The sequence below is a fragment of the Xanthomonas cissicola genome, from assembly GCF_008801575.1.
Taxonomy (GTDB): Bacteria; Pseudomonadota; Gammaproteobacteria; order Xanthomonadales; family Xanthomonadaceae; genus Xanthomonas; species Xanthomonas cissicola.
Map to the genome: position 1 here is coordinate 1 of NZ_VZPL01000035.1, position 48,500 is coordinate 48,500.

The 48,500-nt window shown below is 67.6% G+C and carries 25 protein-coding genes and 5 pseudogenes; 10 read left to right on the forward strand and 20 right to left on the reverse strand.

Annotated features, from left to right (window positions below; all coding sequences use genetic code 11):
* Positions 1-106, forward strand: a pseudogene (locus F7R02_RS14905) (IS5/IS1182 family transposase); the annotation flags it as partial.
* Positions 107-296: 190 nt separating this feature from the next.
* A complete protein-coding gene (locus F7R02_RS14910) occupies positions 297-641 on the forward strand; it encodes a hypothetical protein (RefSeq protein ID WP_005926459.1) in 345 nt (114 codons plus the stop codon).
* 48 nt (positions 642-689) lie between these two features.
* Here the strand turns inward: F7R02_RS14910 and F7R02_RS14915 are convergent, their stop codons facing one another.
* Positions 690-2,033, reverse strand: a complete 1,344-nt coding sequence (locus tag F7R02_RS14915; RefSeq protein ID WP_172397223.1) for an AMP-binding protein — start codon at positions 2,031-2,033, stop codon at positions 690-692.
* Between the two features lie 585 nt (positions 2,034-2,618).
* On the opposite strand from F7R02_RS14915, the gene F7R02_RS14925 reads away from it, so the two are divergent.
* From F7R02_RS14925 to hemF, 4 genes are all read left to right on the forward strand, one after another.
* Entirely contained in the window at positions 2,619-4,979 is a 2,361-nt protein-coding gene (locus F7R02_RS14925) for a S9 family peptidase (RefSeq protein WP_139370913.1), read from the forward strand.
* 348 nt (positions 4,980-5,327) lie between these two features.
* Positions 5,328-6,089 (forward strand): hypothetical protein, encoded by a 762-nt coding sequence (locus tag F7R02_RS14930; protein WP_425478533.1) that lies wholly within the window; start codon positions 5,328-5,330, stop codon positions 6,087-6,089.
* Positions 6,086-6,655, forward strand: coding sequence for a hypothetical protein (locus F7R02_RS14935; protein ID WP_078589724.1), 570 nt, complete (start codon positions 6,086-6,088; stop codon positions 6,653-6,655). The genes F7R02_RS14930 and F7R02_RS14935 overlap by 4 nt, the downstream gene beginning before the upstream one ends.
* Positions 6,656-6,931: 276 nt before the next feature.
* Positions 6,932-7,831 (forward strand): oxygen-dependent coproporphyrinogen oxidase, encoded by a 900-nt coding sequence (gene hemF, locus F7R02_RS14945; RefSeq protein ID WP_078589725.1) that lies wholly within the window; start codon positions 6,932-6,934, stop codon positions 7,829-7,831.
* Positions 7,832-8,701: 870 nt separating this feature from the next.
* Here hemF and polA read toward each other — a convergent pair.
* Positions 8,702-11,506, reverse strand: coding sequence for a DNA polymerase I (gene polA, locus F7R02_RS14955; RefSeq protein WP_151210118.1), 2,805 nt, complete (start codon positions 11,504-11,506; stop codon positions 8,702-8,704).
* A gap of 76 nt (positions 11,507-11,582) precedes the next feature.
* Between polA and F7R02_RS14960 the strand changes: the two genes are divergently transcribed.
* Positions 11,583-11,873, forward strand: a complete 291-nt coding sequence (locus tag F7R02_RS14960; RefSeq protein ID WP_003487371.1) for a DUF2782 domain-containing protein — start codon at positions 11,583-11,585, stop codon at positions 11,871-11,873.
* Between the two features lie 350 nt (positions 11,874-12,223).
* Here the strand turns inward: F7R02_RS14960 and tssA are convergent.
* The 17 genes and pseudogenes from tssA to ecfK all read right to left on the reverse strand — a co-directional run bounded on the left by tssA (position 12,224) and on the right by ecfK (position 43,495).
* Positions 12,224-13,266, reverse strand: a pseudogene (tssA, locus tag F7R02_RS14965) (type VI secretion system protein TssA).
* 49 nt (positions 13,267-13,315) lie between these two features.
* Positions 13,316-20,449 (reverse strand): two-partner secretion domain-containing protein, encoded by a 7,134-nt coding sequence (locus tag F7R02_RS14970; protein WP_078588647.1) that lies wholly within the window; start codon positions 20,447-20,449, stop codon positions 13,316-13,318.
* Positions 20,450-20,460: 11 nt separating this feature from the next.
* Positions 20,461-22,137 carry a ShlB/FhaC/HecB family hemolysin secretion/activation protein gene (locus F7R02_RS14975; RefSeq protein WP_078588649.1) on the reverse strand — a complete coding sequence of 559 codons (1,677 nt, stop codon included), beginning with the start codon at positions 22,135-22,137 and terminating at the stop codon, positions 20,461-20,463.
* Positions 22,134-22,595, reverse strand: a complete 462-nt coding sequence (locus F7R02_RS14980) for a hypothetical protein (protein ID WP_003487364.1) — start codon at positions 22,593-22,595, stop codon at positions 22,134-22,136. The genes F7R02_RS14975 and F7R02_RS14980 overlap by 4 nt, the downstream gene beginning before the upstream one ends.
* Entirely contained in the window at positions 22,592-26,305 is a 3,714-nt protein-coding gene (locus F7R02_RS14985; protein WP_078588651.1) for a bifunctional serine/threonine-protein kinase/formylglycine-generating enzyme family protein, read from the reverse strand. Before F7R02_RS14985 ends, F7R02_RS14980 begins: the two co-directional genes overlap by 4 nt.
* A 4-nt stretch (positions 26,306-26,309) precedes the next feature.
* A complete protein-coding gene (locus F7R02_RS14990) occupies positions 26,310-27,026 on the reverse strand; it encodes a PP2C family protein-serine/threonine phosphatase (RefSeq protein ID WP_078588652.1) in 717 nt (238 codons plus the stop codon).
* Entirely contained in the window at positions 27,023-27,598 is a 576-nt protein-coding gene (tagF, locus tag F7R02_RS14995) for a type VI secretion system-associated protein TagF (RefSeq protein ID WP_078588654.1), read from the reverse strand. The genes F7R02_RS14990 and tagF overlap by 4 nt, the downstream gene beginning before the upstream one ends.
* Complete coding sequence (gene tssM / locus F7R02_RS15000; RefSeq protein ID WP_078588655.1) at positions 27,595-31,125, reverse strand: type VI secretion system membrane subunit TssM; 3,531 nt, start codon at positions 31,123-31,125, stop codon at positions 27,595-27,597. The genes tagF and tssM overlap by 4 nt, the downstream gene beginning before the upstream one ends.
* Positions 31,122-32,370 (reverse strand): annotated as a pseudogene (gene icmH, locus F7R02_RS15005) (type IVB secretion system protein IcmH/DotU). The gene tssM and the pseudogene icmH overlap by 4 nt, the downstream one beginning before the upstream one ends.
* Complete coding sequence (gene tssK / locus F7R02_RS15010) at positions 32,352-33,686, reverse strand: type VI secretion system baseplate subunit TssK (RefSeq protein ID WP_078588664.1); 1,335 nt, start codon at positions 33,684-33,686, stop codon at positions 32,352-32,354. The pseudogene icmH and the gene tssK overlap by 19 nt, the downstream one beginning before the upstream one ends.
* A gap of 579 nt (positions 33,687-34,265) precedes the next feature.
* Complete coding sequence (tagH, locus tag F7R02_RS15015; RefSeq protein WP_078588657.1) at positions 34,266-35,582, reverse strand: type VI secretion system-associated FHA domain protein TagH; 1,317 nt, start codon at positions 35,580-35,582, stop codon at positions 34,266-34,268.
* A gap of 286 nt (positions 35,583-35,868) precedes the next feature.
* The gene (locus F7R02_RS15020; protein WP_078588659.1) at positions 35,869-36,417 is read right to left on the reverse strand and encodes a DUF6931 family protein; all 549 of its coding nucleotides are present in this window, start codon (positions 36,415-36,417) and stop codon (positions 35,869-35,871) included.
* Between the two features lie 363 nt (positions 36,418-36,780).
* Positions 36,781-38,382, reverse strand: a pseudogene (tssI, locus tag F7R02_RS15025) (type VI secretion system tip protein TssI/VgrG); the annotation flags it as partial.
* Between the two features lie 150 nt (positions 38,383-38,532).
* Positions 38,533-39,864 carry a tetratricopeptide repeat protein gene (locus F7R02_RS15030; protein ID WP_078588661.1) on the reverse strand — a complete coding sequence of 444 codons (1,332 nt, stop codon included), beginning with the start codon at positions 39,862-39,864 and terminating at the stop codon, positions 38,533-38,535.
* Between the two features lie 235 nt (positions 39,865-40,099).
* Complete coding sequence (locus F7R02_RS15035; RefSeq protein ID WP_014091406.1) at positions 40,100-40,414, reverse strand: PAAR domain-containing protein; 315 nt, start codon at positions 40,412-40,414, stop codon at positions 40,100-40,102.
* A 43-nt stretch (positions 40,415-40,457) separates the two neighbouring features.
* On the reverse strand, positions 40,458-42,977 hold the full coding sequence (locus F7R02_RS15040; protein WP_078588663.1) for a serine/threonine-protein kinase: 2,520 nt from the start codon (positions 42,975-42,977) through the stop codon (positions 40,458-40,460).
* Positions 42,956-43,495: an ECF-type sigma factor EcfK gene (gene ecfK, locus F7R02_RS15045; RefSeq protein ID WP_003487343.1), complete on the reverse strand. Its 540-nt coding sequence runs from the start codon at positions 43,493-43,495 to the stop codon at positions 42,956-42,958. The genes F7R02_RS15040 and ecfK overlap by 22 nt, the downstream gene beginning before the upstream one ends.
* A 348-nt stretch (positions 43,496-43,843) precedes the next feature.
* Here ecfK and F7R02_RS15050 point away from each other — a divergent pair, with 348 nt between their 5' ends.
* The 3 genes and pseudogenes from F7R02_RS15050 to F7R02_RS15065 form a co-directional block, all read left to right on the forward strand.
* The gene (locus F7R02_RS15050) at positions 43,844-44,371 is read left to right on the forward strand and encodes an RNA polymerase sigma factor (protein WP_003487342.1); all 528 of its coding nucleotides are present in this window, start codon (positions 43,844-43,846) and stop codon (positions 44,369-44,371) included.
* A complete protein-coding gene (locus F7R02_RS15055; RefSeq protein WP_078588666.1) occupies positions 44,368-45,438 on the forward strand; it encodes a FecR family protein in 1,071 nt (356 codons plus the stop codon). Before F7R02_RS15050 ends, F7R02_RS15055 begins: the two co-directional genes overlap by 4 nt.
* Before the next feature lie 465 nt (positions 45,439-45,903).
* Positions 45,904-48,303 (forward strand): annotated as a pseudogene (locus F7R02_RS15065) (TonB-dependent receptor); the annotation flags it as partial.
* Here F7R02_RS15065 and F7R02_RS15070 read toward each other — a convergent pair.
* On the reverse strand, positions 48,249-48,500 hold a 252-nt coding region (locus F7R02_RS15070), incomplete at its 5' end, for an integrase core domain-containing protein (RefSeq protein ID WP_151210121.1). The pseudogene F7R02_RS15065 and the gene F7R02_RS15070 overlap by 55 nt on opposite strands.

The following is a 48,500-nucleotide window of genomic DNA, read 5'->3' on the forward strand; positions in this document are numbered from 1 at the left end:
CGGCCTGGCCAAAAACACCGCACACGTGCTGACCTTGTTTGCGCTCTCCAATCTGTGGATGAAGCGAAAGCAGTTGCTGCCGGCTATGGGGAGCGTGCGCCTGTAAACCAGGAAATTCCCACGGAAAGCGCCAGAAATGGCGAAATTCCAAAGATTCAAACGCCACTCTTCGGAACGACGCGACATCCCGCACTCTCAGGCCTCGTTATTCAGACCTTCCTTAGACAGCCGCTGACAAATGCCAGCACACCGCTGCTTCTAAGCTGGCCTCTCAGCATTGCGCGCAGAGGCCGACCATGTTGTTGCTTGCGATCGTATTGGCGGCGTCCGTTCCAGCCGGCCCCCAATTGCTTGTCGGCCAGTCATTCGAAACCTTCGCGACGCAGACCGACAGCCTGTGCCCTGGCAGGCAGGCCAGATCGATCACGCCCGGCGATCTGGATTTTGCGCAAGAAACCTTTGAAGCGCAGTTGCGCCCACGCACCCGCACACGGCTGGAGGCGGCGAATACTGCGGCAACACGCTGCGCCGATCGCAATGGCCTGAGCTGCCAGGTGGAAGCAACACTCGAAGCCCTGCAGCAAACGCGCTTGCTGGCACGTTTTTCGCGTTATGTCTGCAGCCATCCATCGCCAAGCTGATCCTGACAGACGCAGCGCCCGACGACGCGCGCACGCGGCAGGTCACGCTCAGCCGTTGAGCAATCCCAGCACCACATCGCGCGGCAGCTTGCCGGTTTCGTTGCGCGGCAGGGCGGCGAGTTTGCGCAGGCGGCGCGGCAGGAACACCGGGTCCACGCTGACGCGTAGTGCGGCCAGCACCTGGGCTTCGTCGAGGGTGGGGGCGACCACCAGCGCAGCGATGCGACCGACCGCCTGGCCGGGGTCGGGCGCGAGCTGCACGATGGTCCCGTCGATGACGCCGGGAATGGCGAGCAAGCGCCGGGTGAGATCGGCCAGCGATGCGCGTTTTCCGGCGATTTCCAGCAGGTCGGCCTGGCGGCCGCGCACCTGGAAGCGGCCGTCGTCGGCCACGTCCATCATGTCGGCCAGCAGCACCGGCGTGGCCAGATGCGGCGCATGCACCAGCGTGCCTGCAGCCTGGGTTTCCAGGCGCACGCCGGGCAAGGGCGTCCACGCCGCTTCCAGCGCGGTGCGGCGCACGGCGAACACGCAGGTTTCGGTGGAGCCGAACATCTCGCGCACCTCACCGCCGAAACGCGCTTCGGCGGCAGCGGCGATCTCCGGCGCCAGCGGCGCGGTGGCCGACACGATGCCGGCCAGCGGCGGCAGCGCCACGCCGGATTCGACCAACGCACGCAGATGCACCGGCGTGGTCACCAGGACACGCGGCGCGGGAATATCGGCCAGCGCACGTGCCACGTCGTCCGGAAAGAACGGCCGCCCTGCGTGCACCGCCAGCGTGGTCACCATCGGCAGCAGCACCGACAATTCCATGCCGTACATGTGCTGCGGCGGCACCGTGGCAACCACGTGCGGGACGGCATCGGCGTGCGTCCACAGGCTTTGCAGCGCGACCAGATCCTGGCGCGTGCTGGTCAAAAAACTGCCCCATGTCTTGGGATTGGGTTGCGGGCTGCCCGTGCTGCCGGAGGTGAAACCGATCGCCACCAGCGCATCGTCGGCCAGCTGCGGAATCGGACCCTGGGCCTGCGGCAACTCGGCCGGCAGCTGCCAATACCGCGGCGGCGCCAACTCCAGCGTCAGATCGCCCAGACAATAGGTATCGGCGTAACGCGCCTGCACTTCGCCCACGACCGCCGGCGCGCGCGAAGACGGCAGCAGCGAGACCTGCCCGCGCAGCGCACACGCATAGAACGCCACCATGAAACGGTAGCGGCCTTCGCACAGATTCACCGCATGGCTGCCCGCGGGCAGCTGTCGCGCCAGGCCGTGCACGTGTGCGATGAAGGTCGCCAGATCGACCGACTGCCCCGCGCGCCAGGCCAGCGGACCGTCGGGCGCACCAACAGCCATCGGATGGGAAACAGCGGGAGCAGGCAGGCTGGACATGGAAACCGACGGTCGCAAAAGCGCGCTAGCTTGGCCGCCACCTGCGCTGCTGGCAAGTCGGGGGTTTTCCTCTGCGACACGCGGAGTTGATCGCCGCCAGGGCGTGGCATGGGGGACGGGCCAGTTGCGTGTACCGCGCGCGCCTTGTGCGGCACGGCAATCATCATCTCTGCGCTCGGCGGGTCTTCACCAGTGCGTGGTTGCGCTGGACGTTGCGATACACCGGTCGGCTGCAGGTGTGGATGGCAGTCGTACGGCGCGGCTGCGCAGGTGGGTTTTCCACGCGAGATTTTCGCTGCGCTCGTCTGCGCTCGTCAGTCGCGCGCGGATTTACCAGTGCCGTGGAGTTGAAGTGTTCATTTTGCTGTCGCATCTTACCTTGCTGATGCCGCGTACCGCTTGCTCTGCAACTGCATGCCTTGCGCAGCGCTCGATCATGGTCGCGCCCGCTCATCGCGCGCTAGCAGATGTGACCGGCGGCTGCATGCAGCCACGCACGCATGACCTGTGGCCCAAGCCTGCCACGAAGGCGAACTGCTAGGCTTGCGCGCGCTCCTTTGCGTCCAGCCGTGTCCGATGCCTAGATTGTTGCCGTTGACCCTTCTGCTGCTGGCCACCGCTGCGCATGCGCAGTCTGCCGCCCCGCTCACCATCGAACAGGCGATGGCCGACCCGGACTGGATCGGGCCGTCGGTGGATCAGGCCTGGTGGCAATGGGACGGCAAACAGGTGCAATACCTGCTCAAGCGCGATGGCAGCCCGGTGCGCGACACCTATCGCCAGGGCACCGGCGGTGGCACTGCCGAACGTGTGGCCGATACCGCGCGCGCCGGCCTGGATGCGGCAAACCCCAGTTACGATGCCACCCGCCAGCGCATGCTGTTCGCACGTAACGGCGACATCTTCCTGCGCGATCTGCGCCCAGGTGCGCTGACCCAGCTGACCCGCAGCAACGAGATCGAATCGCGTCCGCAGTTCGCCAGCGACGGCGGTGCGATCTGGCGCGCGGGCAACAACTGGTACCACTGGCGCGCCGATGGCGGCACCGCGCAGGTGGCGGTGGTCAAGGCCGAGCGCGACCCCAACGCCGCCCCCAAGGCCGATGTGCTGCGCGAGCAGCAACTGGCGACGCTGGCCACCTTGCGCCGCGACAAGGAGCAACGCGACGCGCTGCGCACGCAGGAAGATGCCTGGCGCCGCGCCGATGCCACGCGTGCGGCAGCGCCGGTGTATCTGGGCGATGAGGTGGAGATCGTCGACAGCGCGTTGTCGCCGGACGGCCGCCATCTGCTGGTGGTCACACAGGCCAAGAGCGCCGACGAAGGTCAGGCCGGCAAGATGCCCAAATACGTGACCGAATCCGGTTACGAAGAATTCCAGGAAGTACGTACACGTGTGGGACGCAACGCACCGGCAGCGCATGCGCTATGGCTGGTGGATGTCGGCGCGGGCACAGCCAAATCGCTGTCGTTCGATCCGCTCCCCGGCATCGCCACCGACCCGCTGGCAGCCTTGCGCAAGGCCGCCAAGCGCGACCCGCTCAAGGGCAACCGCGCGGTGCGCGTGGAAAGCGATGGCGACGGCAGCGGGCCGGCCGTGCACTGGAGCGATGACGGCCGCAACGTGGCGGTGGAAATTCGCGCGGTGGACAACAAGGACCGCTGGATCGCCAGCGTGGACCTGGACAACGCCAGGCTGCAGCCGCGTCACCGTTTGAGCGATAGCGCCTGGATCAATTGGGACTTCAACGATTTCGGATGGCTGCCCGACAATCGCACGCTGTGGCTGCTGTCGGAAGAGTCGGGCTATTCGCAGCTGTACACCGTGGAAGGCAACGGCAAGCCGCGCCAGCGCACGCGCGGCAAGTGGGAAGTGTCGATGCCCGTGCCCAGCGCCGATGGCAGCGGCATGTTCTTCCTGTGCAACCAGAAATGGCCGGGCGATTACGAAGTCTGCAAGCTCGATCTGCGCAACGATCAACTCACCGAGATCACGGCGTTGAACGGCGTGGAAGGCTACAGCCTGTCGCCCAACGGGCAGCAGTTGCTGGTGCGCTACTCCGGCAGTTATCTGCCGACGCAACTGGCGGTGGTGCCGGCCGCAGGTGGCCAGGCCACCGTGCTCACCGACACGCGCACGCCGGCCTTCAAGGCGCAGCCGTGGATTGCGCCGCAGTACGTGCAGGTGCCTTCCAAACATGGCGCCGGCACGGTGTGGGGCAAGTATTACGGGCCCAAGACGCCGGAGCCGGGCAAGCAGTATCCGATCGTGATGTTCGTGCACGGCGCCGGGTATCTGCAGAATGTCTCCGAACGCTACACCCCGTATTTCCGCGAGCAGATGTTCCACAACCTGCTGGTGCAGCAGGGCTACATCGTGCTGGACCTGGACTATCGCGCCTCCGAAGGCTACGGCCGCGATTGGCGCACGGCAATCTATCGCAACATGGGCCACCCCGAGCTGGAAGATTACCTGGATGGCCTGGACTGGCTGGTCGCCACCAAGCAGGGCGATCGCGCACGCGTCGGCATCTATGGCGGCTCGTACGGCGGCTTCATGACCTACATGGCGCTGTTCCGCAGCCCCGGCACGTTCAAGGCCGGGGCGGCGCTGCGCCCGGTCGGCGACTGGATGCAGTACAACCACGAGTACACCTCCAACATCCTCAACACGCCCGAGCTCGATCCGGAGGCCTACAAGACGTCCTCACCGATCAACTACGCCGAGGGATTGCGCGACCATCTGCTGATCGCGCACGGCATGATCGACGACAACGTGTTCTTCAAGGATTCGGTGGACATGACGCAGAAGTTGATGGAGCTGCACAAGGACAACTGGCAGGTGGCGCCTTATCCGCTGGAACGCCACGGCTTTACGCGTGCCGATTCATGGCTGGACGAGTACAAGCGCATCCTCAAACTGTTCAACGAGCAGGTGAAACCCTAAAGCCGGCGAAACTGCGCGTGTCTGTCCCTGGATGGAAGCGGACGACACGCGCAGGGCTCGGGCGTTGCGCGTGTTGCACGCAGACGCCGGGGTCAGGCCAGCTCGCAGTCACGATCCGCCCTGACCAACGGCGCACAACGTTCCTGATGCGGCCATCCCCAGCGACGGCCCTGCGAGCGGGATCAACAATGCAGCACGTGCGTAGGCAAACCAACACCGGCGCGTCGGTTGCTTCGCACTCACCTGTTGCTACGCAAGTGGCTCTAAGCTTGGCGCAGGACCGGTAACGCGCCCTCGCTGCGCGCGCGTTGCTGCACCGGTCCGCCGCATGACCGGTGCGCCGCCGGCATGATGGCGCTTCCACTCACCACGGGCGCAGGGAAGGAAGAAGCGATGGGCCTGTGGGACCGTTTGTTTGGACGCAAGAGCACTGCGGCAAACACGCCGCGCACAGCACCGACGGCAGCGCCTGTCGCTGCCGCAGACGCCTCGGAGGCGGGGGCCGAGATCGACCCCGCACTGCAGCCGGCGCTGAGCGCGTTTCAGCGCGGCGACCATGTCGGCGCCTACAACGCTGCGCAGACGCAGCTCCACCTTGGGGCCGATGCGCAGCGCCTGTGCGCGCTGTCGTTGAGCGCGCTGGACCGCTATCGCGAAGCCTACCCGTACTGGCTGGCGCTGTACGAGCTGGAGCCCAGCGCACACAACGCACTGCAGTTGGCAACCACCTCGGTGATGTGCAACGAGATCGCGCAGGGCGAGCAGTGGTTGCTGATCTTCGACGATCTCAACGCGCAGGAGCGGTCCACCTCGCCCGCCACCGCACGTACCAGCTTCCTCACCGCGCTCACCCGCGCCGGCCATGGGGCGCACGCGCTGCCGCATCTGGAATGGTTGCGCGAGGCATACGCCGGCATGTCCATCACCGACAGCCACTTCCTGTACGTGCGCGGGCTGCCGTTTCTCGAAGCCTTTCTTGAGCGCAGTACGCCGCTGTTGCGCCAATGCCTGCCAGCCGATGCAGTGCCCGAGTGGTACGCGCAACTGCAACCGGCGCTGGATCCCCCCGGGCAGGCGATGGTGGCTGCCCACATCGCATCGCTGCAATGAGCGCCGTCCAGCCAGCATCGGCGCGGCAGCGCGGTGGCTTCGTCACTCCGTTGGCGTGGGTTTCCCTGTTGCTGGGGGTGGTCGGCGTGCTGGCCAATCTGGTGCAGATCGCAATGATCGCACTGACGCCAGGTGCGGCATCGCTAGGCCTGCCCGAAGGCATCACCCTGCCCCACTCCTGGCAATGGCTGATCGATCACGCGCTGTCATTATCGGTGGCCGGCGTTGTGCTCTCGGCTGCGTTCTGCTGGTTGAGTTGGGCGCTGCTGCAGCGGCGCGAGTGGGCAAGGCTTGGCTTCGTGGCGGTGTTGCTGGTGACCGGAGTGCTCAATTTCGGCGGACTGGCGTTGATTGGACCATTGTTCGACGGCGTACAGACGCTGCTGCCCGCCGATGTGCTGCAAAGCCCGGAATGGCCGCAGATGCAGGCACGTTTGCAGGCCACCCAGCAGATGGCATTGGTCCTCACCGGCCTGGGTGCGCTGGCGATCGGCTGCGTGCATGCGGTCCTGGCATGGCGGTTGTGCACGCCCGCTGTCCGCGCGGAGTTTTCGCAACCTGAGTGACTTGGGAACGGGCAAGGACGCTGCAGCAGATCAGCTGCCTTGCAACGAAATACCCCTCGCTTGCCAGTTGCGCATCAAAAACTGAGAGCTTGCGTGTGCGGTTGCCCGGCGATCTTCAAGCCCAGGTCGACTGTACGGCGCCCGCATCGCTCGCGGCACACGCCGTGCACCCATCGTTGCGGAGGACACTGCACCAGCATCCCCGCATCGCACTGCGACAAACGGGCGCGCTTGCGCGGGATGCACCACGCGGAGTGCACGGCTTAGAATTGGGACATGAACGAATTCGACCGTGTACGCGATTATCTGACCGACCTGCAGGACCGGATCTGCGCCGCTGTGGAAGCTGCCGACGGCAAGGCACGCTTCGCCGAGGATCTTTGGAAGCGCGAAGAAGGCGGCGGTGGCCGGACCCGCATCCTGCGCGACGGCGCGGTGTTCGAGCAGGCCGGCATCGGTTTTTCGGATGTGTCCGGTACGCGCCTGCCGCCGTCGGCCAGTGCGCACCGGCCCGAGCTTGCCGGTGCGACCTGGCGTGCATGCGGCGTCTCGCTGGTGTTCCATCCGCACAATCCGTATATCCCGACCACGCACATGAACGTGCGTTACTTCCGCGCCGAGCGCGATGGCGAGGTGGTGGCCGCCTGGTTTGGCGGTGGCTTCGACCTGACCCCGTTCTATACCGTCGATGAAGACGTGCAGCACTGGCACCGCGTTGCGCAGGCGCTGTGCGTGCCGTTTGGACAAGAGCGCTATGCCGCGCACAAGCGTTGGTGCGACGAATATTTTTTCCTGCGCCACCGCAACGAAACGCGTGGCGTGGGCGGGCTGTTCTTCGACGATCTGGGTCAGGACTTCGAGCGCGACTTTGCCTACCAGCGCGCAGTGGGCGATGGCTTTCTGGATGCCTACATACCCATCGTGCAGCGTCGCAAGGACACACCCTATGGCGAGCGCGAACGCGAGTTTCAGCTGTACCGTCGGGGGCGCTACGTGGAATTCAATCTGGTCTACGACCGCGGCACCCTGTTCGGTCTGCAAAGCGGTGGGCGCGCCGAGAGCATCCTGATGAGTCTGCCGCCGCGGGTGCGCTGGGAGTACGGCTTTACGCCGGAGCCAGGCAGCGCGGAAGCGCGCCTGGCCGATTACCTGATCCCACGGGACTGGCTGGGTTGATGAAGACGCCGCTGTAAGGCGTGTCATCCTAACGGACCTGCATGCAGGCTGTGGTCGTGGCCGATACGTTCCAGCGCGCGTCGCGAGCAAGTGCGCTACTTGCTGACGGCTCGATCGACTGTGCGTCATCGGTGCGCCACGCCGCCGGCGACAGCGCCGCAAAGGCGCGGATCGCGCGACGCAAGGCGACCTGCTCCCTAGCAGGATGAAACTCGCCAACCATCGCCGGCATCGGGAGCGTGTCCGGCAAGCGCGCAGGGCTAGCGTGTGCAACGCAACAACGGTAAGCCGATAGCTGAATGCGCGCGGTGGCACGACCCATAAGTCTGAATGCCTGAGAGGGTCACCATACCGCCGTCGCAGCATGACCTCTACATCGCCGCGCGCGGCCAATCGCGCGCGGCCAATTGAATAGCATTTTTCCTGCAACGCAGCCTGCAGTGGCGCCTGGCGCAAGCCAATGCGTCGCCTGCGCGGGACCTCTGACCATGTCGCTACATGCCGCGCGCCTGCGCACGCCGAGGCACACCGCATCGCAACCGACCCTGCAGTGCTTGCGGCATCATTGGGAAGACACAAATAAAAAAGCCCCGCAGACCAGGGGGAGGTCGGCGGGGCCAGGGAACGGAAACTTGGGGAGGAGTTTCCGCTCCGAGATCTGCTCCAGGGGATGGGAGAGATCTGCCGACAGGCATTGCGCCCGTCGAGGGATATAACAACATTTTCCACATTGATGGATCGTGAAGATGACTGTTAAAAAAATGTAGAATTTAGGGGGTATTCATTCCATTAACTCAGCTGAATTCACATTATGTTTGGAACGGATTATTGCTGATCTGCGTATTCAGCATATCGCTGCCATTCGCCGCATCAATGCGCTTGGTCCCAATTATCGCCAACGCCCGAATCGACCACCAGCGGCACGCGTAATTCAGCAGCGCCCGCCATGCGCGTGGTGACCTCGCTCAGCAGCGTGTCGACGAAATCGATATCGGCTTCGAACACCAGTTCGTCGTGCACCTGCAAAATCATCTTCGCGCGTTGCGCGTGGTCGGCGATCCAGCCATCCACCTTGACCATCGCGCGCTTGATGATGTCCGCAGCGGTGCCCTGCATCGGCGCGTTGATGGCGGCGCGCTCGGCACCGGCACGCTGGCCCTGGCTGCCGGCATTGATGAAATCCAGGTACAGCCGGCGGCCGAACACGGTTTCCACATAGCCCTTGTCGCGCGCCTGCTGGCGGGTGGTTTCCATGAAGTCGCGCACGCCCGGGTAACGGCTGAAGTACAGCGCAATGTAATCCTGCGCCTCGCCGCGGCCGATACCGAGCTGGCGGGCCAGGCCAAAGGCGCTCATGCCATACATCAGGCCGAAGTTGATCGCCTTGGCAGCGCGGCGTTCGTCAGCGCTGACGTTGTCGATGGTGCGGCCGAAGACTTCGGCGGCCGTGGCGCGATGCACGTCGGCGCCGGACTCGAACGCACCCACCAGCCCGGGGTCGCCGGACAGGTGCGCCATGATGCGCAGTTCGATCTGCGAATAGTCGCAGGCGATCAGCTTGCGTCCGGGCGGTGCGACGAAGGCGCGGCGAATGCGGCGGCCGTCTTCGGTGCGGATCGGGATGTTCTGCAGGTTCGGATCCGAGGAGGACAGCCGCCCGGTGGCGGCACCGGCCTGGTGGTAGCTGGTGTGCACGCGCCCGGACTGCGGGTGGATCATCTCCGGCAGCTTGTCGGTGTAGGTGCTGCGCAGCTTGGTCAGGCCACGGTATTCCAGGATGACCCGCGGCAGCTCGTGCTGGTCGGCGATGGCTTCCAGCGCCTCTTCGTTGGTCGAGGGCTGGCCCTTGGGCGTCTTGACCACGGCAGGGAGCTTGAGCTCGTCGAACAGCAGGGCCTGCAGCTGCTTGGGCGAATCCAGGTTGAAGGTGCGCCCGGCCAGCTCGGTGGCTTTCTGCTGGGCGGCGAGCATGCGCTTGGACAGGTCCGCGCTCTGGCGGCGCAGTTCGGCCGCATCCACGCACACACCGTTGGCCTCGATGCGGGCCAGCACGTCCACCAGCGGCATTTCGATGTCGCGGTAGACGCGCTCCAGGCCCGGTTCGCTGGCCAGGCGGGGGCCGAGCACGCGATGCAGGCGCAAGGTGATGTCGGCGTCTTCTGCGGCATAGCGGGTGGCGTCTTCCAGGCTGATCTGGGCGAACGGGATCTGCTTGGCGCCCTTGCCGCAGACGTCTTCGTACTTGACGGTGTCGTAGCCGAGATAGCGCTTGGCCAGGCTATCCATGTCGTGGCGGGCGCTGCCGGAATTGAGCACGAAGCTCTCCAGCAAGGTGTCGTCGGCGTAGCCGGCCAGTTCCACGCCATGCCGGCGCATCACGTGCAGGTCGTACTTGCCGTGCTGGCCGAGCTTGCGCACGGCCGGGTCGGTGAGCAGCGGCGCCAGCTGCGCCAACGCCTGGGTGCGGTCGAGTTGAACCGGGGCGCCGGGAAAGTTGTGGCCGAACGGCAGGTACGCCGCCTGGCCAGGCTCGGCGGCCACGCTCAGGCCGATCAAATCGGCTTGCAGCGGGTCCAGGCTGTCGGTTTCGGTATCGAAGGCGAACTGCCCGGCGGCACGCAGCCGCGCGATCCAGCTGTCGAGCTGCTCCTGGGTCAGGATGGTGTCGTACTGGCCGGGCGTCGACAGCGACGGATCCAGATCCACCGCTGCGTTGACGGGGCCGGAGACGAAGCCGGTGCCGCGCGCGCGGCCCGGCTCGGTGCGCGCAGTGGCAGCAGCAGCGCCCAGCGCCACCGGCTCGGCCAGCAGGCCCGCCTGGGCAGCGGCCGCACCACCGAGTTCGCGCAGCGCCTGGGTGAAACCGTAGCGGGCATACAGCACCGCCAGCGCCTCGGCATTGGGCTCGCGCAGGTCGAGCGCGCGCGGGCCGCTGGCCAGGGTGACATCGGTCTTGATGGTGACCAGCGTGCGGTTGAGCGGCAGCCGTGGCAACGCGGCGCGCAGGTTGTCGCCGATCTTGCCCTTGATCTTGTCGGCATTGGCAATGACGCCATCGAGCGAGTCGTATTCGGCCAGCCATTTGGCGGCGGTCTTGGGGCCGCACTTTTCCACGCCGGGCACGTTGTCGACGGTGTCGCCCATCAGCGCCAGCAGGTCCACGATCTGCTCCGGCCGCACGCCGAACTTGGCGATCACCGCCGCGTCCGAATCCATGCGGCTGCCGCTCATGGTGTTGACCAGTTCGATGCCCGGGCGCACCAGCTGGGCGAAGTCCTTGTCGCCGGTGGAGATGGTGACGGCCAGGCCATCGGCGGCGCCCTGCAGCGCCAGCGTGCCGATCACATCGTCGGCTTCCACGCCGTCGATACGCAGGATGTCGATGCCCAGCGCATGCACGATGTCGCACATCGGCTGCACCTGCGCGCGCAGGTCGTCGGGCATCGACGGCCGGTTGGCCTTGTAGTCGGCATACAAGTCATCACGGAAGGTTTTACCGGGCGCATCCACCACGAAGGCGATGTAGGCCGGGCGCTCCTTCAAGGTGGCGCGCAGCATGTTGACCACGCCGAACAAGGCGCCGGTGGGCTCGCCCTGCGCATTGGTCAGCGGCGGAAGCGCGTGGAACGCGCGATACAGGTAACTGGACCCGTCGATCAGGACTAATCTGCTCATGACCCAATTCTACGCTGCACGCCCAGGGCACACCGCGCCAGCGCATACTTGCCGACGCTCAATACGGATAACGACAATGAACAAAGCACGTCTTTTGCTGCTGCCGTTCCTGCTGCTCGGCGGCTGTGCCACCAGCGGCGGCGACCGCGCCGGTGGCGATATCCCGGCTGGCGCCGATGTCACCAGCAAGACCATGGGCAACGGCGACAAGGTCGACGAATACCGCGTCAACGGTCAGCTGGAAATGGTGCGGGTGACGCCGGCGCGTGGGGCGCCTTACTTCCTGTACGACCGCGACCACGACGGGCATACCGACGCGGAAAGGGACAAGGTCAACAAGGTGTATTGGCAGCTTTATAGCTGGTGATTGGTGATTGGGGATTGGTGATTGGGGATTGGGGATTGGGGATTGGGGATTGGGGATTCGTAAAGCAGGGGCCGCGGGTCGGAGACGTTCCGTGGCTTTGTTTTTGATCTCTGGTTTGGTGGGTTAGGTGCGTTGCGGCGTTGCTTGTAGAGATGGCTGACTGAGGCCTGGGTACAGTTCTTCGCATGCCGGCGTCGTGCGCCGCCAGTTCTGCTGCTTTGCGGTGACGGCACGGCTGGGCGCGTGGCTCAGCGTTTTTCCAGTTGGCTGGGCGCACCGCTCGGCTTTCTGCGCCCGGTCCGGTGCACCAGTTGGCCAGCTTGCTCGGCCTGCCGGGCGCTTGCGCAGCTTTAGCTGTCTTCCAGCGGGCCGGTGACGCGTTGCGGTTCGTCGATGCCGGCCGGGGCCAGCTCCTTCATCAGGGCCAGGAAATCGGCGCCGACCAGGCGTTGCGCGCGGCGCAGCAGCATCGGCACCGGGCTGGACGGTTCGTGCCGGGCGTAATAGGCGCAGATCTCTTCCAGCCGCTGCTTCACATCTCGGGACCGGCGATCTCGTCGTTGCGGCGCGTGGCGTTGGTTGCCGAGGCGACGGCGTGGCCTTCGCCGGCAGTCTGCTCGCCGTCTTCGGTGATCGCCGAGATGCCCTGCCGTGCTTGCCAGTGCGGCAGCACGAAGCGCTCCAGATCGCGCAGGTCGGTCAGTAGCGGGCGCAAGTCAGGGGCGGCGGTGCCGACACGTTCGCTCAGCAGCGCATCGATCGCGCGCGCCTGCCGCAGCGCTTCGGTAATGGCATGGGCAGAGGTGGCCAGCGTTTCCGGCGTGCAGTCCTGGCAGCAGGCTTCGATTTCGGCCAGGCTGGGGCCGCTCTGGCCGTCGGGCAGCTTGATGCTGCCATTGGCCACGCGTAGATCGCGCAGGCTGAAGCGGCCCAGCCGCGGCGACTGCACGAACGCGGTGGTGCGCAGCGCGCCGAGCAGGCCCATCGGGTCGCTAAGACCGACCAGCGCATTGATGCGCGAGGTCGGGTCGTTGTCGTCGTCGACATCCAGTTGCGGATGCACGCTGTCCCAATGGCGCTCAAGCAGGCCATGGATCAACGCCAGCGCGTCGGCCCAGCCCGGCAGGCCGCGCAGGCGCAGCCAGGCGGCGCCGAGCCTGCCGGCCACGCGCAAGTCGCGGCTACGCCGGCACAGGTCCAGCGCCAGCGCCTGTACCTTGTCCCAGTCCGGTTCTTCGGCGGCGATGACGCTCTCGCCCAGCGCGCGCTCGGCGCGGACCGCCGATTCGCGCTCCAGGCGCAGGAACTCCGGGTCGTATTCCAGATCCGGTCCGGCCGGGGCGTCGTCGCCGAGCGGCGCCAGCAGGGTCTCCAGGGAACTGTCGTCTTGCATGGCACGGCCTCCATCGGGGGAGCCGCCGCGGTAAGCGGCGGCAGGCAGATCACTCGGGGCTGCAGACTGCGTCCGGATCGCCGGCATCGCAGGCCGGCTGCTGGTCGTCGGGCAGACGTAGGCCGGGGCGGACCAGGCCGAAGGCGCGGTACGGGGTACCGCTGGCCGACAGGTCCACGAAGGCCACGGTGCGGCTGGCCGAACTCTGCGCACGGCCCGCAAACGCCGAGGCCGGCACATTGAAGCCGGAGGCGCCGGCCAGATCGAGCAGGCTGCCATCGACCGCCGTGGCGTTGAAATACGCCGGCGGCGCGCCGATCGCCGCCACGGTCTGGGTGCCGGTGCCGGTGCCGGTTACATAGATCGGGTTCTGCTGCGTACCGATCTGGCCGGTGGCGGCAAAGGTGCCGGTGGCGTTGCGCAACGGCGCGCGGCCGTCCTGGAACAGATTGCCGCGTACCGACAGGAACATCGCGCTGTTGCCGGCATCCACGCTGTAGCTGCTGCCATTGGCCAGCACCAGCAGCAGGTCGCCGCCGTTGGTGAAGCTGAAGCCGTTGCTGGCGACGAAGTCGCCCAGGCGTACGACACGGTTATCGATGAAGCCGGCCGCATCGCCCAGCGCCACTGGCCCGCCTGCGCTACCGCTGAGCAGGGTGGCGGTGATCGCGCTGCCGGCGCGCTGGCCGATGCCGGCAGCGGCCTGCAACCAGCTGGTGGCACCGCTGAGCTGGCCGCTCAGCTGCAATTCGCCGCCGCTGCGCAGGCGCAGCGAGGGGCCGCCGGCGACGCGGCCGCTGACCAGCAATGTGCGGTTGCTGAGCACATCCAGGCCCTGCGCGCTGAAGTCACCGAGCACATCGATGGCGTTGCCGCTGCCGGTGAGCGCGACCGCCCCGGCGGCGCTGCCGCTGAGCTGACCGGCGCGCAGGTTGCCGGCGTCCTGGGTGATCGCCCCGCCGCTGCTCAAGGCCACGCTGGCGCCTCCAATGTCGTGACCGAGTACCACGCCGGTGCCGCCGCGCAGGGCGATGGCGTTGGCGCTGAGCGTGCCGGCGGTAGCGAGCTGACCACCGGCCTGCAGACGCAGGGCATCGCTGGCTTGCGCAGTCGCCGCCAGGTCGTTGCGATCGACGATGGCGATGCTGCTGCCGCGCGCCTGCACCGTGCCCTGGAAGTCGTTATCGGCCGCATCCAGCACGATCGCGCCGGTGCCGGCATCGAGCAGGCTGCTGCCGACCACCGTCAATGCGCCTTGCTGGGCGATGCCGGCAGCGGTGGCCGCAGGCACGGCGATCGCCTGGGCAACGACCGTGCTGGCGTTGGCCGTTGCTGCACTCCCGCTGCGTGCCACCAGCGCACCGCCGATCCGCCCCTGGCCCAGATCCAGGCCGGCGCCGCTGGCGACCTCCAGTGCATCGACATCCAGGTTGCCCAGGACCAGCGCATTGCGATCGCGCACGCTGGCCGTGCCGCCGCTCAGGCTCACCGCCGCCTGGAAATCGTTGCCGGCATCGGTCAATGCAATGGCGGCGCCACCGCTATCGATGCGGGCACTGCCGGTAACGGTCAAGGCGCCGCTCTGGGTGACGGCGCCGCCGTTGCTGGCCGCATCCAGATCGCCATTGACCAGGCCAACGCCCAGATTCAGCGCACTGCCGTTGCGGACCTGCAGGTCGCCGGTGTTGAGCGTGCCCAGGGTCAAGGCATTGGCATCGCGCACACTGCTTGCACCGCCGGTCAGGGCGAGCACGCCCTGGAAGTCGTTGCCCGCCGCCTCCAGGGCAATGGCGCCGCCGCCGGCATCGACCGCGGTGTCGCCTGCGACCAGCAATGCGCCGCCGGTCTGGGTGATGGCGGCATTGGTGCTGTTCAAGCGCAGCGCGTTGCTTGCCGTGACCGTGTTGCTCAGCGCAATGCCGCTGGCGCCGGTCAATTGCACCGTGCCACCGCGCAACGCGCCGGCAGTGCGCAAGGTGCCGCCGTTGGCTGTCAGCGTCAGCGCGCCGGTGCCGGCGTCGATCTGGCTGGCCGGCAGGTTCAAGTCACCGCCCGCGACCAGCGCGATCGCCGCGTTGGCACCGCTGCGCACCGCAGCGATGCTGAGGTCGTTGCGATCCTGCACGGCGATGGCATTGCCGGTGAGCGCAACCGCGCCGACGAAGTCGTTGTCGGCATCGGTCAAGGCGATGTCGCCGCTGCCGGCATTCAACGTGGATGCACCGCCGACCGACAACCCGCCGCTCTGGGTGATCGCTGCATTGCCGCTGGTGCCGTTCAACGCGCCACGCACCACACCGCGACCGAGATTCAATGCGCCACTGCTGTTGGCGATGAGTGCATTGGTGGACAGCGTGCCGAAACCGAGTACGTTGCCGGCGATCTGCACATCGCCTGCCGTGAGATTGACCACGCCGTTGAAGGTGTTGCCCGCGATGTTGAGCGTGACGTCGCCACTGCCTGCATTGACGGTGGTGGTGGTGCCAACGTTGAGTGCCGCGGCGGTCTGCGTGATCGCGGTGTTGTTGCTGCTCAGCGATAGCGCGTCGGTGGTGGTGATGGTGTGGCCGATGGTGAGACCGTCGCGTGCGGACAGGGTCACGTTACGGCCGCGTAAGTCGCCGCCGGTGCTCATGCTGCCGCCGTTGGCGATCAGGGCAAGATCGGCGGTGCCGGTGTCCAGGTTCTGCGCGGACAGATTCAGTGCGCCGCCGGCGGTCAACGCGATGGTGCCGTTGGCGCCGGCATTCAAGGCATTGATGGTGAGGTTGCCGCTATCGGCCACCGTGATGCCGGTGCCGGTGAGACTGATGCCAGCGCCAAAGCGGTTGCTGCCACCGTTGAGCGCGATGCTGGCGCTACCGGCATCGACGGTGCTGGCACCCACCACGGCGAGTGCGCCGGCGTTCTGCGCGATGGCGGCATTGGTGCTGCGCAGGGCGAGCGTGTTGGCGGTGACGGTGTGGCCGAGCGTCAGGCCGTCGCGTCCGAACAGCGTCACGTCGTTGCCACCCAGGTCTGCGGCCGTGCTCAGTGCGCCGCCGTTCGATGACAGGGTCAGGTTGCTGTTGCCGACCGCGATAGCCTGCGACGGCAGGCTCAAGGTACCGCCGGCCGTCACGACGACCGCGCCATTGCCGGTGCTGGTCAGTGCGGCGAGGCTGAGGTTGTCGCCGTCGGTCACGCCAATGCCGTTGCCGGTCAGGCGCACGCTGTCGAAGTTATTGCCGGCTTGCAGCAACGAAATCGCACCCGTGCCTGCATCGACCGTGGTGGCGCCGCTGACCAGCAGTGCGCCGCCGCTTTGCGTAATCGCGGCATTGCTGCTGGCAAGCGACAATGTGCGCGCGGTGATGTTCTGGCCCAAGGTCAAGCCGCTGTTGGCGCGCAGGCTCACTTCGTCGCCAAGCAACGCTGCGGACAGGCTCAGGTGGTTGGCGATCAGATCGATGTTGCCGCTGCCGTTGTTCAACGTCGTGCCTGGCAGGGCCAGATTGCCGCCCGCGGTCAGCGCGATCGTGCCGCCGTTGTTGCTGGTCAACGTCGAGAGCGTGAGATCGTTGCTGTCGCGCACCGCGATGCCGGCACCGGTCAGGCGCATGGCGCCCTGGAAATCGTTGCTGCCATCGGTCAGCGCAATGGCGCCGCTGCCGGCATTGAGGGTGGCGGCAGCATCGACGATCAGTCCGCCGGACTGGCCGATGGCGCCATTGCCGCTGCTCGCAGCAAGCGTGCCGGCAACGCGACCGCTACCCAGGTTCAATGCACCATTGCTGGTCGCGGTGAGGCTGCCGGTGTTCAGCGTGCCCAGCGTCAAGGCGCCGCTGTCGCGGATCGACACATCGTTGCCGGTCAGACTCACTGCGCCGCCGAAGTGATTACCGGCGCTGCCCAACGCGATCGCGCCGGAGCCGGCGTTGACGCTGGAGGTCGAACCGATACGCAAGGCGCCTGCGGTCTGGTTGATCGCGCCGTTGCTGGTGGACACCGACAACGTGCTGCTGTCGATGCCGGTCGCCAGCGTCAGTGCGTTGGCGCTGAACAGCGAGACCGCATTGCCGACGAGATCGCCGCCCAGTGTCAGCGTGCCGTTTTCTGCGCGCAGCGTCAGGTCATCGCTGCTGGTCAATCCGCTGCCAGGCAGCGTGAGCGAGTTGCCTGCGGTGAGCGCGATGGTGCCGGCGCCACCGTTGGTGAGCGAGACCACGCTGAGATCGTTCGCATCGACCACGGCGATATTGCGACCGGTCAGTGCAAGGCCGTTCTTGAAATCGTTATCGCCTGTCAGCGAAATGGCGCCACTGCCGGCATCGACGGTAGCAAGACCGCCGACGTCGAGCACTCCTGCATTCTGGAAGATCGCGTTGGTGGTGGCAGTCAGGCCCAAGCTGCCACTGGCGGTGACGTTGTGATTGAGCACCACGCCATCGCGCGCGCTCAGGCTGACGTTGCCACCGCTCAAGCTGCCGTTCGTGCTCAATGCACCGCCATTGGCGATCAGGCTGAGCGCGCCAGTGCCGGTGCTGAGGTTTTGCGTGGGCAGCGTGAGTGCGCCACCGGCGGTCAGGGCGATGGCGCCATTGGTGCCGTTGCTGATCGAGGAGACGCGCAGGTCGTCACGATCGACCACGCTGATGCCGGTGCCGGTCAGACTCACGTCGCTGCGGAAATTGTTGTTGCCTTCGGTCAGCGCGATGACGCCGCTGCCGGCGTTGAGGATGGCCGTGCCATCGACGATCAGTCCGGCGCTCTGACTGATGGCGCCGTTGCCACTGGTCGCAGCAAGCGTGCCGCGGACGCTGCCGCTGCCCAGGTTCAACGCACCGTTGCTCGTGGCGATGAGGTTGCCGGTATTCAGCGCACCCAGCGTCAGCGCGCCAGTGTCGGCGATGCGGGTGTCGCCTCCGGTCAGCGTCACCACGCCCTGAAAATCGTTGGTCGCTTCGTCCAGTTCGATGACGCCGGTTCCGGCACTGACGGTGCTGGTGCCGGTGGCGGTCACGCTGCCGCCGGTCTGGGTGATTGCGCTGTCGGTCGTGGTCAGTGCCAGCGTGCCGCTTGCAGTGACGTCATGCCCCAGAGTCATGCCGGCAGTGCCGGTGAGGTCCACGTTCGTGCCGGCCAACGTGGCGCGCGTGGTGAGGCTGCCGCCGCTGGACAGGGTGAGGTTGGCGCTGCCGGTGTTGATCGCCGCTGCCGGCAGGGTCAATGCACCGGTGGCACGCAGCGACAGTGCGCTGTTGTTGCCAAGGCTCAAGGTGCCGATCGACAGAGTGCCGGCAGCGTTCAACGAGATACCGCGCCCGGTCGCGCTGACCAGATCGCCAAAGATATTGCCACTGTTGTTCAGCGTGATCGCACCGGTGCCGACCGTGAGGTCGCTGGTGCCGACGATGGTCAAGCCATCGGTTCCCGACTGCGTGATCGCGCCGTTGTTGCTGGTGGCGAGCAACGCACCGCCCACCCGGCCGCTGCCCAGGTTCAACGCGCCGTTGCTGGTGGCGGTGAGATCGTTGCTGTTCACCGCACCCAAGGTCAGTGCGCCGCTGTCGCTGATGCGTGTGTTGCCGCCGGTCAGCGCCACCGCACCCTGGAAGTCGTTGCTCGCACCGTCCAGCGTGATGGCGCCGGTTCCGGCATTGATGGTGCTGGTGCCGGTGGCGGCCACGCTGCCGGCGGTTTGGGTGATCGCAGCATTGGTGGCGGTCAATTTCAGCGTGCCGGTCGCAGTGACGTCGTGCGCCAGCGCGATGCCGCCGCGACCGGTGAGGTCCACGTTCGTCCCGGCCAACGCAGCGCGCGTGGTGAGGCCACCGCCGCTGGCCAGGGTGAGGTTATTGCTGCCGGTGTTGATCGCCGTTGTCGGTAACGTCAATGCACCGGTGGCACTTAACGACAGCGCGCTGTTGCTATCGAGGTTCAACGTGCCGATCGAGAGATTGCCTGCCGCGTTCACGGCAATGCCGTTGCCGCTGGCGCTCAACAGGCCACCGAAGGTATTGCCGCCGTTGGTCAACGAAAGCGCACTGCCGGACTGCAGGAACTGGCTGGTGCCCGTCACCGCCAGCGAACCGGATTGGGACAACGCGACCGTGTTGGTCAGGCTGAGGTTGCCGCCTACGTCCAGGTTGCCGAGGCTGCCGATCTTGTTGGCCCCGCTGAAGGTGGCACTGCCACCGATAAAGCCACCCAGGCTGCCGGCGGTGTAGATGCCGGTCTGCTGTACGCCGCGACCGGTGCTAAGGGTGATGGCCCCGGTGCCGGCATCGATGCTGCCGCCGCCGGCGACATCGAAGCTGCCAGCGCCGGAGGCGATCAGCGACACGCTGCCGTCGGGACCAGTGGACAGCGACGACGCACGAATGGTGCCGCTGTTGTTGATGAGTCGATCGAAGATGCCTTGCGCCGCGCGCGCCTGCAGCTGGATCGCGCCGCCTGGCGCGCTCAGGGTGCCGGAATTGTCCACCGCTTCGGTGGCCAGACTCAGCTGCAGCGGCTTGTCGATCAGCACGCCGAAGCCGCCGCTTTCGAACGTCAGCGTGGCTGCGTCGGCACCGGCGAGGGTGATGTTGCCGGCGGTGGCGGTGATGGTGCCGCTGTTGGCGACCCGGCCGCCGATCAGCGTGGCCGACCCGGCCGCCGCATTGATGGTGCCGCTGTTGGAGACCAGCGCCACGGTATTGCCGCCGGCGTCGAAGACGTAGTTGCCGTTCATGAACTGGGACACGCTGGTGCCCAGCGTACTGACCACCAGGCCACCGACATTGATGTTGGCGGTGCTTCCGAGCAGCACACCGTTGCTGTTGAGCAGGAACACCTGCCCGTTGGCAGTGAGGTTGCCGAAGATCTGTGTGGGGTTGCCCCCCTGCACCAGGTTGAGTACCACCGAGGTGGTCGTTGGCTGGTTGAAGGTCATCGTCGCGGCCGAGCCGATGTCGAACGCCGACCAGGTCAGCGCCATGCGCGAGGAGGTCTGGTCGACAACCCGGGTCGTGCCGCTGGCAGCGTTGATGGTGCCGGTGCCGCCGACGATGCTGCCGCCGGTGGGCAGCTGGTTGGCCGCCACCTGGGCCAGGCCGCTGACCGGCATGGCCATCAGCGCAGCTGCTAGCGCGAGGGCCAGCGGGCGATGACGCAACGGGAGCGTGCGCGGCGAGGTCGCGGGATGGATGGTGGCGTGCATGCGCAGATCCCTCAAAAAGTGAAGCCGAAACGCGTGTAGATGCGGGCGTCGTCGCGTCCGTCGGAGGCATTGCGCGCGCCGGTCGGAAGCGCGGCGCTGATGCGCCATTCGAAATTGGCGTACTGCGGCAAGCGGAAGGTCAGGCCCACGCCGGCGGCATCGAAACTGGCCGGTGCCAGGCGGCCATTGGCGGCGAACACGCGGGCGTGGTCGGCGAAGACATCCAGCTCCACCAATTCGCGCCAGGGCCGGCCATTGAACGGCGATGCGGCATCGGCAAAACCGGGGGCGTCGATGTGGTATTCAAGCGCGGTGTAATACCCGCGGTCGCCCAATGCATCGGAGACCGGATAGGCGCGCACGCTGTCCGGCCCACCGACAGCGAACTGCTCCATCGGGGTCAGCGTATCGTCGCTGTATTGGCCGTTGAACTTGAAGTACAGCCGCTGCGTGCGGGTGAGGTATTGCAGGCGCGTGTAGGCCAGCCGCGCGATGGTGAAATAGCTGTCGCGACCGGGGCTGATCTGGTCCACCGGCGCCGAGCGGTCGCGCAAGGATTGGCGCACGCTCACCTGCAGCAGATCCACACCGCGCCAGCGCAGATCGGTGCGCCGCAACGACAGGCCCAGTTCGGCGACATCGAACTGCTGGTCGGACAACTGCATGCCCAGCGCACTGAGCTTGGATTGCTCGCGCAGATAGCGCGCCGAGCCCTGCAACTGCAGCGTTTGGCTGTTGATGAATTTCCAGTCGGCGCCGGTGTAGACGATGGAGGTCGGCCCCTTCAGGCCAAGCCGGGCGAACACGCCGTTGCGCACTTCCAGCTCGCTGCGGCTGGCGCCGATCACCGCGCTCAGGCCGGACACGCTACCGATCGGCAAGCCATACGACAGCGCGCCGATCTGGCTCTGCTGCGGCGCCAGCGAATAGGCGTAGTTGGCGGCGAACACGTCGCCCAGGCCGAGCGGGCTATTCCAGGTAATGCCGGCCTGGGCGCGATAGCGGCCGGTCAGCTCGGTGCCGTAGTTGTTGCCGCCCAGGGTGATCACATATGGGCGGGCGGCCTCGCTGGCGACCAGCACCACGTCGGTCTCGCCTTCCTTCTGGCCGGGCTGCAATACCGACGACACCGACACCCCGGGCAGATCGCGCGCATACAGCAGCGCGGCGTCCACGTCCTGCTTGCGCAGCGGGCGGCCCTGCAGCTGGCGCAGCGGTGCCGACAAGGCGTTGCCGCGGTAGCGTGCGGCGCCCTGCACGCTGATCTGGCCGATGCGCCCTTCCAGCACGCGGATCTCGATCAGTTGATCGGGCCCCGGCGTCTGCGCCGGCAGATAGGCCGTGCTGACGATGAAGCCGGCCTGGCGATAGGCGCGGGTGATGGCATCGGCCACCGCCTGGAGCTGGTCGAAGCGCAACGCCACCACCGGCTGGCCCTGGGCCAGCTCGGCGAAGGCAGCGTCGGCCACGGCCTGCATGCGGGGCGGGTCGATGCCGGCCTCCGGGTAGTGGCCCACATCGCGCACGCGAAAGCCGCGCACCTGCAGGGTGACCGCATCGGTCCGGTCCTTCATGGCCGGCACCGCCGCTGCGGACTGCGCAGCAGCCGTGGCATCGGTCGGCGATTGCGCCCACGCGGGTGCGGCCAGCTGAAGGCACGCGGACACCGCCGCGGCCAGACACGTCATACGCATACGTCCATTTCCCCTGAGACCATCCGTTGTTGCGCATGGCCGACGTGTCCCGCTGCATAGACAGGCGCCACAGTGGCCACTGCACAGCGGGTGGCGTGTCTGACCTCGCCACTTGCTGAACGTCGATCAAACCCTGACGTACATTTATGCAATGTTAGCAAGATTATTGCGATGGTCATCACAATTACGAAGACTGCGACCACCTGACTGCGCAGTTTGCGTGTGACCCGATACCCCGAAAGCGGGCTCGTCCGAGCATCAGACGAACTCGGCAAGGCGTTGCGCAGGGTCACCCCCTGGGTCTGCCGGGCGGCGTCCAGCACGCGCCGACGGCGTGCGCGGTATTGCTCGCGGTCGAGTTGGCCCTGCTGATGGGCCAGCGCCAGCGCCTGCAGCTGCGCATTGGCCGGGTGCGCAGCTGCAGCGGTGGGCGACGGCGGGGTAGCGCTCATGGCAGCTCCCGCAGCACGCGCAGGCCCACGTCCGGTTGCGCCGAGCCGTTGTCGGCACGGCTGGCCTGCACCGTGCAATCGGACCAGTAGCTGGAAAAACTTCCGCCGCGCGCCTGCACGCCTGTTCCGGTCGACACCCACTCCCAGACATTGCCGGTGAGATTGATCAGGCCCCAGGGATTGGCATCGCGTCCGCGCGCCGACACCGGTGCGCGCGCAGCATCGCCAGCGCTGGCGTTGGGCGGCACGCAATTGCTGTCTTCGGCCTGCCGCCAGTTGCTGGCCGCCTGCGCGGCATGCAGCCATTCGGCATCGCTGGGCAGGCGGTAACGCCAGCCGCCGCTGCCGATGGTGAGCCAGCGCAGATAGGCCTGCGCCAGGGTCAGGCTGATGTTGCGCACCGGCGCGCGCGCCAGTTCCGGGGTGGCGGCGGCCTGGGCGGTGCAGCGGCCGGTGGCCTGGCAGAACAGGTTGAAATCGGCCACCGCCACTTCGCCGCGCGACAACGCATACGGCTTGCCGCCGGCGATGGCCGGGATCACCACCAGCATCGGCGCGCGGGTCTGCCCGAGTGTGTCGAAGCACGCCGCACCACGCCCGGCCAGGCCAGCGCAGGGATCCGGGCCGGTGGGCACCGGCGGCAGGCTGTCGGCATCGTCCACGTTGGCGGGCAATGCCGCAGCGGTGGAGGGGTCGCGCGCAGTGGTCGGGGTGGCGGCGGCAGGCCTGGCAGCGGATTTGTCGCGCGCCGGTTTTGCGCCGACGGCAGGCGTAGCTGTCCCGGTGGCGCTGCCTGGCGGCACGCTGTCGTCGGCCGGCGCATCGGCGGCGGGCGCGCGTTGCAGACGCGCCGACAACGAGCCTTCCGGCAATTGGCCGGCCGCCTTCATCTGCGCCTCCAATTGCGCCAGCGCGGTGGCATCGGTTCGATAGAGCGTCTGCAGGCGCCCGGCGAGTTGCTGGCGTTCGCTGGGCGGCAGCGCGCCAGCAGTCATCACTGCGGCGGCCACCGCATAACGGGTTTGCGCGCTGCGCAGTTCGGCGCGCTGGCCGAGCGTCTGCAACCCTTGCCTCAGCAGGTCGACCGCCTGGGCGTATCGCCCCTGTGCGAACGCATCGCCGGCGGCATTGCGATACACCTGCGAGAGCAGTTGCGGGCCTTCGCTGCGCAACAGCGGATGGCCCGGTTGCAGTGTGCGAATGCGCGCCAGTGCGTCGCGGGTCTTGCCCAGATCGTTGGCGGCGGCGGCGCGGCGCAGCGATTCGATCCGCGCGGCCAGTTCGGCCTCGGCGCTTTCGCGTGCCAGCGCTTGTTCGAACTGGTGCTCCAGCGTCTGCAGGCGCATGCGCTGGGCCAGCAGGCTGGCCGATCGCGGGGCCAGGCCCAGGCCGAAATCCACCAGCGCCTGCGCGCCAGCCAGCTGTGCGGGGTCGCTTTGTGCGGCGACCGCCGTGCTGATGGCCTCGGCCAGCGCGCTGCCCTGGCTGCTGCGCTCGGCCGCCGGCAGTGCGGCCAGTTCGGCGTCGATGCGCGCGCGCCAGGCAGGGTCGGTACTGGGGTTTGCCAGATCGGCAGCCAGCGCCGTGCGTGCGCTGTCCGCATCGCGCGGCGTGGCGGCAACCGGTGTACGTCTGACTTGCTGCTCGGCCACGCCGACCTCGGCGCTGCGCAACTGCAGGCGCAACGAGTCCGGGAAGGCTGCGCGCGCCTGTTCTACTTCGGTCCGCGCGGTGGTGAGTTGCCCGGCGGCCACCGCCTCGGCGATGGCCGCGTCCAGCCGTACTTCGAGCGCGGAATGGCGCAGCAGGCTGCTGCCCGGATCGATGCGTCGCACCTGATCGAGCGTGGCCAGCGCGTTGTCGGGCTGGGTGCGGAACAACAGCCCGGCATCGAGCTGGCGGTTGAGCGTGGTGTCGAGCGCGTTGAGGCGTTGGTTCTTTTCGCGTTCGATGGCCTGGCGGCGCGCATCCAGCGCGGGCGAATACAGCCGCAGCCGGTCGCGCAAGGCGAACACCTGCAACGCGCCGCGGTAATCGTCGCGGCCGTTGGCCGGATTCCACAGCGCGTCCAGGCGGCGCAGCAGGAAATCTTCGATGAGGTCGCTGCGGTCCATCAGCACGCGTCGGCGGTCGTCTGCGCTCAGGCTGGACAGCGCCTGCATGGCCTGGGTTTCGTCGCGGTAGTGCTGCGGGTCCTGCGCACCGAAGCGCGCGATGACCTCATCCAGATGGCGTTGATGCAGATAACGCGATGCGCCCCACCCGCCCACGCCCACCAATGCGAGTGCGGTGGCACCATAGCCGATCATTGGCAGCGCGCGCTCGCGCAGCGGCACCTGGCGCAGGCCGTCGAGCAACTGGTCCACGCGCGTGAGCCGCTGCGCAGCCGGGAACGCTACGGCCGCGCACAAGGTGGCGTACTGGCGACGGGTCAGGCCCGGCACCGGCCGCGGGCGGCGGCCTTCGCGCAGCGCCACTTCGGCGCTGAGTTTGTCGAACGGGTGCTTGCCGGTCAGCAATTCGAAACACACGCAGCCCAGCGCGTACAGATCGTCGGCCGGTGTGGGCGCTTGGCCGCGAATCATTTCCAGGCTGGCATAGGCCGGCGTCAATGCGCCCAGCGTTGCCGCATCGAACACGGTTTGTTCGCCCGCCACCTCGGCCGCATGTTTGCCGGCGCGCGCAATGCCGAAGTCGAACACCTTGGCCACGTCATCGCGGGTGACCATGACGTTGCCGGGCTTGAAATCCGAATGCACGATGCCGGCCGCGTGCGCGCGCATCAGCGCGCGGCCCATCCCATCGATCAGCGGCCAGGCCTGCTTGAGCGGCATGCCGTTGTAGGCCTGCTCGCGGATCAGCGTTTTCAGATCGCAACCGTCGATGTATTCCATGGTGATGAAGACCAGGGTGCGATCCTTGTCGAAGTCGTACACGCGCACGATGTTGTCGTGCGCCAGTTTCTGCGAGCGGCGCGCTTCGCGCTGCAATGCGACCAGTGCGTCGGGATGGCGGCGGAATTCGTCGCTGAGCACTTTGACCGCCAGCCACGGGTCGCGGTCGCGCGCTTCCACCTTGCGTTCGTCGCGCGCCAGATACACCACGCCCATGCCGCCGCGGCCGAGTTCGCGTTCGAGCTGGAAGCGGCCCTTGAGCAGGCTGCCGACACCGGCATGATCGCCGCCGGCTGCTTCGGCCAGGTGCTGCCAGCTGGACAGGCTGGCGGTACCGGCCGTGCCAGTGCCAGTGCCAGTGCCAGTGCCGGTCTGCGTGCCGAGGTTGGGGTGCGTGGCCAGCCCCAGGCTGGTGAGGCTGGGTGCATCACCGGACACGGGCTGCGCCGGTTGCACGCGGGTGATGTCGTTTTCGGCCATGCGCGCCGGGCCCGGTTGTGGCATCACCACCGTGGCATCGTCGTCGACCACGGTTGGCGTGGGCGTTGGCTCCTGCGCTGCCGATGGCGCAGGCGCAGGCGCAATCGCAGGCGCGCGATCGCGCAACGCATCCAGCCGGCTCACCAGGGTGGTCACGGTGGCATCGTCGAGCAGGTGCTGGCGTTGCAGCGTCCACAGCGTTTCCACCCCGGCGCGGTATTCGGCCTCCGGCACTGCAGCGCGCCTGCCCAGCGCGGCCAGGACCGCGTTGAGGTCGAGTGCGCCGCGGCGCATGGCGGTGACCAATTCGGTCACGGTGGCGGTGTCTTCGTGCATGCACTTACTCCTGCAGGCGGACGACGACGGCGGTGACGTTGTCGCGTGCCGCCCTCCCCATCGCCAACTCGAACAGACGCGCCAGCAGCGCGCGCGGATCGCCGAAGCGATGGCATTCGGCATCCAGTTCCGGGTCTGGGATTTCCTTGTTGATGCCGTCGCTGCACAACAGGAATTGCGTGCCCGGCAGGCTCGGCGTCAGCACCCAATCGACGAACAGCGGCTCCTGCGCGCCGACCGCGCGCGTGAGCACGCCGGCCGCCGCAGCACTGGCCTGCGCACCGCCAAACTGGGTGATGTCCTCGCGCACGCCATGCACGTGGTCGCGTGTGAGCTGACGCAGCGGGCCGCCGTGTTGCGCATAGATGCGGCTGTCGCCGACCCAGCCGCACAGCATGAAATCCGGGTCGTGCACCAGCACCACTACGGTGGTGGCGATCATGTCCACACGGCGCTCGCGCGCGACCTGCAGCAGCTCGCGGTTGATCTGCGCCAGGGTGTCGTCGATGGCATCCAGGAAATCGCATAGGTCGGCCTGGCGCACCAACGCCCTCAGCCGCTGCACCAGCAACTGGCTGGCGTAGTCGCCGGCACTGTGGCCACCCAGGCCATCGGCCACCACCCACAGCCCGGCGTCTTCGCGCAGCAGCAAGGCATCTTCGTTGAGACGGCGCACCTTGCCGGTTTCGGTGTGCCCGGCCGATTGGTAGGGCGCGTTCATCGGGTCACCTCGGTGGTGTCCTGCTCGGCCAGCAACCAATCCAGATACGTCTCTGCAGGGGGCAGCCCATGCATTGCCTGTGCGGCCGCACCGAGTCGCCACCACCACGATTCGCCGTGCACCGGTGCGTACGTGCTGGAAGGCGCGGCCGGCACGCCGAGCGCAAGCAGCGCCGCATCGAATCCGGCTGCATCGGTGCGCGCGCGCAAGCTGCGGCCCAGGCACGCAGCCACCGCGCCGAACCATGCCGCCGGCGGCAGGCACATGTGCGGCAAGGGCATCGCCACGGTCAGCGGAAAACAGCGCCCCACGCGGTCTTCGCCCGGGCCGAGCATGCCGGCCCAGGCCTGCGCCCCGCACACGCCCGGCCCCAACGCAAACGCGCGCAGACCGCTGTTGCGATACGCGCCAGGCCAGTGCTGCCCGAGCTGCTGGCGCACCGTGTCCAGGCAGTTGGCGAAGTGCAGGTCCCACGGCTGCACGAAGCTGGCCGGCAGGCGCCGCTGCACGAAGTCGCCCACGCCAGGCAACTTGCCGTGGAAGCCGAGTGGTTCGTGCGCCGGCATGCTCATCCGCCGCACGCGAAGTGCTGGACGTCGCGGTCCAGAAACGGGTGGCGCAGGTTGCCGGCACGCAGCGGCACCTGCACGTCGTGGCCGCCAAGCGCGAAGCTGGCGACAAAGCGCAGATCCGATGGGTTTTCCAGGTGCCCGGCCTGCAGCGCACGGAACAGCGCCCAGTCGCCCTGGTAGTCGAGCGTTCCCAGCGCCACGCCATCGGCGCCGAACGCGGCGATGGAAACATGCCCCGGCACCGGGCCGGGCCAGATCATCGGCATGCTTTGCGCCGCGCCGGGCTGGTAGTCGTAACGCTGGCCTTCGATATCCAGCGTCAGCCGGGTCACGCCCTCGCCCAGCGTGGGCGCCAGCACGGTAAAGCCGATCTGCGGCGTGGGCCCGCCGCGAAAATATTTCTGCCGGATCCGTTGCGCCAACTGCAGTTGCACCGGCAGACCGGGCGCGCCGATGACCTCGTCCGGGCCATCCTTCCAGCGCCATTGCGGGGACTGGGTGTCCAGCAGCGGTTTGACGGTGCCGGTGTAGAGCGTCTCCAGACGCCCACCACTGCCGAACAACTCGCCGAAATTCTGCAGCGGAATCTCCACCTGCGCCTCCGGATCGAACGGGTAGCGGCCACGCACGAAATCCGTGCACACCTCGCCCACCGATTGCCTGACCTGCGCATCCAGTGCGGCGCGTGCACCCTGGGTCATCAAGGTGGCGCTGCTGCCGGCCAGGCTCTGCAGCCAGTCGGTCACCGGCGGTGGCAATTGCGCCATTTCCTGCCGGGCCAATGCCAGTTGCGCGTTGGCCGCCGCGGCATCGCCGCCGCCCTGGGAGATCACCAGCAATTGCTTGCCGAGCTGATCGAGCACGCTCAGCAGATGGTCCAGCGGCGTGCTGCCGGGCGCGCCGGCGGCCAAGGCGTTGAGCGCCAGAAAATGCTCGCTGATCGCCGCACCCGGTGCCGGCGCCGCGCCTGCGGCACCATCGGCGGGCGTGGCCAGCGCGGCGCTCATCGCCGCGCCGCCGGGGAGTTTGGCCGCGGCGGCATTCGCCTTGGCGCCTGCCGCGCTGGCGGCAGCCGCCAGCGCGCGTTGCGCGGGGTCTGCCGGCGGTGCGCGGTCCATCGCCTGGGTGTGCTCGCCCACCACGCCCAGCAGCAGCCGCAGGGGCGAACTGGGCCCGGCCAGCTTGGCGGCAGTGGCGCTGGCACCGGCCAGATCGGCCGAGGGGCGCAGTTGCAGATCGGCCAGCAGTCCATCCCAGTAACGGATGTAGTCGGCCGTGTAGCGCTGCCCCACTTCGCGCACCAGCGTGGCCCTGGCAGACGCATCCAGCGCCGCACCGCCGAAGACCCAATCGTCGCGGCCGAAGCGTTCCACCGCCTGGCCGATGCCCTCGCGTTGCAGGGCGGCGAACACCGGCTGTGTGTACAGCGCCGGCACCGGCATGGACAACGCCGTGCCACTGCGGCGCACGAAGGTGTCGGCCAGCAGGCCCAGCGCTTTGTCCAGCCGCAACGGCGTGCCGTCCGGCGGGGTCAGCAACAGGTTGCCGTAGATCAGTGTCGACAGATCGGCGGCACGCAGGCTGGCACGCGCCTGGGCGATGCGTTGGTTGTCCAGCGACAGCGCACGCACGTGCGTGGGCGACTCCAGCACCGCCTGCAGATGCGCACTCAGCGCCTGCTGCAAGGCCGGCTCGCCCGGGAATAATTTTTCGGCTTCGATCGCCGCCAGCGCGCCGAGTTGCGCCGGGTCCAGATGCTGCGGCTGGCCCAGCATCAGATAGCCCTTGAGCGTGTAGTACAGCGCCTGCGGCGCCTGCGCGTTATCCACCAGACCGGTGCGCAGGCGCACCGCCAAGGCCGGCAACAAGGTGGCGTTGAGCTGACGCAGATAGCCCGCCCGCACTTGCTCGCCCAACGCCTGGCCCTGGAACAATCCCATGCGCAACGACCACGGCGCGCCGGCGTGATACTGCTGCGCCACCTTCACCACCGCCTGCGTCGCATCCGCTTGCTGCAGGGTGCGCGCGACGTACTCGGGCATGCCGGTGGCGGCATGGGGATCGGGCACTGCCGGCCGCGCCTCCAGTGCAGCACGTACCTGCTGCAGGTACGCACGGTTGCCCAGGTAGCTGAGCCCCAACCCGGCCAGCACGGCGCCGGTCAGCAACGCCACACCCGCGTACGCGGCGGCCTGCAACCACGCCCTGCGGCGCTGCTGGGCGGGCGGAGCATTGGCCAGGCCGGATTCGCGCAGCACCACCTCGCGCAGCAGCCGCTCGACGAAAAAGGTGCGACGTTGCGCGCCCGGTGCCTGCACGCGCGCTTCTTCCAGGCCGAAGGTGCGCGCCACCGCGCCCATCATGCGGTCGATCGGCGTGCCGTCCTGGGTGCCGGAGGTGAAGTACACCCCGCGCAGCAGCGGTGCCGGGCCATACGCATTGCCGGCGAACGTGCCTTCGACAAATTGCCGTGCACGCTCGCCAAGAGCGGCAACCTGTTGCGGAAACGACAGGATCGCCGCACGCCGCAGACGGTCGCGCTCCAGGTTCAGGCGTTCGAACAGGCGCGCGCTCAGCTGCTGCTGCAGCACGCCGAACTCGTCGGCGAACTTGCGCGCCGCGTGCCCGTCCAGGGTCTGCGCCAGCGCAAATGTCATGCCCCACACCTGGTTGCGCTGCGCCGGCGTCAGATCGTCGAAGAACTCGCCGAAGCCGCCGATCAGATCGCACTTGGTGAAGATCAGATACACCGGCACGCTGGCCTGCAATTGCTCGGCCAGTTCGTCCAGGCGGCGGCGGATCGCCTGCATATGCGTGTCGCGCTCGGCATCGTCGAGCAGCAACAGGTCCGACATGCTCATCGTCACCAACACGCCGTTGAGCGGGCGGCGTGGGCGATAGCGTCGCAGCAGGCGCAGGAAATCGCGCCACGCGCCGGCATCCACCGCCTGATCCGAATCCTGCGTGGTGTAGCGCCCGGCGGTGTCAAGGAACACCGCTTCGTCGGTGAACCACCATTCGCAATCGCGGGTGCCGCCGACGCCGCGCAACGCCGCATCGCCCATGCGCGCAGCCAGCGGAAACTGCAGGCCCGAATGCTGCAGCAAGGTGCTCTTGCCCGAACCGGGCGGGCCGATCAGCGCATACCACGGCAGCGTGTACAGATCGGCGCCGCCGCGCCGCTTGCGTAGCAGCTGGATCGCCTGCTGAAAGCGCGCCTGCAGCTGCGCGCGTTCCTGCCCACTGCGCAGCTCGCGGTCGTCGTCGCGGCCGGGCGCCGCCAGTGCGCTGGACAAGGTCGCCGCACGCGCCTGCCTGCGCCAGCGGCGCAGCGCCAGCACACCCACCCACACCACCAGCAGCAACACGATCGCCAGCAACCGCGCCGCCACGCTGCTCAGCGGGCTCCAGCCGGCCAGCGCCACATACGGCCCACCCACCCACAGCAACACCGACAGCAGGCACAGCGCCAACAGGCCGACCACCACCGTTGCGCTCAGCTTGGACAACAGCGTCTTCATCGTCATTCCCCAGGCTGGAACAGGATCTCCACGCGGCGGTTGCGCGCGCGGTTGGCCGGTAATTGCACCGGCTGTGCGATCGGTTGCGAATCGCCGGCGCCAATGGCTTCCACCCGCCCCGGCGTGCTCAGCTGCGCCTGCAACACCTGCGCAAGCGCCTGCGCACGCGCGGCCGACAAGGCGTAGTTGTCCTGGAAGCACAGCGAGCGCACCGGCACGTCATCGGTGTGCCCGACCACGATCACCCGCCCCGGCAATTGCTCGATGGCCGCTGCAATCTGCGCGATCAAGCCGCGCTGCTGCAGCTCTACCTCCACCCCGCCGGAGGCGAACATCGCCGCGCTGCTGAGGCGCACGCGCGTCTGCCCGTCGGCCTGTTCGTCCACGCGCAGCAGGCCGGCGCGTTCCTGCGCGGAGAGCAACTGCTTGAGCCGCACCGGAGGCGGCGGCACGGGTGCAGCGTCCGGCGGCGTGGCCGGCGCAATTCCCCATTGGGCGGCCTTCGCACTGATCGGTGCGGACAGGCTGTTCAAACGCGCCTGCAACCACACGAACGCCCGCCCACACCGGCAGATAACGGCCCAGCCGGCGGCGGTCTTCCACCCCGCGCCAACGCGGCGCCAAGCTGTCCGGCGCGGGGCCCCGCGCCGCACGGATGCGGCGATAGACATCCTCCTGGATGGCCGCCAGCGTCGCGATGCCGCCGGCCTCGATCTGGTAGCGGCCGACGAACCCCAGCGCCAGGCACAGGTACATCAACTCGATCAAGTCCAGATGCCGCGGCATATCGGCGCACAAGCGCTCCAGGATCTGGAAGAACTTGGCGCCGCCGTACGATTCGCTGTGGAAGGTCACCAGCAAGGTCTTCTGCGACCAGCCGCTGCGCTCGCCCCACGGTGCGTTGAGTACCGCTTCGTCCAGCAGCGCGCACAACACGTAGCGCGCGGCGGTGACCGCTTCCACCGGCGCGCCTCCATCGCGCGCACGGTGTTCGAAGCGGCGCACCTGCGCCATCACCTGCTCGCGCAGGCGGGCCACATCGGGCGATTGCGCACTGTGGCGCAACTGCACCGCCAACAGCAGCAGCGGCGTGGCGGCCTGCACCAACGGGTTGACGCTGCGGCCCAGCAATTCGCTGATGTCGGTGTCTTCGCTGGGCACGCCGGTGCCCTCTGCGGCCGGCAGCGGTGCGGCGTAGGCTGGCGCCAGATCGGCAACAGGTCGGCTCATGCTCAGCTCCGGATCGCCCACAATTGCAGGTCCAACCCGGCGAATTCGCTGCCGAAGTGGAATGCGATACCGCCGGAGGTCTTCAGCGTTCGCCACAACGCTGCGCTCTTGTCGAATTCGAAATACAGATAGCCGGCGTGATACGGAATCTGTCGTGGCGCCACCGGCATGGGCGTGGCCACGATGCCGGGCAACTGCAGATTGACCAGATCGCGAATCTGCTCCACCGCCCCGATCTTGGCGTGCGCGGGCAATTGCCGGCGCAACTCTTCGCTGGGCATGTCGGCCTTGGCCGCGAGCACGAACGCCGCGCTGTCGAGCAGGCCCGGGTCCGGCACCATCGCCACCCACACGCCGAACTTGCGCGCCTGGATCGGGAGCGGCGTGGCGGTCTGTTCGAGCACTGCGCTCAAACTGCTGCGCAGGGCGCCGATCACCGGCTCGAAGCTGTCCTGCTGCGATTGGTGCCGATAGGCAGGCCATGCAGGCGGGCGCTTGCCGGCAGCGGTGAACGTGCTCAGTTCACCGGCCAGCGCCACCAAGGCGCGAAACAACTCTTCCGGATGCGCCAATGGCGCGGCCGCCCAGTGCGCCATCTGCGGCTGCCAACGGTTGACCAGCTGCAGCAGCAGAAAGTCTGCGATATCGGCCGCACCGCCGCGATCGGTCAGCGTCACGCGCGATGCCAGCGCTTCGCCGCGCTGATGCAACAGACCGAGCAACTCGGTCAGAAAGGTGGTCAAGCGCGGCGCCGCTTGGCATACCATCGCGCTGGGAATGAAATGCGGGTCCAGCACCACCTGACGGTCGGCGCGCGCCTCGATGATGCGCGCCACCGCGATGCGGTCCAGCCCCTCCAACGGTTGCGAGTGCGGCAGCAACCGCGTGCTCAACCCGCCGACTTCCATCAACACCGCTTCGCTGGTGCTGCCGGAGGCGTCGTTGCTTTCGGTCTCGCGCACGCGGTAGCGAGACAGCTGATCGGCCGGCGATTCCGGGCGCCCGAGTTCGGGCTGCGCCGGCACCCGCAGCGGTACGGTGAGATAGACGATCTGGTCGCGGCAGTTGGGCTCGACCTCCAGCGCAACCGGCAGCGGGTCGTCGCCCGGCATCGCGAAGGGCGTGCCATCGGCGAACACGCCACGCGCGCGCCGCAGGCCCAGCTTGCCCACCGCCAGCAGGTCGGTCTCCCATTCCAGCTCGCTCACGCCCCAGGCATGCGGCCGCAATCGCGCGGCACGCAGATCGACGTAGCGCTCCAGGTAGCGCTCTTGCTGCTGCAGATGCTGCGGGCGCAGGAACAGCCCTTCGCTCCACACGACCTTGTTGTTCTGCATGATGCACTCGCTGAGGGAGGTCGGCCACCGATGCAGCGCACAGGCATCCACACCGCGTCGCATGCGACCTGCCAGGCACGCTGCAGGAACGTCGATGCGCTGCGTTGTTGGGTGCATTGAGGTGCGTTGCATGCTGCACGCCTGGCGGTCGTTGCCGACGCAAGCCCCGCACTGCCGATGCGTGTCGGTGGAGCGATTCTGCGGCGCACCAGAGGTGCTCACCCGTCAAAATGTCTCAGCCCCCCGGCCTCGACCGCAGGCGGCGATATCATCCATCCGAAGCGGTATCGGGCTGCCGCCCAACTCAGACCGGCGGAACTCTCGCCGAGCCATGCAGAACTGGAAGATGTGCTGGACAACTGCCGCTCCAGCCAGCGACGCCATTGGCGTGCTCTGAACCCGATTCGCTCAACACATCGCCCGACGTCAGGCACCGGATCGTTTTTCTCCAACTCTGCAAGCCCGCCTCAGCGATGACGACCCACGTTGGCGGAGGACAACGGATCGGGCCGCGATCGATCGCGCTTGACCGAAAGCGATCGGCGATTTGGTGCCGGCCATCGTCGACCAGTGGGCCAATCAATGCCGCCGTGCCGATTTCAAGCGCGCCAGTTGCGCCTCGTAGGCACGCGCGAACTCATCGCCGAACAGGCGACGGAAGCAGTCGTCCGGGTCGCTGCGCAGCTGCTCGAAATTGTCGCGGTAGCGTTCCCAGTAACGCCCCTTGCCACCGAAACTCAGGCGCTTACCGCCGGCGTCGGCCTCCTGCTCCAGGCGGTCCGGGCTGAAGTGGAACAGCATGGCGTCGAAGGCCGCGCGCATGCCGGCCAGCATCGCCATCTGATGGCAGCGGATATCGTCGAAGGCATCTTCGAACGCTGGCACCCCGGACAGAAACGACGCGCTTGGCGGTGCGAGCAACTTCTGCAGCGCATCTTCGGCGGTGGCGGCGAACTTGAGCGGGTTGTTCTCCGAGCGTTGGATCACCGTGACCGGCAAGCGAAAGGTGTTCTTGATCTCTGCGCGTGCACGCAGCACATCCATGACGCCATCGACCACGATGGCGAAGATGCGATCCAGCTCCGGCGGCACTGTTGTTGCCGCCGATGGTGCGGTTGCAACCGACACGGCCGCCGCCGGCGCGAATGGCGAGGCCACCGGCGCGGCCATGGGCGCTAACGCAGGCAATGGCGCGGGCGGCGCAAAATCGCCAAGCGTCATGTCCCAGTTTTCCGGCAAGGTGGCGCGCGCATCGGGACTGGCCGGTGGACGGAAATGGTCGTGGCTGGCGTTGCTCTGATTCCACGCGCTGGGGCTGGCATCGCGTGTCGGTGCAGGCGACGGGTCGAGCAGGCGCAATGGATCCAGCTCGCCGGGTGCGCCGCTCAGCAGCAGATCGTCCAACAACGCGTCCACTGCAGGCCGCGCAGAAGGCGGCGTACCGAACTCCAGCAGATCCAGGCACGCTGTGGCGGAGGGGGCACGCCGCGTCGACGGCGGCGGCGCAACCTGGGTGCGGTCGTCCATCGCATCTGGCAGCGGGTCGAATGCCGGCGCCGGCGTCGGGGCTGCAGCCAGCGATTGCACCTGCACATGGATCTCGAAGCTGTCCAGCTGCAGGCGGTCGCCATCGCTGAGCGCTGAGGGGTCCGCACGCGTCAACGCAGTGCCGTTGAGCGACATGCCGTTGGTTCTGCGGTCCTCGATGAAATACATCCCGTTGAGAAAGCGCACCACCGCATGCGTGCGCGAGACACCGGGCGCGGCCAGCACCCAATCGCTTTCGTCGGAGCGGCCGATGCTGCCGCCGGTGCCGGCAAAGCGCTTCTGCGCGCTGGCGCCGAACTGCGCGGCCTGCGCGCCGCCGACGGTGAGGATCAACTGCGAACTGGACACGCCATGGGCTCCTGCAAAGGATCACTGAAAGTGGCCGCCGGCAAGCGTGCAGGCCGGCGGAAAACGCTGGGGACATCGATGCCGCACGCCTGTATGCGGCACGCAGGCAGCCGGTACACAGACCTGCGTCCGCCGATACGGATCGGCGCGCGCGCCCAGAGCAATAGATTTGTGCAAGAAAGCCTGCCGGCGCCGTTTCCGCGCGTGGACAGCGCACCCGCACGCGCAGCCAAACGCCAACGGCCATCGGCGCAATCGACCCCGCCCGTTCGGCGATCAGGCGGCTTCATGGCGCCCCCACACTGGTCAGCAGCTCCATGGCATGCGCTGCATAGCCGCTGCGCCGCGCTTCCAGCTGCGCCGGCTCGCGCGCGGCCAGCAAGGTGATGGCGGCGGCCACCGCGCGCGCAGTGAGATGGTCGGCCGGCGGCACGGGCGTGGTCTGATGCGGCGGCGCCAGGCTGCCGCCGGACCAGGCCACTGCCGCCGCCAGCCACGCACCCAGGGAGACATAGCCGCCGGCATGCGCAAATGCCTGCGCGGCGCGACGATGCGCCTCGCAGGGCTCGCGCACCCACTTCTCGGCCAGTGCCGCGCCGGCACGGTCTTCCTCGTCCAGGGTTTCGCCGCGCACGCATTGGCACAGCCAGGCCACCGCGTAGCGCTTGGGCAGCAGGCGCGCGAGCAGCTTGATGGCATCTTCGCCATGACCGCTGGCCAGCAGCGCGCCGACCGCCGCCTGCGGCGCGATCGGCGTACTAAGCTGCGCGCAGGCGGGCGCAGACAACTGCATCTGCGCACAGGCCTGCGCCAGCGAGAGCGTGGGCGCGCTCATCCGATCATGATCAGGCCGCCGCCGACCTGCACCAAGGCGTCGGCCTTGATGCTGACCAACGGGCCCTTGAGCGTGGCCGAGGCACCGGCTTCGGCACTGAGCATGCCGCCGGAGGTCAGTTTAAGCGTGGCATCGCCAGCCACTTCGGTGGCCGGCGATTTGGCCTGCAGCTGTGCATCGGCAAGGAGCTTGATGGCGGTGGAGGTGATCTTGGCTTCCGAGCTGGCATCGACCAGGATCTTGATGCCGCTCAACACGATCTCGCCGTTCTGCTTCATCACCAGGCGCGCGCTCCCGGTCACCAACTCGATCTCTTCGCCGGCTTTCAGCAGCAGCTTCTTGCCGACATCCACGCTGTCGTTATTGTCGATACGTGCGCTGCGGTCGTGCTTGACGGTCAGCACCCGATCGTTGTCGATGGTGCTGGTGTGATCGTGCTGCACTTCTTCGCGCAGATCGCGTTGCGCACGCAGGTAGAGCTCTTCTGCGCCGGCCTTGTCTTCGAATCGCAGCTCGTTGAAATCGGCAGTGCCGCCCAGCAGGCTGCGGCTGCGCACGCCGCTTTGGGTCTTGTTGTCGGGCAAGGAAAACGGCGGCGCATGGTCGCCGTTGTAGACGCTGCCCACGATCAGCGGGCGGTCCGGGTCGCCTTCCAGAAAGCTCACCACCACTTCCTGCCCCACGCGTGGCAGGCTCATCGCGCCCCAGCCCTTGCCCGCCCACATCGAGGCCACACGCACCCAGCACGACAGTGCGGCATGCGGGCGTGCCGCAGTGGCCCAGTGAAAGGTCACCTGCACGCGGCCATGCGCATCAACCGCAATGTCCTCGTCGGTGTCGCCGGTCACCATCGCCGTCTGCAGGCCGGCAATGGTCGGCGTTGCGGTGCGTTGCAGGCTACGGAACGGCAGCCGGCTTTCCATCACCTGCACGCTGCTGGAAAACGGCGGCTCGCCGCTAGCGTGTTCGGGCGCGGCCAGCGTGGTGTGCGCCGACAGCACCAGATATTCCTGATTGAGTTCGGCACGCGGAAACCCGCGCAAGCGAAACAAGGCACCGACCATCAGGCCGCAGGCATTGGTGGTGGCTGCATGGCTGGCGCGCTGCACGTTGTGCGCCTCGCTGCGCACCTGCATGTAGCGATTACCGTCGGTCTGCACTGTATGCGCACCGGGATAGTCGAAGGCGATCAGACCATCGACGGTGTGCAACTGTTCGCCGCTGGCGTCGGCCTCGGCGGCCAGCGATACACGCGGCTGCAGCGGGTCGTAGTCGGTGCTGCCATGCTGGCTGGAATGTACGCCGCGCGCACTGCGCCAATGGCTCACCACCGAGCGCATCAGGCGCCGGTCGTCGGTGCCCGGCGGCGCATACGGCAAGCTGTCCACGCCATTTTGCGCTGCATGCGCACCCAGCGCATCGGCCAGCACCAAGGTATGCGCACTGCCGGCTATGGGTGAAGTAGTAGTAGATGCCTTCGCGTTCCAGCAGCCGGCTGATGAAGCTGAAATCGTCCTCGCGGTATTGCACGCAGTAGGTGCGCTTGGCGTACTGCGCGCTCAACTGCTGCTGCACATCACCGTAGCCGATCTCGCCCAGCACGCTGGTGACGATCTCCGGCACGCTCATGTCCTGATAGATACGGCAATCGCGGCGCTGTGTCAGCAGCCATGGTTTGGGCACCACCTGCAGTTCCAGCACGGCGTACTCGAGCGCATCGACCACGGCGTAGCCGTTGTGCGCGCAACTGGCCACCATGCCGTGATACCAGCGCTGTTCGCCCTCGCCATCGGCCAGTTGCACCGCCACTGGCGTGCCAAGCAGATCACGCAGGTTGGGCTGCAGCTCGGTGCACAACGCGTCGATGCGGTAGTCGAACAGCTGCCCCAACGCTTCGCTGGCCTGCATGCGGTGCAGCAGCAGGCGCTCGCCAAGGTCGGAGTGCAGCGTGATGGTGCGCGGCATCGAAGCATCCACAGGTGATGGGGCAACGCACGTTGCGCTGACCGACGGCGCTGTGTTGCGTACCTGCACGTGCAACGGCAGGCGGCTCGGGCACGGCAACCGTCACGCACATGCTCACATGCGTGCGTGCGGCAAAGTCGACATTTCGTCTCAGGCCGGCCCAGGCGTGCGCGCGGTCACGACCCAGCCATGCACCGGCTGGCCGCGTTCGCTGCGCAGCACGTCCAATTCCAACGCGATCGGCTGCAGACCAGCGCCTCGCAATGCGGCGCGCACATGCGCATGGCTGTGCCGATAGCGCCCGCTGGCATCGAGTTCGACCCGGTCGCTCCGCGCGTCCAGCGCTTCGACCGTGAAGCCCAGCACGCCCCCTGGCGTGAGCGCGCCAGCAGCGGCAGCGAGCACCGGCTGCAGCGCACCGAAGTACACCAACGTGTCGGCCGAGCCGATCACATCCCATTGCGCGTGCTGCGCGTGCAGGTATGCAGTGAGTTCGGCCACGTCGAGGCGATCGTAGCCACCGCGTTGGCGTGCCTTGGCGACCATGCCCGGCGACAGGTCCACACCCACCAGTTCACGTGCATACGGGCGCCACAACGGCGCACACAGCCCGGTGCCGCAGCCGGCATCGAGCATGCGCAAGCCTGCATGCGGTGGCGCAAGGCAGGCCGCCAATGCCTCGGTCAGCCGTTGCGGCGCGCGGTAATCCAGGTGATGCAGCAACTGTTCGTCGAAACTGTCGGCAAAGCCATCGAACAGTTCACGCACATAGGTATCGCCGGCACGCGGCGGCGGTTCGGCGCCGCCACAGGCCGCCAGCATATGCGTCGCCACTGCGTTGCCCGGCTCAAGCGCCAGCCAGTCGCGATACACCGTTTGCGCCTGCGCCTGCTCGCCCAACAGGTAGAACCCGGTGCCCAGCGCCTCGCGGGCGTGCAGGTTGTCCGGTGCCAGCGTGCAGGCCTGCTGCAGGCACTGCACCGATTGCTGCAGATGCTCGGCGGCCTGCGCGTTGTTGCGCAGGAACAGGCCGAGCAGGTAATGCGCATGCGCGGATTGTGGATAGATGTGCAACAAGGCCGCATAGGTGACGAAGGCTTCTTCGCCGCGCCGCTGCGCTTCCAGTACCGCTGCCAGATTCGCCAGTGCATCGGCATGCGCAGGCGCCAGCGCCAGCGCGCGGCGATAGCAATTTTCGGCATCGCGCAGGCGGCCGCATTCGCGGTGCACGTTGCCCAGGTTGTTGCAGGCATCCGGTTGCGCGGGCGCCAGCGTCAACGCCTGGGTGATGGAGGCCACCGCTGCGGCGCTGTTGCCGCGCTGATGCAGCAGGATGCCCTGGTAATGCAGCGCGTCGGCATGCCCGGGCTGATCGTCCAGCAGCTGCGTGTACAGCTGCGCGGCATGTTCGAGTCGGCCACTGCGGTGCGCGGCGATCGCCTGCTGCAGTGCCTCAGGGTGTGGCTGGGTCGCAGTTTGCATGAGCTTCTCCAAAGACACGGCAACCGGTGGTGCGGGTACGAACCTGAGCGCGGAGCGGCACGGCGTCACGCCTGCAACGCGCAGCCAACACCACGACCGTGGTGCTGACGCGCCGGGGCAGCCACTGCCTGGAATCGCTGCGGGCACTGGCAGGCCTGAGTACCTGCGCATGGGCGCGATCGGCGGACAACTGGCGGCAGCCTGCCACCGGTCACCAACCGCCCCACCGCACCGCTCACCCGATCAGCACGGTGAAGCAGCCCAAGGTGATCACCCCGCCATGTGCGGTACTGTCGCCCAGGCGCGCAGCAGGCTGGCCTGCGATCAACACGGTCGGTGCGCCGGCCACGATGCTGTCCGGCGGGCCGACGCATACCGCCATGTCGCCCAGCCGCGCCGCCGGCAGGCCGCCGATCAATACCGTTGGCGCACCGGGGCTGACGATCGGCCCGCCCACATGCGGCACCACCCCGGTCACCATGGGGCAGACATGCAAATCGGTCAGGCGCGCGGCAGGTTGCATCGGCACGCTTCGGTCGTGGCCATGCACGGCACTATCCAGCCAGGCCGCGCCGGTCACCCGACAATTCGTCTCAGCGCTGCGCCACCGCGGTAGTGGCCTCTGCCTCACGGCTGTCGGCCGGCGGCGTCGCCGATGCCAGGGTCTGGCGCGCGGCGCGCAGTGGCGCGTCTGCATCGCCGAAAATGCCGGTAAGAATCTGCAACGCCTGCCGTGCATGATCGCGCGCCGCCACGGTCTGGCCCAGCCTGCGCTCGGCTTCGGACATGCCGCGCAGGATCTCGGCCGTTTGCGGATGCGCGCGCCCCAGCACACGCTCCGATGCGGTGAGCGCGGCGCGCTGTTCGGCCAGCGACGCGTCCACCTGGCCGTCGTCCAGCAGCCAGAACGCATGGTTGCTGCGATAGGCGATGGTGGCCGGTGCATCGTTGCCGAAGGCCGCCCGCGCGCGCTCCAGCGCCCTGCGGTAGTACGGCCCGGCTTCGGCCACCTTGCCCTGCTGCCGCAACGCGCCGGCCAGGTTGCCTTCGATCATCAAGGTGTCGGCGGCGCTCTCGCCATACAACGTGCGTGTGACCCGCAGCAGCGGGACGAGTTCGGCTTCGGCACCGGCAAAGTCGCGCTGCATCAGCAGGAACACTGCCAGGCTGTTGCGCATCGACACCACCAGTGGATGCTCGGGCCCGCGCATGGCCATGCGCTCGCGCAACAGGCTGCGCTGCAAGGCGATCGCCGGTACCAGCTGGCCGTTATCGGCCAGCATGGCGGCGTAGCTGTTGCCGGCGTCGATACGCTGGTCCGCGCTGCTGGAGGCATTGGCCAGCGCAGCGACATAGGCATGCCGGCTCTCTGCCAACGCATCGCGCATGCGGCCCTGTTCGCGCAGGGCCCACGCCAACCACGCACGCAGCTCGTTGCCCATGGCCTGCTGTTGCGCATCGCCGCGTGCTGCCTGTGCAATGCCCTGGCGCAAGACACGCTCGGCGTCGCCGGGTTTGCCGTCACCGGTGAGCGCCTGTCCCAGCATGGAAGCGGCCTTCAACGCCGGCAGGCTGCCCGCGCCGGCGGTCTGCTGCGCCAGGGTCTGTGCGATGCGCAGATGCTCCACGGCCTGCGGGAAATTAGCCAGCGCAATGAGCGTGCGGCCCAGCGTCAGTTCCACCTGGGTGCGCGCATCGGGCTGGTCGGCCAGCTCGCGCGCCGCACGCTGCGAGGCCTGCTGCATCACGCGCAGCATCAGGGTCTTGTCCAGGTCGCGCGCCACACCAGGGTCCACGCTGGACAACACCGAACTCATGAAATCGCCGGTGACCTGCGCGCGTTGCGCATCGCGCGCGGCCTGTTGCAGCGACCACAGCGTGGCACCCAAACCGGCGACCACGGCGATCGCAGCCAGGCCGGCGGCGGCGACGCCGCTGCGATGACGCTGGGTGAATTTGCGCAGCCGCAGCCAGCGGCTCGCCTGCAGGGCGCGCGGCGGGTAACCGTCCAGCCAGCGATGCAGATCGTCCAGCAGCGCAGATACCGATGCGTAGCGCGCACCCGGTTGCGGTTCCAGGGCGCGCAGCACGATCGCATCCAGCCCGTCGCGCAGTTGCTCGTGTAGTTTTTGGTAGGTAGTCGCGCGCGCCGCGCAGATGCGCGCACGCGCATCGGCCGGCACTGCTGCCACCCGCTGCGACGGCGGCTGCGGCACCCCGTCGCGTCCGGCCACTGGCGCCAGCCCGCAACTCAATTCGTAGAACATCGCTCCCAGCGCATAGATATCGCTGCGTGCGTCCACATCCTGCGCGCCGCGTGCCTGTTCCGGGCTCATGTAGCCCGGCGTGCCGCGATCATGCGCGTAGGTCATGCCCGGGTTGGTCGCATCGACGGCGATGCCGAAGTCGATCACCCCTGGCATCGGCCGCCCGTCGATCTCGCTGACCAGCACGTTGCTGGGTTTGAGGTCGCGATGGATCACGCCCTTCTGATGCGCGTGCTGGACTGCCTCGCCGACACGCAGCATCAGCAATACGCGCGCATGCAGCGACAGGCGGTGTTCGTCGCACCACCAGGTGATCGGCTCGCCGCGCAGGTATTCCATCACCAGGTACGGCTGGCCGTGGGCATCGGTACCCACGTCGTGTATCTGCGCGATCGCCGGGTGCACCATCTGCGCCAGCAGCCGGCACTCGAATTCGAACAGTGCACGGCCCTGCGCATCCAGCGCATCGGCAGCCACCAGCTTGATCGCCACCTCGCGCTCGTACGCGCCATCGGCACGGTGGCCCAGATACACCTGGCCCATGCCGCCAGCGCCGATCAGGCGGTCGATCGCCCACGCACCGAAGCGTGTGCCGGCCGGCAGTTCCGGTAATGGCGCGCGCAATGCGGCGGCGGCCTGTTTCAATGGCGCCCGCACGCGCAAGGTGGCCTGCGATTCCACCGCCAGCATCGCCAGCAGTTCGTCGCGCAAGCTGGCGTCGTCGCCGGCCTGCGCGCGCGCGAATGCCTCGCGCTCAGCCGCAGGCAGCTGGCAGGCCCGATGAAACAAGGCTTCCAAACGTTGCCACGCGGTGGCCGCCAGGCTCACAGCTGCGCCGCCAGCCACACCCTGGCAAAACGCAGATCGCGCTCCAGCGTCGGCACCGACACCTCCAGCTGTTCGGCTGCCTCGGCCACGCTGAAACCCACCAGCTCGGTCAACGCGAATGCCTTGGCTTTGCGCTCGTCCACCTGGGCCAGCTTGTCGAAGGCATCGGCCACCAGCATCAATGCCTCCGGCCGTGCGGCGCCGTCGGACAGGCTGATGGTCAGCGTCACCGCCTGCCCCAACCGCTTGGCGCTGGCCTGCTGGCGCGCCAGATCCACCAACAGGTGGCGCATCTGCAGCGCAGCCACCGAATAAAAATGCGCCCGCGAACGAAAACCCTGCTGGCCCTGTTCCAGTCGCATCCACGCCTCGTGCACCAGCTCGGTTGCCTGCAAGCCGGCGCGCGCGTCGCGACGCAGCTCGCGCATCGCGGTGGCGCGCAGCACGTCGTAGACCTGGCGCGCCAATGCGTCGCCCGCGCCGGGTTCGTCGCGCTGCCAGGCCTGCAACAACTCGGTGATCGGCAGCTCGGACATCCAAGCCCATCTCGCCTGCGTGGACACGCAGTATCCCGCATTGGCGCCAACGCGGAACGCGCAGCCGGTAACCAATTGGATTCCCGATCACCGCGCCCCCGACAGCGCGGAGGAGCCAGGCCGGCGACCAGGTGTCGCCGGCAGCCGGGTCCGCCTCGGGCACGCCCAGCCTGTCCCCCGGAAAGCGCGACCTCCGGACGCCGCGGTATCGGGTAGCGGCGGCTGCGTGGGCAAGCACAGGCCTGTGCCCGCCTGCGTGCCTGCCGCCACGTCATGGGCAGCAACCGCGTCACCGCGACGTCATACGACGCCGCTAGCCTGCGCCCCTGCAATCGGCCGGAGGTTGGGGTGTCGGCACATCCAAAGCGCGCCTGGGCACGTCTGTTCACCGAGCATGGCCCGGTGCTGCGCGGCTTCTTCGTGCGCCGCGGAGCAAACGAGGACGCCGAAGACCTGGTCCAGGAAACCTATCTGCGCCTGCTGCGTGCGCATCAGCAGCCGGGCCAGGCCATCGCCAACCCGGAAGCGTATCTCTATACCGTGGCGGTCAATCTGGCGCGCGAGCAGGCGGCGCGGCGCAGGCAGGCCCCGCTGCGCATCGAGGACATGGAACAGTTCGCCCAACGGCTGGTGGCCGGTGACGATGTCGAAGACAGCGCCCAGCGGCAACAGCGCCAGCAACGCCTGCAGACCGTACTGGCCGGGCTGCCCGAGCGCGTGCGTGCGGTGCTGGTGATGCAGTACCGCGACGGCCTGAGCTACAAACAGATCGCCGAACGTCTGGGTGTGTCCTCGCACATGGTCAAGAAATACGTGGTGCGCGGCCTGTCGGCCTGTCGATCGGCGCTGGCCGACGAGGGAGCGCAGTGGTGGTGAGCGTCGCGTCGCTGGCGGCGCGCCGCCTGACCGAGGAAGCGGCACACTGGCATGCGCTGCAACGCATGCAGCCGCTGGATGCCGACCAGCAGGCGCGTTTCATGGATTGGCTGACCGCCTCGCCGGCGCATGTGCGCGAATACCTGGCAGTGACGCAGGTGGCCGGTGCGCTCGGCGAGGCGCTGGATGCGATGGCGCTGGATGTCGAGGCGCTGCTGCAGGCCGAGCGCCAACGCGACACCGGGACGGCGCGCAACGTGGTGGCGCTGCCGTTGCCGCCGCGGCGTCCCGTCGCTGCAAGGGGAACCGCGCGATCGCGGTCGGCGGCACGCCGGTCGCACTGGCATGTCGGTCTGGCCGCCATGCTCGGTCTGCTGACCGTGCTCGGCGGCTGGGCCTGGCCGCGCACCACGACCTATGCGACCGCACATGGCGAACAACGCCGCGTGCAACTGGCCGACCGCAGCGTGGTGTTCCTCAATGCAGACACGCGCATCCAGGCCACCATGTCGCCGTGGTCGCGCCACCTGCAGTTGCTGCAGGGCCAGGCGAGCTTCGATGTCGCCCCGGATCGGCGTCCGTTGCAGGTCCGGGTGCTGGACCTGCGCGTGGAAGACATCGGCACCGCGTTCGACATTGCCCTGCATGGCCAGCAGGCACGCATCGACGTGTCTGCCGGTCGTGTGCATGTCTGGCGCGCCGACCGCCCGGCGCAGCCGATGCTGGCCAACCTGGGTGCAGGACAAAGCGCGCGCATCAATGGCGCCGGCCAGGTCGAGTTGAGCAATGAAGATGTCGCCACCATGCATGCGTGGCAGCAGCAGCGCATCGTCTTCCGCGACGAGCCGTTGCGCAACGTGGCCGAAGACTTCAATCGCCTCAATCGCATCCAGCTGCATATCGACGATGCGCGCGCCGGCGCGATGCGCCTGACCGGCAATCTGCGTAGCGACGATCTCGCCGGCCTGCGCGCGTTTCTCGCGCGGCAGCCCGGCCTGCGGCTCGAACAGCACGCCGATGCGCTGCACATCGTCAGCCGTGCACCACCGGCGACCGCCAACCGGTAAGGCCCGCGGCCAACGCGACAGACACGCTGGCGCTCACGTGCGTGCAGAAGTCAGCACTGCAGGCACCACCGCATTGCTCGGCGTGTGCCTGCCGTGGGTCGGCACGCCGCGGCGTCGCACTTTCATGCCTGTTCGCATCGCAGATTCGCGCTGACGCATCTGCGCACCGAACGGCTGGCATCCGGATTGACGCAATGCGATCTAGGCGTGCGCATTGCGCTGCATGGTGCCGCGCAACGCAACGATCGACGCAATCGGCGATCGAACCGCCAACGTGCTGTTCGCCGGGCAACACGGGCCTGCATGCACTCCACGGCACGCGCACGCCTGCGCCCCTGCACGTGTCACAGAAAATTCATGGAAAAACGGTGCCCGACTCGGCTTGTCGCGCCTCGTAGATGGGGTAGTCGCCGCATCGCCCCATGCGCGTGTGCGGCGCCCCTCTCCCTCTGCCTGGAAGTGACGATGCGCCGCTGCCTGTTCCTGTCCGTTGCCCTTGCCCTGCATGCCGGTGCTGCCGGCGCCCAAACGCCACCCGTCGCGGTCACTGCCATTCCCGCACAACCGCTGGCACGCGCGCTCAATACGCTGTCGCGCCAGACCGGTCTGCAATTCGTCTACGCGGCCAGCGTCGGCGCCGAGCGTCAGAGCCGTGGCACCACCGACGGCGCGGCACCCGAGCAGGCATTGCAACAACTGCTCGATGGCACCGGCCTGCGCTATCGCTATCTCACGCCCACCACGGTGACCATCGAACCGGACACCGCCACCAGCCAGGCGCCGGCTGCAGCGGTGCCGGCTGCGCCAAGCAGCACGCCGATCGCCGCCGGTGCACCGGTGCGCGAACTGGACAGCATCCAGGTGCTGGGCAGCTATGCCGGCAGCCTCAGCGCCGCGCTGCGCGAGAAGCGCTATGCCGACAGCGTGGTGGACGTGATCGCCGCCGAAGACATCGGCAAGCTGCCAGCGCAGAACGTGGCCGAAGCCCTGCAGCGCGTGCCGGGCGTGTCGATCGTGCGCGACCGCGGCGAAGGCGTGTACGTGCGCGTGCGCGGCCTGGGACCGAATTTCCAGGTGACCACGCTCAACGGCCAGACCATGGCGGTCAACGAGAACGTGCGCACCTCCGGCCAGACCGGCCGCCAGTTTCGCTACGACACCTTGCCGGCGGAACTGGTCTCCGGCCTGGACGTGATCAAGAGCCCCACCGCCGATCTGGACGAAGGCGCCATCGGCGGCATCGTCAACGTACGCACCTTCCGCCCGCTGGAACTGGGCAAGACCTTGCTCAACACCTCGCTGGAATCCAGCCAGGCGCAACGCACGCATGCCAACGATCCGCGCGTCTCCGGCCTGTTCAACTGGGTCAATGCCGAGGGCACCTTCGGCATGCTGGTGTCCGGCGCATATGCCCAGCGCAGCCTGCGCCAGGACCGCGTCAACGAAGTGAGCTGGGATTACTACCCCAATGGCGTGCCGGGTGCGCCGGGTGCGTCCTACCTGCCCACCGGCCTGCGCCCGACGCTGGAACTGGAGCAGCGCGAGCGCACCGGCGTGGCCGCCTCGTTGCAATGGCGCCCCAGTGCCGCCTGGGAAACCAATCTGGACCTGCTGTATGCCAGGCAGACGGTGCACTACGACGAATACAGCCTGGGCGTGGGCTTCGACGGTGTGTCCAAGATGAGCAACCTGCAAGTGGACCATGGCGGCGTGACCGGTTTCGACTATCGCAATGGCCAGGTGCAGGTCTCGCGCGAAACCTCCGGCATCACCGACGACAACCGCAGCGCGCGCCTGTCCAGCACCTGGAATGGCGATCTGTGGACACTCGGTGCGGTGGCATTCCATTCGCAGGCACACAGCTACGACTCCGACCCGATCCGCCGCACGCGGCTGCGCAGCGGCACCAACCTGTCGATGCGGGTGGAAATGCCGCAAGCCGACGACGACAACGTGCCGAACTGGAGCTTCACCAATGGCTTCGATCCGACCAACCCGGCCAGCGTCAGCGGACGCCGGCTGGAATGGCGCGAAATCGATGCCCGCGACAAGGAAGACGCGCTGCAGCTGGACGCCAAGCGCACGCTCGGCGATGGCTGGCTGCGCGACATCAAGTTCGGCGCCAAGTACCGCGAGCGCTCGCGCACCTACGATCGTGCCGACCTGCTGCTCAACCGCATCGCCGGCGTGCGCTTTCCGGGCAGCTATTTCACCGCGCTGCCGGTGAGCGACATGCTGGTCGACGGCAAGGGCACGCTGCCACGGCAGTGGCTGGCGCCGATCGAAGCGCCGTTCTGGGGCGACTGGCCGACCGCCGCCGACCTCAGCGGCACGCCCAACAGCGCCGACCTGCAGAATTCCTACGAGGTGCGCGAGAAGATCGGCTCGGCGTATGCGATGACCGACTTCGGCGGCACCCTGGCCGGGCGCGATGTACGCGGCAATTTCGGCGTGCGCTTGGTGCGCACCGAGCAGACCACCGACGGCCATGCCGACCTCGACGGCGCCGCCCAGCCGGTGCATTTCGAGCGCAGCTACACCAACGCCTTGCCCTCGTTCAACGCCGCCTGGGACGTGCGCGATGACATGGTGTTGCGGACCTCCGCGGCCAAGGTGATCACCCGCCCGGATCTCACCGACCTCTCGTCCAAACTCACCTTCAACTCCAGCGGCGAAGTGTTGACCGCCAGCGGCGGCAATCCGGCGCTGCGTCCGTTCGAGGCCTGGCAGTACGACCTGACCTTCGAGTGGTACATCGACGGCACCTCGGCGCTGACCGGCGGCGTGTTCTACAAGCGTAAGCTCCCCCGTCAAGCAGGCACTTTAAAAGTAGAGCTTTCGGCGTACTTGTTGCGGTACTCGACCGGGGTCATTCCGCCGAGCGAATCATGGGATCTTGCTTGGTTGTAGTCGATCATCCACCAGTGGGCGGCTTTGCGCACCTCGTCGAGGCAGGCGAAGAGATTCAGGTCGAGCACTTCCTCGCGGAACGTACGATTGAAGCGCTCAATGAAGGCATTCTGATTGGCTTTCCCGGCTGGATGTACTGTAGTGCGACGCCA

Coding starts and splice junctions, on each gene's coding strand:
- F7R02_RS14935 (WP_078589724.1), top strand. CDS start 6,086: ATGAGCGCCGTCCAGCCAGCATCGGCGCGGCAGCGCGGTGGCTTCGTC.
- tagF (WP_078588654.1), bottom strand. CDS start 27,598: ATGAGCATGCCGGCGCACGAACCACTCGGCTTCCACGGCAAGTTGCCT.
- F7R02_RS14910 (WP_005926459.1), top strand. CDS start 297: ATGTTGTTGCTTGCGATCGTATTGGCGGCGTCCGTTCCAGCCGGCCCC.
- F7R02_RS15030 (WP_078588661.1), bottom strand. CDS start 39,864: ATGCAAACTGCGACCCAGCCACACCCTGAGGCACTGCAGCAGGCGATC.
- F7R02_RS14930 (WP_425478533.1), top strand. CDS start 5,328: ATGATGGCGCTTCCACTCACCACGGGCGCAGGGAAGGAAGAAGCGATG.
- ecfK (WP_003487343.1), bottom strand. CDS start 43,495: ATGTCCGAGCTGCCGATCACCGAGTTGTTGCAGGCCTGGCAGCGCGAC.
- hemF (WP_078589725.1), top strand. CDS start 6,932: ATGAACGAATTCGACCGTGTACGCGATTATCTGACCGACCTGCAGGAC.
- F7R02_RS14915 (WP_172397223.1), bottom strand. CDS start 2,033: ATGTCCAGCCTGCCTGCTCCCGCTGTTTCCCATCCGATGGCTGTTGGT.
- tssM (WP_078588655.1), bottom strand. CDS start 31,125: ATGACGATGAAGACGCTGTTGTCCAAGCTGAGCGCAACGGTGGTGGTC.
- F7R02_RS14960 (WP_003487371.1), top strand. CDS start 11,583: ATGAACAAAGCACGTCTTTTGCTGCTGCCGTTCCTGCTGCTCGGCGGC.
- F7R02_RS14990 (WP_078588652.1), bottom strand. CDS start 27,026: ATGAACGCGCCCTACCAATCGGCCGGGCACACCGAAACCGGCAAGGTG.
- F7R02_RS14970 (WP_078588647.1), bottom strand. CDS start 20,449: ATGCACGCCACCATCCATCCCGCGACCTCGCCGCGCACGCTCCCGTTG.
- tssK (WP_078588664.1), bottom strand. CDS start 33,686: ATGCAGAACAACAAGGTCGTGTGGAGCGAAGGGCTGTTCCTGCGCCCG.
- F7R02_RS14975 (WP_078588649.1), bottom strand. CDS start 22,137: ATGACGTGTCTGGCCGCGGCGGTGTCCGCGTGCCTTCAGCTGGCCGCA.
- F7R02_RS14980 (WP_003487364.1), bottom strand. CDS start 22,595: ATGAGCGCTACCCCGCCGTCGCCCACCGCTGCAGCTGCGCACCCGGCC.
- polA (WP_151210118.1), bottom strand. CDS start 11,506: ATGAGCAGATTAGTCCTGATCGACGGGTCCAGTTACCTGTATCGCGCG.
- F7R02_RS15020 (WP_078588659.1), bottom strand. CDS start 36,417: ATGAGCGCGCCCACGCTCTCGCTGGCGCAGGCCTGTGCGCAGATGCAG.
- F7R02_RS14985 (WP_078588651.1), bottom strand. CDS start 26,305: ATGCACGAAGACACCGCCACCGTGACCGAATTGGTCACCGCCATGCGC.